Below are 55,813 nucleotides of genomic sequence, written 5' to 3'. Positions count from 1 at the left end.
ATGAAGAAGATCATTTAAGCGCAGAAGATGTTTACCTCCTTGTAAAAGAAAAGTCGCCAGAGATCGGATTAGCAACCGTCTATCGAACTTTAGAACTATTATCTGAGTTAAAAGTTGTCGATAAGATTAACTTCGGAGACGGTGTTTCACGCTATGACTTACGCCAAGAAGGTGCGCAGCGTTTCCACCATCATTTGATTTGTACACAATGTGGTGCTGTACAAGAAATACAAGAAGATTTACTTGGTGAAGTGGAAAGGAAAGTAGAACGAGACTGGAGCTTTAAGGTGAAAGATCATCGTTTAACATTCCATGGGATTTGTAAAAATTGTCAAGAAAATGAAACGGATGAAAAATAACCTTTTCCTATTTATCTAGGAAGAGGTTTTTTATTTGAATAAGGTATAAATTGGTGAAAGCTTGGCATATGTTGTAATAACTTATATTTTGGAGGAATTTACAATGCGCCGAGCTTTAAAATTAACTTTTGATGGAATAAAAGTATTTTTATTATTTACAAGTTGTACGATTTTGTTTTATTTCGCTATACTATGGATAAATGAAGAATATGAAAGCTATCATCGTTATGAAAAACCTAAAGAAGAGACTGTAGAAAAAGTATCAGGGAATGAAGAACCGGCAAAGGATGCTTTCGTAAATAGAATGATGTTTTTCTATGAAAATGGGGAGTAGTGTAGAGTGGAAGATCAATTAAAAGATTTTATTCATTATATGGTTGTCGAAAAAGGATTAGCAAAGAATACAGTAGTATCTTATGAACGGGATTTAAAAAGCTACGTAAAGTATTTGCAAAATGTGGAACAGACGAAAACTTTTCATGAAGTGACCCGTTTACACATTGTTAACTTTTTGCAGTATTTAAAAGAGAACGGAAAATCTTCGAAAACATTGGCGCGTCATATCGCATCAATTCGTTCGTTCCACCAATTTTTACTTCGTGAACGAGCGGTAGAACACGACCCATCCGTACATATTGAAACGCCACAAGGGGAACGGAAATTACCAAAAGTATTATCAGTTGATGAAGTAGAGGCGTTACTTCAAACACCAAAAATGACAAGTGCTTTTGGGATTCGTGATAAGGCGATGCTAGAGTTACTGTATGCGACAGGACTTCGTGTTTCAGAATTGATTGCACTCAATTTAGAAGATGTACATTTAACAATGGGATTTGTTCGTTGCATAGGGAAAGGGAATAAAGAAAGAATTATTCCACTAGGAAGTTTAGCAACGGAAGCGATTCAAAAGTATATTGAAAAAGGAAGAAGAGAATTAATAGGGAAAAAAGTAGTAGATGCACTCTTTTTAAACCATCATGGTAATCGATTATCAAGACAAGGATTTTGGAAAATATTAAAACGATTAGCGAAAGAAGCAAATATTGAAAAAGAGCTTACACCTCATACGTTGCGTCATTCGTTTGCTACGCACTTATTAGAAAATGGAGCAGATTTACGTGCTGTACAAGAAATGCTTGGACATGCAGATATTTCAACGACGCAAATCTATACGCACGTTTCAAAAACTAGATTAAAAGATGTATATAAACAGTTTCATCCGAGAGCATAGTTACTATGCTCTTTTTTTCATAGATTAAGAGGGGAAGAGCGTTTCACAGAAACTTCACAAACATTTCGTATATTGTTTTCAGCAGAAGACTGGAATATTACAATGTATTTCCTCTATACTAAATAAAGTATAAAGGAGGAAATGATGATGAAAAAACTGATTATAACTTTATTTATCGCGATGCTAGCGTTGGCTGGCTGTAATACAAACAAAGAAGAACCGAAAAAAGAACAGAAACTTGAAGCTGTAAAAGTAGCAGTACAAACAAATCCGAAAGAAATTAAACCAGGTGAAAAAACAGAAGTACAAGCACTTGTTACACAAGGGAAAGAAAAAGTAACGGATGCCGATGATGTAAAGTTTGAAATTTGGAAAGATGGCGACGAAAAACACGAGATGTTAGATGGTAAGCATAAAGGAAAAGGTGTTTATGCAGTAGAGAAAACATTCGAAACGGATGGAGTATACCATATTATCGCTCACACAAATGCACGTGAAATGCACGTTATGCCAGAAGTAAAAGTTGCTGTAGGAAATGCGAAAGTAAAAGATGCAAAAAAAGAAAATAGTGATCACAGTGCAGGACATGGAGATCATAAAAGTGACACAATGATCCATCTTATGGCTGGAGACATAAAGGCAAATGCTGAATCTACAATGAAAGTTCATTTAAAACAAAAAGAAGAAGCCCTAACTGGTGCTGAAGTACAACTAGAGATTTGGAAAGATGGTGTTGAAAAACACGAATTTATTCCAGCGAAAGAAGGGAATAAAGGAGAGTATGAAACAAAACATACTTTCAAAGAGAACGGTGCTTACAAAGTGAAAGTACATGTAAGAAAAGGCGAATTGCATGAACATAAAGAAGAAACAATAGAAGTAAAATAAAAAGTAGCTCTTTAGAGCTACTTTTTATTTTTAATATGAAGAAATAAATCATAAAAAAATTAGCACTTCGTTGCAGAATGGATTACAATAGAAGTGTGAAGAAAATGAGAAATTCTACGAAAATGTATTAAAAAGAAAGCGTAAACATGTTATGATATCAGTATCAGATGTCTGACATCTGACTTAGAAAAAACTAGAAATGTTTTTGAATCGTTTCAAGTAAACGAAATAGGTTAGAAAATGATTTAAAGAAGTACTGTTTGACAATGAGAATTCTTTTGGATAACAGTTTCACTTTATAGCGTTTTGAACATACTACAAGAAGTAGAACTGAACTTATAGGAGGTCGCAGTTATGAATAAATATAAACGTATATTCCTAGTCGTAATGGACTCTGTGGGAATCGGTGAAGCACCAGATGCTGAGCAATTTGGTGATTTAGGATCTGACACAATTGGTCACATTGCTGAACATATGAATGGGTTACAAATGCCTAACATGGTGAAATTAGGTCTTGGTAACATTCGAGAAATGAAAGGTATCTCTAAAGTAGAGAAACCACTTGGATATTACACAAAAATGCAAGAGAAATCTACTGGTAAAGATACAATGACAGGTCACTGGGAAATCATGGGCCTTTACATTGATACACCATTCCAAGTGTTCCCGGAAGGATTCCCGAAAGAATTACTTGATGAATTAGAAGAAAAAACAGGCCGTAAAATTATCGGTAATAAGCCAGCTTCAGGAACTGAGATTCTTGATGAACTTGGTCAAGAGCAAATGGAAACAGGCTCTTTAATCGTTTATACTTCTGCTGATAGCGTATTACAAATTGCAGCACACGAAGAAGTAGTGCCACTTGATGAGTTATATAAAATCTGTAAAATTGCACGTGAATTAACATTAGATGAGAAATACATGGTAGGTCGTGTTATTGCTCGTCCATTCGTTGGTGAACCTGGAAACTTTACACGTACACCAAACCGTCATGACTATGCACTAAAACCATTCGGCCGTACAGTAATGAATGAATTAAAAGATAGTGACTACGATGTAATTGCTATTGGTAAAATCTCTGATATTTATGATGGCGAAGGGGTAACGGAATCACTTCGTACGAAGTCTAACATGGATGGAATGGATAAGCTTGTAGATACATTAAATATGGACTTTACAGGTCTTAGCTTCTTAAACTTAGTTGACTTTGATGCATTATTCGGCCACCGCCGTGATCCACAAGGATACGGAGAAGCTCTGCAAGAATATGATGCACGTCTTCCAGAAGTATTCGCAAAACTAAAAGAAGATGATTTATTACTAATTACAGCAGACCACGGTAATGATCCAATTCATCCTGGTACTGACCATACACGTGAATATGTACCATTATTAGCATATAGCCCAAGCATGAAAGAAGGCGGACAAGAGTTACCACTTCGTCAAACATTTGCTGATATTGGTGCAACAGTAGCAGAAAACTTCGGTGTGAAAATGCCAGAATACGGAACAAGCTTCTTAAACGAGCTAAAGAAATAGGGGGATAAACAAATGAATCGTGAACTTATTACAAAATCAGCTTCATACTTAAAAGAGAAATTTCAAGAGACACCACAAGTAGGACTAATCCTTGGATCAGGACTAGGTGTATTAGCAGACGAAATTGAGAACGCAGTAACAGTACCTTACAGTGAAATCCCTGAGTTCCCAGTATCAACTGTAGAAGGCCATGCAGGTCAACTAGTATTCGGTACACTTCAAGGTGTAACAGTAGTAGCAATGCAAGGACGTTTCCACTTCTATGAAGGATACGACATGCAAAAAGTAACATTCCCAGTTCGTGTTATGAAAGAACTAGGTGTAGAAACAGTTGTTGTAACAAACGCAGCTGGTGGTGTAAATATATCATTTGAGCCAGGCGATCTTATGTTAATCTCAGACCACATTAACTTCATGGGTACGAATCCATTAATCGGACCAAATGATTCTGAAATGGGCGTACGTTTCCCTGATATGTCTACGTCATATACGGTAGAACTTCGCGAAATGGCGAAACAAGTTGCAGCAGACTTAAATATTAAAGTACAAGAAGGTGTATACGTAGGAATGACAGGTCCTGTATATGAAACACCTGCTGAAATTCGTATGCTTCGTACACTTGGCGGAGATGCAGTTGGTATGTCAACAGTACCTGAAGTAATTGTAGCGCGTCATGCTGGTATGAAAGTATTAGGTATTTCTTGTATTTCAAATATGGCAGCTGGTATTTTAGATCAGCCACTTCACCACGATGAAGTAATTGAAACGACAGAACGTGTTAAAGCGAACTTCTTAGCATTAGTAAAAGCAATCGTAAAACAAATGAAGGGGTGACCTCACAATGAGAATGGTGGACCTAATTGCAAAAAAACGTGACGGACATGCATTAACGACAGAAGAAATTAACTTTATTGTTGAAGGATATACAAATGGTGATATTCCTGATTATCAAGTAAGTTCACTTGCAATGGCAATTTTCTTCCAAGATATGAACGATCAAGAGCGTGCTGATTTAACGATGGCAATGGTAAATAGCGGTGATACAATCGACTTATCAGCTATTGAAGGTGTAAAAGTAGATAAGCATTCAACAGGTGGTGTTGGTGATACAACGACACTTGTATTAGGTCCATTAGTAGCTGCTTTAGATGTACCAGTAGCGAAAATGTCTGGACGCGGTTTAGGACATACTGGTGGTACAATTGATAAATTAGAAGCAGTCCCAGGATTCCATGTGGAAATTGAAAACGATGAATTCATGCGTCTTGTAAATGAAAACAAAATCGCAGTTATCGGCCAAAGTGGTAACTTAACACCTGCTGATAAAAAGTTATATGCACTTCGTGATGTAACAGCAACAGTAAACTCAATTCCGCTTATTGCAAGTTCGATTATGAGTAAAAAAATTGCTGCTGGTGCAGATGCAATTGTTCTTGATGTAAAAACTGGAGCAGGTGCATTTATGAAAACGGATGAAGATGCAAAACGTTTAGCAGAAGCAATGGTACGTATCGGTAATAACGTTGGTCGTAACACGATGGCAGTTATTTCGGATATGAGTCAACCACTTGGTGAAGCTATTGGTAACGCACTAGAAGTACAAGAAGCAATTGATACATTACAAGGTAAAGGGCCGAAAGATTTAGAAGAGTTATGTTTAACACTTGGAAGTCAAATGGTGTACCTTGCTGGACAAGCTTCATCTTTAGAAGATGCACGTGAAAAGCTAATTGAAGTAATGAACAACGGAAAAGCGCTAGAATCATTTAAAACGTTCTTATCAGCTCAAGGCGGCGACGCATCTGTTGTTGATGATCCTTCTAAATTGCCACAAGCACAATTTAAAATTGAAGTGGAAGCGAAAGAAGACGGATATGTATCAGAAATCGTTGCAGACGAAATCGGAACAGCAGCAATGCTTTTAGGAGCAGGACGTGCAACGAAAGAGTCTGAAATTGATTTAGCAGTTGGTCTAATGCTGCGCAAAAAAGTAGGCGATAGCGTGAAGCAAGGTGAATCCCTTGTTACAATTTACGCAAACCGCGAAAATGTTGAAGATGTAAAAGCGAAAATTTATGAGAACATGAAGATTTCTAAAGAACATGTAGATGCACCAACTTTAGTACACAGTATCGTAACGAAGTAATAAAAAAAGCTGAGGAGATTTCTCCTTGGCTTTTTTTACTATTTTTTGTTTATAATAATAATGGGTGAAATTATGATTAGAATTTGTGCAGTAACAAAAACAGATGAAGTATTATATGATGTTTCGCTAGAAGAAACAAAGAAAGACCATATTGTATGGTATTGGCTAGATTTATATAAGCCAACGAAAGAAGAGTATACATATATTCTGCAAGACCATTTTAAGTTCCATCCCCTTGCAATTGAAGACTGTATAGAATATGTACAGAGGCCAAAAGTTGATTTTTATGATGGATATAACTTTTTAGTTCTTCATGCATTTGGGGAAGATGGACTAGAACCGCACGAAATCGATTTATTTATTAGTGATCGTTATATTGTTTCTTTCCACTTTTCTCATAACAATGCAATCGAAAGAGTATGGAAAACACTTGGAGAAAAGAAGCGTATTAAAAATAGTCCTTTACACGTAGCTCATACAATTATCGACCAAATTGTAGATGACTATTTTGCGCCTGTATATTACATTGAGGATCATTTAAATGCAATTGATGATAATTTAACGGGGGAGACAGCAGGAAGTGTATTAGAAGAGGTATTTGATATACGTGCAGATTTATCAAAGCTAAGGCGTACAATTATTCCGATGCGTGATTTATTATATCGTATTTTAAATTCGACTCGTTTTTACGGTATAAGCGATCATGAAATTTACTTTAAAGATATACATGATCATTTGCTTAAACTAACAGAAATGATTGAGGCAAGCCGAGAGTTAACAGCAGATATTCGGGATAGTTATTTTTCATTAAACTCACATCATATGAATAACATTATGAAAACATTAACTGTATTCTCGACTATTTTCATGCCATTAACATTTATTGCGGGAGTATATGGAATGAACTTTACGCATATGCCAGAGCTTGGTGGACAATATAGTTATTTTATTTGTCTACTTATTATGGCACTAATTGGCGGCGGAATGATGGCCTGGTTTTATAAAAAAGGATGGTTTAAGTAAAAAAACACCGAGGATTTCCTCGGTGTTTTTTTAACCAATAGCATGTAATACAAACATAGCTAAGAATAAGCATGTAATGATATACATAGATGGTGCGACTTCTTTACGCTTTCCAAGAGCAACTTTTAAGATAGGGTAAGCAATAAATCCGAACGCAATGCCATCAGCGATACTATATGTGAGCGGGATCATAACGATAATTAAGAATGCTGGAAATCCTTCTGAAAAATCATTCAGAGGAATTTGTTGAATGCTTGTAATCATCAGACCGCCAATAATAATTAAGATGGGTGCAATGGCACTATCAGGAATTAATTTGACAAATGGAAGAGCAAACAGTGATGCAAAAAATAGCAACCCAGTAACGATAGACGTCAGACCTGTCTTACCACCTGCAGTAATACCTGCGGCACTTTCTACTGTTGAAACGGTAGGACTTGTGCCAAATAGACCACATGTCATTGCTGAAATTGCATTGGCTTGGTAAGCACGTGGGAATTTACGATCATCTTCTAATAAACCGTGCAGAAGTCCCATGTTCTCAAAAATAAGCACCATGCTTAAAGAGAATGTTGCAATCCAAAATGGTAAGGAAGAAAGTTTCCCAAATGACATAGCTCCAAACACATCACCGTAATTGGCGAATGAGAATGAACTACTTCCCACTTGACTCGTATCCACAAGACCAAATAGCCAGGCGATACCAGTTCCTATTGCAATCGTCCATAAAAAGTTTCCACGTACGTTACGAATAAATAATACAAGTGCAATGATAAGAGTAAGTAATGTCGCAAGAACGACAGGATTACTTAATTTCCCCATTGCCACAGCAGTATTTGGGTTCGAAACGACTAAACCACCTTTTTGCAATCCGATAAACGCTAAAAATAATCCGATGCCGACAGTAATCGCTTCCTTTAATGACTTTGGAATTGATACTGATAGCACGCGAGCGATTGGTGTAAAAGCGGCAATTGCAAAAATAATACCAGAGATAAAGACAGCAGCCAATGCTTCTTGCCAAGTTAGTCCAAGCGTATGCACAGCTGTGTACGTGAAGAATGCATTTACACCCATACCCGGGACAAGAATAGCAGGTGCATTTGCCCAAAATGCCATGAGTAGACATCCGACAAATGAACTAAAAACAGTTGCTAAAATTCCAGCTTCAAGAGGAATGCCAGCATCTGATAAGATTGACGCATTTACAATCATAATATATACGATTGTGAAAAATGACGTAACTCCAGCTAAAACTTCTTGTTTTGGTGATGTTTCGTGTAAACCTAATTTAAATGTTCTTTCAAGTATTCCTTTCATGTTAAACCTTCTTTTTCATATCCCTCTCCCACCCGTGATATCTCTTTTGTAAGAGCTCACCGTTCTTTATTATATCAGAACATCATGTTTTTACAACAAGTAAAATGATAACGTTTACTTGTAAAGAGAATTCGTTATAAATACGTAAAAATAGCCCGTATGGATGAAATGATTTCTAATTCACCCGATTGAATGGGCGGGGCTGCTTGCGCATGTAAAGTAGCATAAGACGTAACCTCCCGTGGTAATTGGGCAGATTCTTCAACGAATGAGAGGGGAACAGGATTAATATTTAAATTATATGTACTCGCAATAGCACGAGCTTTTTCTACTGCTTGGTGCAGAGCTTGAATGAGAGCTTGCTCATAATATTTATTTGGATGAGATACTCGGAAACGTAAACCTTTTGCTACATTTGCGCCATTTGAAACGGCTATATCATATACTTCCCCAGCTTTTTGTACATTTAAAACGGTAATTTCATACAAATGCTCCACACGGTATCCTTGTAGCAATGCTTTATCATTTACATATTCGTATTGAGGAGTAATCGTATAAGAAATCGTTTCTATATCTTTATCGGCAATACCAAGCTGTTTAAGTGCATCCAGCAATTGTTTGGATTGCACTGCATTTTCTTCTTGAGCCTGTTTTACATTTTTATCATCTGTTCGAATGCCAAGCGTTAATATAACAACATTCGGTTTTGCTTTGACAACGCCTTCGCCTTGTACAGTAATAGTAGCTTCTTTACCAGTATTAGCTGTGCGTACGTTGTGTAAATAAGGATTCATTCCACCCTGCATTTTCCATCACCATCCTTTTTATATGTATATGTGTGAACAAAAAAGAAATTTATATGAAAAAAGTTACATAAATGAGAATGTTGAGGAAAGAAAGCATGTACAACATAGGTATTTATAGATTATAATATGTGTAAATATGATAAAAAAGGGACGAGGCTATTGAACGAAAAAAGAGAAACACTGATTTTAGATTTATCTGCATCATTTCGAAAAATGATACGTTTATTACAAAATGATATTAATACACGTTTTGCAGAACATATGCCATATAATGAATTTTCTGTATTACGTGCGTTATTTTTAAAGAGTCCACAGATGGCTTCGCAAATTGCGAGTGAAGTAAACGTAACCTCCAGTCATATTACAGCTGTTACAGATCGTCTCGTACGAAAAGGATTAGTAGAAAGAAAACGTTCTAATTCAGATCGTCGAATCGTGTACTTAGAAATTACAGAGCACGGAAGAGAAGTAACTGAAAAACTTGAAGCTGTGCGTAAAGAATATTATAAAGAGAGATTTAAAGGTTGGAGCGACCAAGAAATAGAAATGGTCTTAGAACTATTTGGCCGCGTATTATAATAAATGAGGATAGGAAGCGAAAGCATTCCTATCCTTTTTCTTTTGAATAAAAATATTTTGAAACTCCGATACTTTAATTAAAAGATCGGAGGAAAGATTATGAAATATATTGCTGCACTTACCATTTTATTTGGTGGTTTTTTCTATTTTCAAACATTTACGTACGCAGATACGCCTATCCAAGTGGTACGAAAAGAAGTGAAGTACATTGAAACCGATAATACAGTCTTATATTCGAAATTATGGGTTCGTTCTATGCAAAACGCAGTATTATTCCACCATAGCGATAATATTCGTAATCAGGACACATTACGTAATGTAACAAGTTCATCGCTTGTTAAAGCGAAACAACTACCTTTTCAGAAAGCGGCCCTCTATATACCGAGATTATCGCAATACGTATCAAAAGCAGGAAAAGAAAACATTCAAGTATACTACATTGCGATTCACTATAATGTGAAAAAAGAAAATGCATATCAACTAGATGGCATGAACTATTTTCTACAAGTATTTGTGAAAGAGCGTGGGGAATGGAAAATTGCTGAAAGTGTAGTTGCACCGACAGAGCAAATTGTGCAAAATGGTGATGGATTTGGGATGAAAGAAGAGATGGTGTACGGAGATAGGAGAGAGAATGTGAAATAACCTCCTTTAAAAGGAGGTTATTTCACACGCCAAGAAAATCTGAATTTTAATAAGCGAGATAATAGTAGGTAGACTATCGTACTGGTCCCTATAAAACCAATATAATAATTTACGATAGAATGACTTCCTCCCGCTGCCATTCCTCCAAACATTCCAATAAAGATTACACAACATATCATACATAGTGTTTTGAGTTTTGGATATAATAGGAAGTTTCCGTTTTGTTCATTAGGTGATCTTGTATATAAGTACATTCCTAAAGGTAATAAAATAAGTATATTTGCGATTGGACCGATAAGTTTTGTTGCTGAAGGAATGTACGTAAAATTAGGTTCATTATGACGTACGCCTTGTTGATCAGTATAAGCACGTTGAGGATCGTAATTAAAATTAATATTGAATCCGCGAACAGGCGCTAAAATACTCACTTTTTCTATTACTGAACCGTAACGATCTACATGCTCCTCCGTATAGACGGGATGATTGGAAATAAGTCCAACCGTATGAATAGAAATAGCTCCGGCAATTAGAGTTGGCAAAATAAAAGGGAATCCAAGTATAGCAACACTGAAGAATCCTTGTGAAATCATATTACCAGCAATTGTTCCTATGCATAATGCAAGTGTATATATAGCAATTAAGATGATAAACATGTATAAGAAATAGGTATGAAATGGTGAAAATATTTGATACTTATTATGAAAAGTTGTCTTTTTCATAATAGCAAAAAGTCCCCAATTCAATATAACGATAGCTACAATATTACACACACCAAAAAGCCATTTTGTCATGAAGAGATGTTTCCGTTTAAATGGCATAGACCATAAAATGTCACTTGATTGATTTTGACGCTCCCATCCAATAAGAATGCAGGCTAATATAATAAGGAGTCCTCCTTGAACCATAATAGCATCGGGAAGTGAAAGTTGATAATTGTACCGGTATATATATTTCCATTCATTATGTTCATGAAAATATTTTAATTGCTCGGCAGCTGCTAAATAGTATTTATATGATAGTACATAAAAACTTACTAACCAAAATAGCCAAACAATATATTTACTTTGTTTGTAGGTATGCACCCATAATGCTTTTTGAAACATAGGATCTCTCCTTTAAAAAACTTTATAGTTTGTAAGACGTGATAATATAAAATAAGTGACGATTCCAAATAAAAAGAATCCAACATAGTAACTAAATAATAAATCAAAACGTTTTAACATTTGCCCACCTATTAATGCAAAATAAAAGGTAGTACCCCACATCCAGAGTGAGTTGTATTTTTGAAAAAGGAAAATTTTCTTATTATGTTCATTAGGTGATCGTGCATAAAGAAACATACCAATTAGTAAGCTGGAAATAGTATAGAAGATAGGAACAAGTATTACTTTTGCAGAGTAGTAACTATGAAAAGTGGGTCCCCTTTGTATTACTTTTCCATGATCTTCATCTGATTGGACAGTAGGGTGGTAATTATAACTAATTGAAAAGTCTAATATAGCGCTTGAAATGTTGGTCTTTTTATTGAATTTATAAATGTTTTCGAAATTCGTATAACTTTTATTCCCCTGTATTGCCTCAGCGTGAGCTGTAAAGAAAAGGAGTAAGAGTGAAAAGATTCCCATTCCCATTATGCAAAAAGTAATGCTGAAGATGCTTTGTGAAATAATACTGCCAGTAAATGTACCTATACATAAAGAGACAGTATAGATAGCGATATATGTGAAAATTGCATACAGGAAATATCGATGAAATGGTTCGAAAGATTGATATTCAAAGTGAATCGTAGATTTATAAATAAAATACATAAGACCCCAATTGATTAGAAATGATAGTACAATGAAAAATCCACCGAAAACCCATTTCGATAAGAACATATCACGTCTTTTAAATGGAAATGTCATAAGTGAATCTCCATTTTGATTACTTCGCTCCCAGCCAATTAATATACAGGATAGGATAATTGTAATAATACCTAACCCAAAGCTATTAGAAGAATAAAAAGAATAATGATAGTAAAACTTTTCTTCACCTATTTTTTCTGGATGGAGAAAGAGAGACTGTTGAGTTTCTGCTGCTTGATAGTATTCGAAAGATAAAAAATAAAGTGAACTAAAGAAAAAAAGCAACGCAGCATATTTCCCGCGCTTCCAATTCCACATCCACAATGCTTTATGAAACATACCCATCCTCCTCCAGTGTTGTAACGAAGACATCTTCAAGTGACATTGTTAATTCTTCAATGAGCAGTGGCTGTTCTTTATGAAACTTTTCTAATGTAGCTGCCACATTTCCTTCAATTAAGATTGTATATACTTTTCCTGTTTGATTTAATATTTTAATATTGCTTAAGTTTTCTAGCTTTTGAGGTAATGAACGTTCGTAAGCTACTTGTATTTTTGCAAATCGTGATTTTGCATCGTCTAGTGATGTAATAGACGAGATAGTATGGCCTTTTAATATAATAATTGTATCTGCAATTTGTTCTACTTCATCTAAATGATGAGTGGAGATGAAAATGGTAATCTCTTTTTCTGCAACTTCTCCAACGAGAAACTGTAAAATTTTCCTTTTCACGATAGGATCAAGTCCATTTGTCGGTTCATCTAAAATGACATATTCTGCCTTTGTAGAAACGGCTAAAATGATGGCGAGCAGTGCTTTCATGCCTTTTGAATAGCTACGAATTCGTTTGTTTGGTAAGTTAAAACGTTCTAACAGTTCATAGAAATGTGTTTCATCAAATGCGGTATAAACTTCTTTATAAAACTTTACGATTTCTTTTATCGTATAGCCGTTCAGTATATTAGTAGAATCAGGAACATATACGATTTTTTGTTTCGTTTCAGGATTTTTATGGATGTCGATATCCTCATATGTAACAGTTCCCTCGTCTGGGTCCAAAATGCCGACCATCGTTCGCAATAAAGTTGTTTTCCCCGCACCGTTTCTTCCGAGTAATCCGATGATACTCCCTCTTTGCAATGTGAAAGAAACATCGTCTAAAATTGTTTGATTATCAATTGTTTTCTTCAAGTTTGTCACTTTCAACATCTGTATTCCCTCCAATCTCTTTATAGTATGAATCTATCCAATCATGAATTTTATCTTTCGTAATACCAAGATAAGAGGCTTCTAATAGTAATTGATGAAATTGCTTTTCAACCATAGCGATTTTCCTTTCGTCTAATGTTGGGGTAATCGATTGGGATACAAATGTTCCTTTTCCTCGTAACGTTTCAATAATTCCTTGTCGCTCTAACTCTTGATACGCTTTACTCACTGTATTTGGATTTATAACGAGTAAAGAAGCGAGTTCGCGTACAGAAGGAAGTTTATCACTTGGAGCCAATATGTTTTTCAATACGAGTTCTTTTATATTTTGAACAATTTGTTCCCATATCGGAGTGTTGCTTCTTGGATCAAGTTGAATATGCAAGAGCAATGTCTCCTTCCTCATATGTATTAAGTGTACTACTTCGTGTAATACACTTAATACAATATAGGGGATGAATGTGTTTGTCAACTGAAAATGTTAGAAAAATTTGGTATTAAAAAAGGATAAATTGGAAAAAATAGGTCTGATATAGAATGGAGGGTTAGTCATGAAGCGAGTTTTTGGAATACTTGTTTGTTTCATGTTATTGCTTTCTGGAACTTCAGTGAGTTTCGCACAATCTGAGAAAACGAAGCAGGAGAAAACAGAAGAAACAACGCCGAAGTTAGTGGAACAAGCGTCGTCAGCAATCGTAATTGAGCAAGATACAGGTAAAGTTTTATTTGATAAAAACCCAAATGAAAAATTACCACCTGCTAGTATGACAAAGATTATGACAATGCTTTTAATTATGGAACAAGTTGAAAAAGGAAAACTAAAACTGACCGATAAAGTTAGAGCGAGCGAACATGCAGCTTCAATGGGTGGATCGCAAATCTTTTTAGAACCTGGGGAAGAGATGACTGTAAATGAGATGTTAAAGGGTATTGCAATTGCATCTGGAAATGACGCATCTGTTGCAGTAGCCGAGCATATCGCAGGTTCAGAAGAAGGATTTGTAAATATGATGAACAAAAAGGCGAAAGATCTAGGGCTGAAAAATACACATTTTCAAAACCCAACAGGTCTTCCGGCCAAAGACCATTATTCGACAGCAAATGATATGGCTATAATGGCGAGAGAATTGATGAAGTATCCACTTATTCGTAAATACACAGGTAAGTACGAAGATTATTTACGTGAAGATACGGATAAAAAGTTTTGGCTCGTTAATACGAATAAGCTAGTACGTTTTTATCCTGGCGTAGATGGAGTGAAAACAGGTTTTACGACAGAAGCGAAATATTGTTTAACAGCATCGGCTGAAAAAAATGGCATGCGTATCATTTCAGTTGTCATGGGAGCACCAACATCAAAAGAACGGAACAACCAAGTGACGAAGCTTCTTGACTATGCATTTGGACAATATATGACAAAGAAATTGTATACGCGCGGCGAAAAAATTAAGACAGTTCAAGTAGGGAAAGGGAAAAAAGAAAAAGTAGATTTAGTTGCATCAGATAATGTTTCTCTTCTTATGAAGAAGGGCGAGAATATGGACAAGGTAAAACAAGAAGTAATTGCTGAAAAGAAAGTAAAAGCACCGATTAAAAAGGGTGACGCGCTTGGTACACTTGTTATTAAAAAAGATAAGGATGTTTTATTAAAACAAACAATTGTAGCAAAAGAAGATGTTGCTGCAGCGAGCTGGTGGGAGTTATTTAAAAGAAGCTTTGGGATGTTTTCAACATCAAAATAGCGGCAAATATTTTGCCGCTTTTCTATTCGTATGTAAGTGAATAATGCTGAAAGGTTTCACTTTATGACGAAATAGTTCTTCTTTTGTCAGCAGGAAGGATTCTTATTTTGTATCACGAAAATCTTTATGTATGTGAATAAGTAAAGTTTGAGCATAAGGAGGAAATCGTGTGAGTCTTTCCATGCAATTAGAAGTAAAACGTGACGTCCTATGTGTGAGACTAGAGGGTGAATTAGATCATCATACGGCTGAAGAGTTGCGAACGAAAGTAACAGATATGATTGAGACACATGGTGTTCATCATATTGTTTTGAGCCTAGAGAACTTATCTTTTATGGATAGTTCTGGTCTAGGTGTTATATTAGGCCGATATAAACACGTAAAGGGATTAGGTGGAGAAATGGTTGTTTGTGCAATTTCACCGCCTGTTAAGCGTTTATTTGAAATGTCGGGCTTATTCAAAATTGTTCGCTTAGAAGAAAGTGAAGCGCACGCGCTCGCGACGTTGGGGGTGGCATAGATGAGAAATGAAATGAACCTTCAATTTTCAGCATTAAGTCAAAATGAATCGTTCGCTCGCGTTACTGTGGCGGCTTTCATTGCACAACTAGATCCAACGATGGAAGAATTAACGGAGATTAAAACAGTTGTGTCAGAAGCGGTTACAAATGCAATTATTCATGGATACGAAGGAAATGCAGAAGGTATTGTTTATATTTCTGTAATTTTGGAAGAAGCAATGGTGAAACTCACGATTCGAGATGAAGGGATTGGAATCTTTAACTTAGATGAAGCGAGACAACCCCTTTTTACAACTAAACCTGAATTAGAGCGTTCCGGAATGGGATTTACTATCATGGAAAATTTTATGGATGAAGTAGAAGTTATTTCAAACGAATCTTTCGGGACAACAATCCATTTGACAAAATACTTATCAAATAGTAACGCTCTATGCAATTAAGGAGAATAGCCTATGGACATAGAGGTCAAAAATGAGAAGAAGAAACCTCAGTTAAAGGACCACGAGCTAAAAGCGTTAATTCAAAAAAGTCAAGATGGAGATCAACAAGCGAGAGATACAATCGTTCAAAGTAATATGCGCCTCGTTTGGTCGGTTGTACAGCGGTTTCTTAATCGAGGATACGAACCAGACGACCTATTTCAAATTGGATGTATTGGACTCTTGAAATCGGTAGATAAATTTGATTTATCTTTCGACGTGAAATTTTCAACATATGCAGTTCCAATGATTATTGGCGAAATACAACGTTTCTTACGTGATGATGGATCAGTGAAAGTTAGTAGGTCTTTAAAAGAAACAGGAAACAAAATTCGAAAGATGAGAGATGAGCTTTCGAAAGAATTCGGAAGGGCTCCAACGATTAATGAAGTGGCAGAGGCACTAGAACTAACGCCAGAGGAAGTTGTTCTAGCACAAGAAGCGAGCCGGGCCCCTTCATCTATACATGAAACTGTATATGAAAACGATGGAGATCCAATCACTATTTTAGATCAAATTGCAGATCAATCTGAAACGAAATGGTTCGATAAAATTGCTTTAAAAGAAGCGATTAGAGAACTAGATGAACGAGAGCGCTTAATTGTATACTTGCGTTACTATAAAGATCAAACACAGTCAGAAGTAGCAGAGCGCATAGGCATTTCGCAAGTACAAGTTTCAAGACTTGAAAAGAAAATATTAAAACAGATGAAAGATCGAATAGACGAATAATTGTCTATTCGATTTTTTTATGCCGTTAATAGGAGAGAGATGTTAATTTTCGCAAAAATTAACAGAATTTATTGATAATTTAGTTAATTTGAAATATAATCCAAGTATGAACTTGTCATAAAGGGGGAAGGAAACATGGAAACGAGGCAACAATGGGGAACGAGAGCTGGATTTATTTTCGCAGCGGTCGGATCTGCCGTTGGATTAGGAAACATATGGCGTTTTCCTTATACAGCGTATGAAAATGGAGGAGGAGCATTCTTTTTACCGTACTTATTTGCATTATTAACGACTGGTATTTCATTGTTAGCGTTTGAATTTGCCCTTGGTCATCGTCATCGTGGTTCAGCACCACTTACATTTTTCCGTATTAGCCCGCGTGCCGAATTTATTGGATGGTGGCAAATGTGCGTAACATTTATCGTTTCAACATATTATGCAGTGATTATTGCTTGGTCTATATCGTATACATACTTTGCAATTACTGGAGCATGGGGAAAAGACACGCAATCATTTTTATTTAAAGAGTACTTACATGTTGCAGATAAGCCAGGACAATTTGGAGGACTTGTACCGGAAGTATTAATTCCGTTAGCTCTCGTTTGGATTATTGTGCTTGGCGTTGCATTTAAAGGAGTTAAAAAAGGAATCGAAGTTGTTAACCGTATATTTATTCCTTTATTAGTTGTTATGTTCCTTATTATCGTCGTTCGTGCAGTGACGATGGAAGGTGCTATGCAAGGACTAGATGCATTCTTTAAACCAGATTGGAGTCGTATTTTTGATGGGAAAGTATGGCTTGCTGCTTATGGTCAAATATTCTTTAGTTTATCTTTAGCATTTGGAATTATGATTACGTATTCTAGTTATTTACCGAAAAACTCGGATACAACAAATAATGCCTTTATTACTGGATTTGCAAACTCAGGATTTGAATTATTAGCAGGTATTGGGGTCTTTGCAGCTCTTGGATTTATGGCGAATAATATGGGAGTACCGGTTGATAAAGTAGCAAGTGCTGGCGTTGGGCTTGCGTTCGTAGTATTTCCGCAAATTATTAATGAATTGCCGATGTCACCGTTGTTTGGTGTATTATTTTTCTTATCGTTAACGGTTGCTGGAATCACATCACTTATTTCACTCGCGGAAGTATGTTTTGCCGCTGTATCTGAAAAATTCAGTTTAAGTCGGGAAAAAACCATTGGAATTATGGGAACCCTTCTCGTGTTAGTTTCTCTTGTATTTGCAACACGTGGTGGGCTTATGTTCTTAGATGTTGTCGACTATTTCGCTAATAATTTCGGATTAATTACAATTGCACTTGCGGAAGTAGTGACGATAGGGCTCATTTTACGTCGTTTACCAGTTTATCAAAATCATGCAAACTTTGTATCTGATATTAAATTAGGAACGTTTTGGAGAGTGAGTTTACTCGTTATTACTCCGCTTATGTTAGGGTATATGCTAATTGATGGTACAATCCAAAATATTAAAAAGAATTATGGAGATTATCCGACTGAGTTTGTTGTAACGTATGGTTGGTCGATAGCAGCAGCCTTCCTTATTGTTGCGCTAATTATTAGTCTAAAGAAATGGAATGCACAAATACATTCGGATTCTGCCAAGCTTGAAAAAGAATGGAAAGATCGAGGTGTTTCATAATGAGTGGATCAGCAATTATGATGATGGTTATTGGAATAGTAGTCATTTGGGGAGGGCTTGCATTAAGTATTGCAAACTTATTTAAGAAAAAGGCATAAGTAAAAAACATCTGTACCGAAATGGTGCAGATGTTTTTTTATGAAAAAATTGTATTAGAAAAAAATTCAATAACCATACTACAACTACGAGGAAGAGTGAAGGGGTGAATGAAAGTTGGAACAAACGATTTATATTAAAATGCGCAATCGTTTAAAAGTTTCTCCTACTTATGAAGTAAAGCTGGGCGATGTTGCTCAACTTGCCGGAGATTCTTCCGTAGTTGAGTTGTTACAAAATGAGATAGTTTACAAAATAACAGCGCATGATAAGACGCATGTTGTAATTGATGTTATGAAAGTAATTGAGATTATTCAACAGAAAGCATCTCATGTACAAATTAATTTACTCGGTTCTGGACAAACTCTTGTTGAAATTATATACGAAAAAAAGAAGGCGCACCCAATTTTTTTCGGGCTTGTATGGCTGTTACTGTTCATTGGAGCCGCCCTTGCGATCATTTATTTCCATGAAGATGTAAGTATGCAACAAGTACATCAACGGTTATATTACATGATTACTGGAGAATTTAATGCGCAACCACTTTTATTTCAAATTCCTTATTCTTTAGGTCTTGGCTTAGGGATGGTTTTATTCTTTAATCATGTATTTCAAAAGCGAATTAATGAAGAGCCAAGTCCGCTAGAAGTTGAGATGTTTCAATACCAACAGTCACTTGATCAGTATGTAATCGTTAATGAAAACAAGGATAATATGAAACAACTTGCCGATGATTGAGTCTGGATTTGTTATTTTAATTGGTTTAGCTGGAGGGATTGCGGTAGGTAGCGGATATGTCGCATTTTTAGCTGTACTTGGTATAATCCCCCGTTTAGCCCAATTAACGAGAAGTGGAAAGCATATTCAATATTTTGAGTGGGCAGTCATTGCAGGTACTTTAACAGGGGCTTGGTGCAGTTTGAAAAACATTACATTTCAAACGTCGCAATATTGGCTCGTTATATTAGGGATATTTTGTGGCACGTTCATTGGAATGCTTGCAGCAGCATTAACAGAGGTGTTAAATGTTCTACCTATTTTAGCGAAACGAGTAGGGGTAGAGGGGAAGATTATTGTTTTACTCGTTGCTCTTGTACTTGGGAAAGTAATAGGATCGTTGTTTCACTGGATTTATTTCGTAAAGTAGGAGGCAGTATATAAATGACAAGTCAGAAATTGAAGGATGATTACATAAATAAAGTGAAGGAGTATCATCCAAAGCCAAACTATTTACTAAATTGTATTAAAGCATTTCTTGTAGGTGGACTCATTTGCACAGTTGGAGAAGTATTGATGAAATTTTATATACATTATTTTCACTTCAGTGAACAAGAGGCGGGAAACCCAACTGTTGCAACCCTTGTTTTATTATCCGCGATTTTAACAGGGTGTGGTGTATATGATAAAATTGGTCAATTTGCTGGAGCAGGATCAGCGGTACCGGTAACAGGATTTGCAAATTCTATGGCGAGCGCTGCCTTAGAACATAAGAGCGAAGGGGTTGTTCTAGGGATTGCTACAAATATGTTTAAACTGGCAGGAAGTGTGATTGTATTTGGGGTTGTTGGTGCATATATCATTGGGTTAATAAGGTATACCTTTAAAATTTTTATGTCTTAAAGGAGGGGCTAGTATGAGGTTGACCGGAAAACAAACGTGGGTATTTCAAAATGATATATATGTAAATGCAACGGGCACTGCTGTCGGTCCGAAAGAAGCTGAGGGCCCTCTTGGAAAAAAATTTGATATTTCATATGATGACTTGCATTGTGGAGAGGAAAATTGGGAGCTCGCCGAACGAAGATTAATGTCAGACTCAATTCAACAAGCAGTGCAAAAAGGGAATATAAAAACATCGCAAATTGATTTCTTTTTAGCGGGAGATTTATTAAATCAAACAGTGACAGCAAATTATGTTGCGCGTAAGTGGGGCATTCCTTTTTTAGGAATGTTTAGCGCTTGTGCGACGTCTATGGAGACTTTAGCAGTTGGCTCAGCTTTTATAGACGGTGGATTTGCAAATCGTGTCTTAGCTACAGTAAGCAGTCATAATGCAACGGCTGAAAGACAATTTCGCTATCCAACAGAGTACGGTGGGCAAAAACCAGGGACAGCAAATTCAACTGTGACTGGTGCAGGATCTATATTAATTAGCAATGAAAAAAGTGCAATTAAAATTACGTCAGCTACAATCGGAAAAGTGCAAGATTTAGGAATTACAAATCCTTTGGATATGGGGGCAGCGATGGCTCCAGCAGCAGCTCATACAATTCAACAACATTTTGAAGATTTAAGAAGAAGTGCCGATGATTATGATTTGATTGTTACGGGTGATTTATCAGCTGTTGGGACGCCGATTGCGAAACAACTTTTACTTGAGGAAGGTTATGATCTTGGGCATATATACAATGATTGTGGATTGATGATTTATGAATCAAGTCAAGAAGAAGTGTTTGCAGGTGGTAGTGGTTGCGCTTGTTCAGCAGTTGTTACGTATGGCCATTTATTACACGAGATGCAAAAAGGGAATTTACAACGAATTTTTGTCGTTGCGACTGGTGCATTATTAAACCCGATGATGATGCAACAGAAGGAAACGATTCCAACAATTGCACATGGTGTCGTATTTGAGAGAGTTAAAGGAGAGTGAATTGTGGATTTTATATATGCATTTCTTGTAGGTGGAGCTATTTGTTTAATTGGGCAACTATTGTTAGATTTCGTAAAGTTAACACCAGCTCATTTAATGGCAACTTTTGTAGTCATCGGAGCAATTTTAGATGGATTTGGATTGTACGATAAACTAATAAAGTTTGCAGGTGCTGGAGCGACAGTCCCTATTACAAGTTTTGGACATTCACTATTGCACGGAGCAATGCATGCAGCAGAAAAACATGGATATTTAGGAATTGGTATTGGCATGTTTAGTTTAACGTCTGCGGGCATTTCCGCAGCGATATTGTTTTCATTTTTTATAGCACTTATATGTAAACCGAAAGGATAAATCAAATGAGACGAAGGGTTGTTTTGGTCACAGATGGAGATGAATATGCAAAGCGGACAATTGAGCTTTTAACGAAGGAATTTGGGGGAAGGTGTATTTCAGCATCACAAAGTAATCCAACCAAATTGACAGGGAAAAAAGTTGTTGAGCTTATTATGCAAACGCCATATGACCCTGTATTTGTCATGTTTGATGACAGTGGATTTATTGGAGAAGGGTCTGGTGAAAAGGCATTAAAATATGTGGCTACCCATAAACAAATTGATGTGCTCGGTATTTTAGCAGTAGCGTCTAATACGCATCATTGGGAATGGGCACGTGTAGATGTAAGTGTAGATCGGAACGGGAATTTAACCGAATATGGTGTTGATAAATTTGGACTTCCAGATGGTGAAATTGGCAGGATTAGTGGAGATACAATATATTGTTTAGACGATTTAAATGTTCCTGTCATTGTTGGAGTTGGTGATATTGGTAAAATGTGCGGAAATGATGAATGGGAGAGAGGGTCACCTATTACAAAGAAAGCAATTCAATTAATTTTAGAAAGGAGTGGGTTTTATGACGAAGCCTAAAAAAGTGGATATCCCTATATCAACTTTCATAAGTGACAATGAAAATTATTTAAAACAGACAGTTGGACTAGGCGTTACATACGATGTCGGCATTCGTAAATTTCAAATTTTGAATAAAGAAATTGGTGTGCTATTTGTAAACGGACTTTGTGATACAAATTATATTATCCCTATTTTAGAAGAAGCGGTGGATACAAATGAGATAAGGGATGTAGAAGAAGATACAGTGAAGCTTTTAGAGAATCGCTTAATCCATCAACAAGTAAGTAAAGTGAAAACGATGGATGAGGTAATGCTCCAAGTATTATCAGGACTCATCGTGATATTTGTGGAAGGTGAAACGGAAGCGTTCGCGATCGATGTTCGTAGTTATCCAGGGCGAACACCGACAGAACCAGATACCGAAAAGGTAGTACGAGGTGCGAGGGATGGATTTGTTGAAAATATCGTTGTAAATACAGCGTTAATTCGTAGGAGAATTCGAGATCCACGTCTTCGAAATGAAATGGTTCGAGTAGGAGATAGATCGCAAACGGATATTTGTATTACATACGTTCAAGATGTTGCAAATCCAGATTTAGTAAAGATTATAAAACAAGAATTAAATAACATCGATGTAGATGGAATTACGATGGCGGATAAAACAGTAGAAGAATTTGTTGTAAAGCAAAGCTATAACCCATTCCCACTTATTCGATATACAGAAAGGCCAGATGTAGCAGCAAATCATCTACTAGAAGGACATGTGTTAGTACTCGTTGACACATCGCCAAGTGCTATGATTACACCGACAACATATTTTCATCATTTACAGCACGCGGAAGAGTTTAGACAAAATCCAGCTGTCGGTACATTTTTACGCTGGGTGCGCTTTTTAGGTGTTATATTCTCGTTATTTTTATTACCATTTTGGTTAGTGTTTGTATTTGATCCAACTCTTTTGCCAGCAAATCTTGCTTTTATTGGACCGACTAAGATGACGCATTTACCAATTTTATTACAGGTGTTAATGGCAGAGGTCGGACTTGAGTTTTTAAGGATGGCAGCCATTCATACTCCAACGCCGTTATCGTCTGCAGCAGGGTTGATTTCCGCTATATTAATTGGTCAAATTGCAATTGATGTAGGTTTGTTTGTGCCAGAAGTAATTTTGTATGTAGCAGTTTCGATGGTTGGTGCATATGCAACACCGAGTTATGAATTAGGATTAGGGAATAAGGTTGGGAAATTGTTTGTTATTATTTTAACAGGTCTCTTCCATGAGATGGGATTTGTAATTGGTATGACGATATTAATTTTATTTTTAACGTCTATAAAAAGTTTACAAACACCTTATTTATGGCCGTTTTTACCATTTGATTGGGGCGCGTTAACAAAAATTTTACTCCGTCCAACGATGTCTAGTTTAAAAGTACGACCAAGTATTGTAAGACCTCAAAATGTAAAAAGACAAAAATAAACGGGATTATACACCCGTTTATTTTTTTTAGCAAAAATTTATTATTTTTTAACAAAAATCAAACATTTTTTGTGTACACTTAGAGTAGATATTGTGTATGGAAGGGGAAGAGGACATGATTAAATTATTTGTAAGTGATTTAGATGACACGCTCGTTTACGATGTGAATCATATGCAAAAAGAAGATGAACGTGCGCTGTGTTGGTTAGCTGAGAAAGGGACAAATATTTGTTTTGCCTCTGGCCGCTTTACACACAGAATTGATGAAGTTGTAAAAAGGTTTGCATTCCCATATTACACAACTGGCTTAAATGGAGCGACAATGTTACTTCCGGATGGAAATTTATTTCATGAATCGAGTTTTGAAAATGTGGTTGCCCAGGAAATATATCGATATATACATAAAAAAGGACTAGCGGATATTGTTTGTGCAAATGAGCAGCGATATACAAAAAGGAAGAATGAACATCACCATAATTTTGAAGCGTATATGGGCGTGCATATCGCTGAAATTGAAGCGTTAGAAGAAGAGTTTGGTAAGACTGTACACCCTGCAAAATTGTTTGTTTTTGGAGAAGAAGAGAAAATTGTGACGTTAGATCAAGAGCTACGAGATACGTTTCAAGGCGAAGCGGAAGTTTTTATATCAGGTAAACGCTATGTTGATATTATGCCAAGAGGCGTGAGTAAGGGGAGTGCTCTAAAGCGACTAATGGATCATTTGCAAATTGAAGCAAATGAAGTTGCTTGTATTGGAGATTCTTTCAATGATATTTCTATGTTTGAAGTAACCCCGCATTCATTTACTCTTCATCATGCCCATCCGTATGTAAAGGAGAAAGCAAATCATATAGTGCGTTCGGTTGAAGAGGCTGTTATGAAATTACCGTTACTTGTATAAAAAAGAAGCCCGTCATTGGCGGGCTTCTTTTTTACTTGAATAAAGATTTAACAAAATCAATGATACTTGAGAAGAAATCTTTCACTTTATCTAGAAAACTTTGCCCTTCTTCAGATCCTAAAAAGGCAGAAACATGTTCTTTTGCTTTGTTTAATTGACTACCAACTTGATTCCAATCGATATTAAGATTCTTCATTTTATCAAATAACGATACTAAGTTATCTAACTGTTCATCTGTTAATGTAATGCCGAGTTGATCAGCAATTTTTTTAATTAATGAACGTAAATCTTCTGTTGTTTTTGGCTGTTCTTTTGCAATTTCTTCTTTAATTTTTGCAACAAGTTGAACTGCTTTTTCTTCACCAATTTTATCACCAAGCTGGGCTGTTTGTACCATTTCTTCATTCGCTACTTTTTTAACTTCTTCAGGAATTTGTTTATTGGATGCAGTTTCGTATGCTTTCATTAATCCAGTTAAAGCTGCAGTTCCTGAAACTTTAAAAGGTGCAGTAATTTGAATTTCTGCATCTTTTACACCTGCTGTAATCAAAGCGTTAGTGTACATTGCATCTGTTACCCAGTTAATGTTCTTTGATCGTACAATAAGACCAGATCCTGGTTTTGTGTATGTAATCATAGAAGAAGAAATTGCTCTCGTACCAATTTGTGCTTTTGGAACAATGCCTTCTAGAAATTTATGTTCTTCCGCATTAGATACAGTGATAATTGTAGCATCTTTTGGTGCTTTCATTTCTTTTAACAGATCTTGTTTTTGTTGTTCGGATAAGTTCTCTCCTAATGTAACAATTGATTCTCCCTCGATGATGTCTGCAAATGAAGCTGTTGGCATCATAAATACCGTTACAGCTAATAGCAGAGCTAATAATTTCGTTTTCACGAAAAATCGCTCCCTTTCTCTTTCTAAAATTTTCGGGCAACAAAGTTATTATAGTATATATTTCTTATTTGTCACCTAGCTTTTTCCACATTTCAAAAAAGAAGTATCTAGATTGTCGGATTCTTTTTGTTTCTAGTCATGAATGTGGTAATATAGTGCTGAGATAATTGAAAGGAGACATATACGTATGAAAACTTTAGGATACATATTAATGGAAAACGGTGAAAAAATCGACTTGGAATTTTTCCCAGAAGAAGCACCGAAAACAGTAGAAAACTTTAAAAAATTAGCAGAGCAAGGATTTTATGACGGTGTGACATTCCACCGTGTTATTCCTGGCTTCGTAAGCCAAGGTGGAGACCCAACAGGTACAGGTGCAGGTGGCCCAGGTTACTCTATTCCATGTGAAACTGATGGAAACCCTCATAGACACCTTGTAGGATCACTTTCTATGGCTCACGCTGGCCGTAACACAGGCGGTAGCCAATTCTTTATCGTTCATGAGCCACAGCCGCATTTAGATGGTGTTCATACTGTATTTGGTAAAGCAACAAGCGGTATTGAAACAGTATTAAAAATGCGTCAAGGCGATGTAATGAAAGAAGTTAAAGTTTGGGAAGAATAAGGTAAGGAAAAAGAGAGCTTTTGCTCTCTTTTTTATTTTTAATGAGATTGAGTACTTCTTCTACAGCTCATCATACAAGTAGTATTGTTGCTAAAATATATTGCTTGTGAGAACAAACCTTTAACCAATTACATAGAATACATTACATTATATGTTTTAATAAATATTTTTTGTTATATTAATTTTGCTAGAATTGTGTTGCTTTAGGGTAACTATGAATGAAGTGCTGTTGAATGATATGTTTCTTTCCATTCCATATAAAATTTTCTTTTTTTAACTCTATTTATTAAAGGAATAGTGCTGAAACATAGATTTGACTTTCTTCTTTTCGCTTTGTATGATTATCAAGTTGTTTTAGACTCTTCTCACTCTGTTGAAAATATTGTAAAATGAATGTGATATGAAAAGAGTGATTGAGGGGATTATTAGTTTGTAACTTTTGTAAGAAGGGATAAGGGTTATGTTAATTCGTTTTAAAAAAAGTTATGAAAAAATTGCAATGGGGCTTCTTTCGTTTATGCCAACTGAAAAAGATGTGAAAACATTACAATTGACAATGAAAGAATATGAAGCAAAAGATGATTGGCAATTGTATTTGTGGAAAGAAAATGAAGATTTTGTTGGAATAATGGGGATTGTAAAAAAAGAGAATCAAGTATTAGAAATTCAGCATTTGAGTGTGAACCCGTCTCACCGTCATGTGGGGATTGGGACGAAGATGGTTCAAGAGTTAAAGAGTAAATTTCTTGAGTTTACAATTTGCGGAAATGAGCAAACGGCAAGTTTTTGCGAAAAATGTAAAGGGCTAGAACAAAATATACATTCGTGAAAGCAGAGATAAGTAGTTTATTATCTCTGCTTTCTTTTTTGTAATTGTTCGTTTCGTTCAGTAATGACCTCTGTGCGATCACGCAAAGTGTGCTTGTTTATAATATATTCACCTGGGATAGCATTCAAGTCTTTCCAAGAGAGGTTTTGTTTTTGACATAACTCTATGCACTGCTTCTCTAACGATGGATCTGATAAGGGTAAAAATAAAGGTACAAAACGTTCTTTTTTATGGATAGATTGCAATCTGTCATTGAGCAAGGAAAGAAGTTGTACTTGATTAATTCCTAAACGTTGTAAAGGCACACCGCTTTTTTCTAAAATTGTGATTGCGCTTTTCATCATTTTTGTGGAACCATTCCAATTAGCACGTCTTTGGTGGTATAAAGAAACTGCAATTTGAATGAGACCAACTAAGTAATGATCACGATTACCTCTTGGTTTTGTTTTCCAATACTCTTCTAGTATTTCGTGGCATTCAAAATAGTCATAATCTCCATGGAAATGAATTAAAAATTGTATGTATTCGGTAGGATACATGTTTTCTCGCTCCTATCTAACGGTTATACATATAAGTGTATCATAGAAATATGAACAATAAACGACTAGGAGGTTTCCCCCTAGCCGTTATTGTTCATATTAGCAGAAGCAAGCTGCTCCTACAATAATTAGCAAAATAAACAGTACAACAAGTAATGCGAACCCACCGCTAAAACCACAATCAACGTGACCCATAGTTTTTTGACCTCCTACATTGTTCTTACTACACTGTTATCATATGAAGTGGTGGGCATGATGACATAGGCATCGGTCTATTTTTAATTAAATTTCTTAAAAAGGTTGGATAGAACATGAGTATGCTCTATACTTATGTTGTTATAGAAAAAATGTGGTGGGATGCTTTGTGCAATATAATTTTAAAGTAGAGGCTTTTGAAGGGCCGTTAGATCTATTGTTACATTTAATACATCGTTATGAAATTGATATATATAATATTCCTGTAGCAGATATTACAGAGCAATATTTATCTTATGTGCATACGATGAAAGAACTTCAATTAGATGTTGCAAGTGAGTATTTAGTAATGGCTGCAACGTTATTACAAATTAAAAGTAAGATGTTGTTGCCGAAACATGAAGAAGATGTACTTGATAACGGTGATGATTTTATAGATGATCCTCGTCAAGAATTGATGGAGAGGTTAATTGAATATAAGAAATATAAGCAAGTTGCTACTGAGTTAAAAGAAAGAGAACAAGAAAGAGCACAGCTATATACACGTCCACCAATTGACTTTACATCGTTGCAACAAGAAGAGGAGACAAGTTTACCTCTTGATGTTACGTTATATGATATGCTAGCAGCATTTCAAAAATTAATGCGCCGTAAAAAGGCAAAAAAACCTGTAACAACACGTATTACTCGTCAAGAAATACCAATTGAACAGCGAATGACTGATATTTTAAAGCAGTTAAAAATAAAGGGTGGTCGCCAAAGTTTTTATGATTTGTTTGTTGATGATGAACGTGAAATAATGGTTGTAACATTTTTAGCAGTTCTGGAACTTATGAAAAATCAACAAATCATAATTGAGCAAGAACATAATTTTGATGAAATTTTCGTATCAAGCTCTAATAAATCTGCATAGAGCAAGTATGTGAAAATGGGATAGAAACATTTTATCTCATGCTATGTTTTTATGTATCGTTTGGAACAAGAGAAAAAATATTGAACCGAACGCATTAATTGTGATTCGGTTTTTTTGATGTGTATTTTTATGAGAAAATAGAAGGAAGGAGCTCGTGAAATGGATAGGAAAGAACAAAAGTCAATTATTGAAGGCCTTTTATTTGTTTCTGGTGATGAAGGGATTTATCCAGAACAAATAGCGAAAGTTCTTGAAATTGAAATGAATGAAGTAATAAATATTTTAGAAGAAATGCAACAAGAATGTGAAGGTGCAAACCGTGGTTTGCAAATTGTACAGTATGCAAAAGTATATCGTTTTGCTACAAAGAAAGAACATGCTTCATATTATCAAAAATTAATAGATACACCAACAGCTGCTTCACTCTCACAAGCTGCCCTCGAAACTTTAGCGATTGTTGCATATCGCCAACCAATCACAAGGACTGAAATGGAAGAGATTAGAGGAGTTAAAACTGATAAGGCGTTACAAACGTTGGTTTCACATTTACTTATAAAAGAAATGGGAAGAGCAGAAGGACCAGGGCGTCCTATTTTATACGGAACAACAAAAGAATTTTTGGACACATTTGGATTGAAAACATTAGATGATTTACCACTGCTTTCTGAAGAGAATGAACAAATGAATGAAGCAGATTTATTCTTCGGTTCCTTACAAGAGATATCGAAATAAAAGCTTAGCATTTTGCTAAGCTTTTTTTGTATATCAATTATTTACAGTGCCATACTAAATGAAAAAAGGAGACGAGTTATGAGAGGTATGCGGATTATTTTATTATTAGTTTCTGTTTTATTATGTTTTTCTTTAAATAGCGCATCAGCTAAAAGGTATATGATGTCCATTCATACTACGTCTCCTTTACATATGCATCGGCAACATCTTAGTAAAATGAAAGTGAGCTTTTTAAAAGTGGGGCAAGGTGACGCAACACTTATTATAATGCCAAATGGACAAACCATGTTAATTGATGGAGGACCTTATGAAGCAGGAGAGGTTATTATTCAGAAATTAATTGAGAAAGGGATTAATCATTTAGATGTAATTGTCAGTACGCATCCCGATATGGATCACATAGGGGGGTTAATTCCAATTGTAGAGCAAATGCCGGTATCGCTTATATTAGATAGCGGAAAAACATATAGTTCTCTTACTTATCATACGTATCGGAATAATATTAAAAAAAGAGGGATACCTTTCGTTTCAGTAAAGGAAGGACAATATATACCGCTGGATCCACATGTTTCTATACAAGTATTAAACAACGGGAAATCAAAAGATGAAAATAATGAATCCTCAATTGTTTTAAAGGTGCGATATGGAAAAGCGGATTTTTTATTAATGGGTGACGCGGATGTACGGACAGAACATGAAATATTAAAACAATTTGATGTCCATGCAGATGTGTTAAAAGTGGGGCATCACGGCTCATATACTTCAACAAGTGAAACGTTTATAAAAAAAGTGGAACCGCAGTTTGCTATTTTGTCGTACGGGAGTAGTAATCCGTATGGACATCCTCACCAAAGTGTAGTGAAACGCTTAAAAAGGCACGGTATAATGGTATATAGAACGAATAAACGTACAGTAGAAATGGAAACAGATGGTGAACATATTATGTTAGAATCTAGCGGGTTAATGCCATTATTGAAGTGATTTCTAGATTAGGGGGCGATACTGTCCCTTTTTGGAAAAATGAATAATATATATTATAATTATAAGAGACGTAAGAAATTTCCTTTTCTGTTGAATAAAAAGGAAATTTCATTAGAATGTATAGACAACTACTCGTGCGTATATTAAGATGGAACTAGGCGAATAAGGTAATAATAACAAGTAGGTAATTCATGGGAAAGGATCGATGAAAATGAAAACGCAAATTGTCATCAATGCCAAAATTTACACAGGTCAAGAAATAGTGGAAAACGGATTTATTCGTTACGCAGAAACCATTAAAGAAATTGGTTTGATGGCTCAATATGTACCACAAGAAAATGAAACTGTTTTTGATGCTACAGGGAAGATTGTAATTCCAGGTATGATCGATGTTCATATTCATGGTGGATACGATATTGATGCGATGGATGCAAATAGCGATGGGTTAGTAACTCTAGGTAAAGAAATGTTAAAAGAAGGGGTTACAACTTACTTCCCAACAACAATGACACAAGCTCCAGAGGCAATTGAAGCAGCGTTAACTGCTGCAAAAGAAGCAAAAGAAAAAGGAGCGCATTTCGAATATATTCACTTAGAAGGACCTTATGTTTCAAAGAAACGTGCAGGTGCACAACCACTTGAACATATCGTTCCTGCAAATATTGAGCAATTTAAACAATGGCAAGAAGCAAGTGGGAATTTAATTAAATTAGTAACATATGCACCAGAAGAAGAGGGAGCGTTAGAGTTTGAACAATATCTTGCTGAAACTGGTGTAGTTGGCACAATGGGGCATACAGATGCAATTGATGCGCAACTAAAAAATAGAAAGATTACACATGCGACACATTTATACAATCAAATGCGTGGATTACATCACCGTGAACCAGGAGTTGTTGGTCATGTGTTATTAAATCCAGATGTAATGGTTGAAGTAATTACAGATGGCATTCATATTCACCCTGATATGGTGAAATTAGCATATAAGTTAAAAGGACCAAAAAAAGTAAGTGTTATCACTGACGCAATGCGTGCAAAGGGTCTTGAAGATGGATTATATGAGCTTGGCGGACAGCCAGTACATGTAAAAGATGGTAGTGCTCGATTAGAAGATGGAACGTTAGCTGGTAGTATTTTAAAAATGGATCAAGCTTTCCGAAATGTAATTGAATTTACAGGTTGTTCAATCGAAGATGCAGTACTGATGACATCAGTTAACCAAGCAGAAGAGTTTGGATTAAATAATAAAGGTGCATTAGCGGTAGGAAAAGATGCAGACTTTGTTGTGATGAATGAAGATTTACATGTATATGATACGGTTCGTTTAGGAATTCATATGAAGGAAGGGAAGTAATTAAATGAATATTCTTGTTGTAAAAACTCCAGAAGAACTAGCAGAAGCAGGTTATAAATTAATTGAAGAAGTTGTAAAAACAAAAGAAAATCCAACATTAGGAATGGCTACAGGAAGCTCTCCATTAGGTATTTATGCAGAAATGCGAAAAAATAAACTTGATACAAGCCGTGTAACCACTGTAAACTTAGATGAGTACGTAAATTTACCACATGAAGATAAAAACAGCTATCACTATTTCATGCAAGAACAGTTGTTTGATCATCTTCCATTTAAACAAACTTATGTACCAAACGGGATGGCAAGTGATTTAGAGGAAGAGTGCAAACGTTACGAGAGCATTCTAGCTGCTAACCCAGTTGACCTACAGATTCTTGGAATCGGTGAAAACGGTCACATCGGATTTAATGAGCCAGGAACACCGTTTAATTCTCCAACAAACATTGTTGAATTAACAGAATCTACACGCCAAGCAAACCTTCGCTTCTTCGAAAAAGAAGAAGATGTGCCAACTCATGCGATTACAATGGGAATTGGAAGCATTATGAAAGCGAAACAAGTTCTACTAGTTGCTATGGGTTCTAAAAAGGCAGAAGCTGTTAAAGAATTATTGCAAGGTGAATATAGTGAAGAGTGTCCGGCTACAGTTTTACAACGTCATCCGAATGTAACCGTAATCGCTGATCAAGAAGCTCTATCTTTATGCAGTGAGGCGATTGCTGATGAACATCGACAAGTATTCACCATTTCCGATCTATTATCAGATTCAAGAGTGGGTGAAACAGCTAATTGAGGACGGCGAATGGAAGCCGGGAGATAAAATCCCATCTGAGAATGAACTTTGTGATAAGTTCGAAGTGAGTCGAATGACAATCAGACAGGCGATTAATAATTTAGTGGAACAAGGCTATTTATATCGGAAGCGTGGAATTGGAACATTTGTCCAACTTCCGAAAGTGGAACAAAAATTGCAAGGAATGACGGGATTCACAGAAGACATGATTTCTCGTGGGATGAACCCAAGTAGTCAATTACTTAGTTTCCGCCTAGTTCCAGCTACTGCGAAAATAGCAGACCGGTTGAGAATACAGGAGGGGGAATCGGTTTATGAAGTGAGGCGTATTCGCTTAGCTGATGATGAACCGATTGCTTTTGAGACGACATATTTGTCGCCAGCTCTTGTAAAAGATATTAACGAAGAGATATTGCAACAATCTTTATATGAACATTTAGAGAAAAAACTGGGCTTTAAACTTGTTAGCGCTACTCAGTCAATTGAAGCTTCCGTTGCGACGGAAAATGAAGCTGAACATCTGCATATTCCTAAAAAGGCGCCTGTACTTGTAATGCGTCAATGGTCATATTCAGAAGGTGAGGTACCGCTAGAGTACGTGAAATGTATTTATCGTGGAGATCGTTATAAATTTATTACGAATATCGCACGTAACAAATAGTATATTTCAGTTTGTGAAGTACAGTGGAATTGAAAATGGTTAACATGTAAAGAAATAAAAATACGACTCATCCTTATAAGGAATGAGTCGTATTTTTATTATGAGCAATTACGTGGTTAACAGCATCTTTGACGTGATTTACTACATAGTGAGCGTGATTTTTTACTGCATCATCTGCTTGTGACATAGCAAAACTGTGAGGAGTTAAAGAAAACATAGGAATATCATTGTAAGAATCCCCTATACAAGCAATTTCCTCAGGTTTTATTTGAAACTCATTTAATAAAACAGAAATGGCAGAGCCTTTACTAACATTCGGTGGCATTACATCTAAACATTGTTCTGCTGAGATGAAAGTACTAACTTTCCCGTGGAATTTTTCATCAATTTTTTTCTGAAGGAGTTGTAAGTTCTCCTTTGTTCCACCGACAGAAATTTTATTTGGGAAAATTGTATCATCAATCTTCTGTAGTAAGTTTGGTTCTTCAACAGAAGTCATAGTTACTTGTTGTTCAAGTTCTTGAATAAAAGGTGTTTTCTCTTCAATGTAATAATTATGCTCATCACTTACATAACGGAAATAAGGATCTTCATTCGTCATAGCTAACAAATCGGGAAGTATGCTGGAATCAAAAGTTGCAGATAATAGTTGTTTATTTTCATGTGTATATACAAAAACACCATTTACACTAATGCGATGAAAATTTGTATTTACAGCTTTCATTAAGTCTGCAATTTCATTATCAAGTCTTCCGGAAGCGAAGCAAAGAATAACATTTTGTTCGGCAAGGCTGCGTAGTGCCGCAACATCTTGTTCATCAATAAGACCTCCGTGTTGCATCATTGTACCATCGATATCACTTACAAACATTTTAATCATGCTGTTATCTCCTTTCTATGTACAGTTGCTCTTACATTATACGCATCATATATAAACATGTCTAAAAAATGAATTTTTATTAAATGGCAGATGTTTTACATTGACGACAAAGAAGAATATTCTGTAACATGAAAGTAGGCTATTTAAGTACGAGGGTGGTGTTATATGAATAATTATCTAGAAATTAAAAAAGTTTTAAATAATAATGTCATCATTGCTAGCCATCCTGAACACGAGGAAGTAGTAGTGATTGGAAAAGGAATTGGATTTGGGAAAAAAGCGAAAGATGTATTGGAGCAAGAACAAATCGAAAAAATGTTTGTCTTAAAAAATGAACGTGATCGTGAACAATATAAATTATTAGTGCCGCATATTAGTGAAAAATTAATTGAATTGATGAACGATATTATGCTGTACATTCAAGAAAAAGCGAAATCTCCACTAAATGAACATATTCATATTGCGTTAACGGATCATATTTCATTTGCGATTAAAAGGTTAAAACAAGGACTTACAATTGATAACCCTTTTTTAGTTGAAACAAAAATGCTCTATCCAGAGGAATATGCAATTGCGGAAGGTGTTGTACAACTTTTAAATTCTCGTTTGCAAATTACATTGCCAGAAGGAGAAATTGGTTTTATTGCACTTCACATTTACAGTTCGCTTACAAATTCTGATTTATCTTCAGTTAATCAAAACTCCCGTCTCATTGCACAACTTGTATCTTTAATTGAGACAAACTTACAAATTACATTAGACCAAGAGAGCATTCATTATTTACGCCTTATTCGTCATCTTCAATATGCTATTGAGAGGGTGAAAAAAGGAGAAAAAGTAGAAGAATCGCAAAGTTTTGCTGATTTATTAAAGGCGGAGTATCCAGTTTGCTATAACTTGGCTTGGAAGCTAGTTAAGGTCATGCAAAAAGAGTTGCAACTACCTGTATATGAAGCTGAAAGTATTTATTTAACGATGCACTTGCAACGCTTAGTGAAGGCAGAGCATGTGTAAAAAGTCATATATTTTTGTCTAAAATGAAAACGTTAAAAAAAATGATTGAATCGCTTACAATAGTTATGTATAATAACTATTGCAAAGTTATACAAATTTCGACAAACACATTAAGGTGAGTAACGAAAACGTTTGCCTTAATTATAGTGAACTTATACGTAAACCTATTTTTGACACGTGTTACTGATTCGATCAGGCATGAGTGGAGAAAAGTAAGGAATGTAAGCTAGAGAAAGGGATATACTACCCTTTGTATAGCTATCGTTCTATCTTTTTTTCCTCATGTCTTTTTGGCGTTTGTCGGAAGGTATCAATATAGATAAGAGAGGAAGGGTTTCCATGTTTAAGAAGATCTTTGGTGTTCTTCAAAAAGTCGGAAAAGCGTTAATGCTTCCAGTAGCGATTTTACCGGCGGCAGGTATTTTACTTGGATTTGGTAATGCATTTCAAAATCCACAGTTAACAAATGTTATTCCTGCTTTAAAAGCAGATTGGTTCGTAATGGTTGCAAAAATTATGGAACAATCTGGTGATATTATTTTCGCTAACCTTGCATTATTATTCGCAGTTGGGGTAGCAATTGGTTTAGCTGGTGGAGACGGAGTAGCTGGTTTAGCAGCATTCGTCGGCTACTTAATTATGAACAAAACGATGAGTGTGTTCTTAGAAGTAGATAAGCTAGTGAAAGTAACAAGTTCTGGAGCAGACCCAGTAAAAATTGGATTTGCAGATCCAGCGTATGCAAACGTATTAGGTATTCCAACGCTACAAACAGGAGTATTTGGTGGTATTATCGTCGGTATAGTAGCGGCATATTGCTATAATAAATACTTCAACATTGAATTACCATCATACTTAGGTTTCTTTGCAGGTAAGCGCTTCGTACCGATCGCAACTGCAACATTCTCTTTAATAGTAGGTATTATCATGTGCTTCATTTGGCCATACATTCAAGGTGGCTTAAACACGTTCTCACATCAAATGATTGATGCAAATAGAACAATCGCAGCATTTATATTCGGTTTAATTGAACGTTCATTAATTCCATTTGGATTACATCACATTTTCTATTCACCGTTCTGGTTCGAATTCGGTCAGTATACAAATGCAGCTGGCGAATTAATCCGTGGTGACCAAAAAATCTTTATGGCACAGTTAAAAGACGGTGTAGAATTAACAGCAGGTACATTTACAACTGGTAAGTATCCGTTCATGATGTTTGGTCTTCCAGCAGCAGCTTTAGCAATGTACCATGAAGCACGTCCAGAAAATAAAAAATTAGCAGCAGGTATTTTAGGTTCTGCAGCATTAACATCTTTCTTAACAGGTATTACAGAGCCACTTGAATTTTCATTCTTATTCGTAGCGCCAGTATTATTCGGAATTCACGCTGTATTTGCTGGTCTATCATTTATGACAATGCAAATTTTAGGTGTTAAAATTGGTATGACATTCTCTGGTGGTTTAATTGACTTCCTATTATTCGGTGTATTACCAGGCCGTACAGCATGGTGGTGGGTAATTATTGTTGGTCTTGTACTAGCAGTTATTTACTACTTCGGATTCCGCTTTGCAATTCGCAAATGGAATCTAAAAACACCTGGTCGTGAAGTGGCAAATGCAAATGACGGCGCAGGAAAAGCAGAAGCAGGCGAACTTCCTCGTGAAGTATTAGTAGCACTTGGTGGTAAAGAAAACATTGCTTCTTTAGATGCTTGTATTACTCGTTTACGTGTTCAAGTTAACGAACAAAAGAATGTAAACAAAGACCGCTTAAAAGAACTTGGAGCAGCTGGTGTACTTGAAGTTGGAAATAACATTCAAGCTATTTTCGGGCCGAAATCTGACACATTAAAATCACAAATTCATGATATTATGTCAGGTCGTACACCTCATGTTGAAAAAGAAGAACCTGTAAAAGTGGAAGAAACTCCTCAAAAAGTTGATGAAAATGAAACAATTGTATCACCAATCGAAGGAAAAATCTTACCAATTACAGAAGTACCTGACCAAGTATTCTCAGGAAAAATGATGGGAGACGGATTTGCAATTGAACCAACTGAAGGAACAGTAGTCTCTCCAGTGAACGGTGAGATTGTCAATGTATTCCCTACAAAACATGCGATTGGCATTCAATCTGAAGGCGGAAAAGAAATTTTAATCCACTTCGGTATTGATACTGTAAAATTAAATGGTGAAGGTTTTGAAGCGCTTGTGGCACAAGGCGACAAGGTGAAACAAGGCCAACCATTATTAAAAGTAGATCTTGCATTTGTAAAAGAAAATGCACCATCTATCATTACACCAATTGTCTTTACAAACTTACAACAAGGGCAACAAGTCGAATTGAAAAAAGATGGAAATGTTAAGAAGGGCGAAACCGCTATTATTGACATTCAGTAGGAATTTGACGCAAAATGTTTATAATTATAATAGGCGATGTGGTTGACCGAACATCGCCTATTATATACAATAGATGGTGTAGTACTCACGTCTATACAACTAAAAAATACTGTAATTTAAAGGAGATAAATTATCATGGAAAAAATCTTTAAAGTAACTAGCGACTCAGGAATTCATGCTCGTCCAGCAACTCTACTTGTAAACACTGCAAGCAAATTCGGTTCTGACATTAACTTAGAGTATAACGGAAAGAACGTTAACTTAAAATCAATCATGGGCGTTATGTCTTTAGGCATTCAACAAAACGCAGAAATTAAAATCACTGCAAATGGTGATGATGCAGCTCAAGCACTAGCAGCTATCGAAGAAACTATGAAAAACGAAGGATTAGGAGAATAATGACTCTTAACATTCAAGGGATCGCTGCATCAAGTGGGATTGCTATTGCAAAGGCTTTCAGACTTGAAAATCCTGAATTTAACATCGAAAAGAAATCAATTACAAACGAAGCTGCAGAAATTGCACGCTTAGACGCTGCGCTTGAGAAAGCAAAAACTGAATTAGAAGCTATTAAGGACCACGCATTTGCTGAACTAGGTGCTGACAAAGCTGCGATCTTTGAAGCACATTTATTAGTGTTAAATGATCCAGAACTAGTAAACCCAGTAAAAGATAAAGTAAATAGCGAAAAAGTAAATGCTGAATTTGCAATGGATGAAGTTGCATCAATGTTTATTTCTATGTTTGAAAACATGGATAACGAATATATGAAAGAACGTGCTGCGGACATTCGTGACGTAACAAAACGCGTTCTTGCACATTTACTAGGAATTAACTTCTCAAATCCTGGTACAATTTCTGAAGAGGTAATCATCATTGCTGAAGATTTAACACCATCTGATACAGCACAGTTAAACCGTAAGTATGCAAAAGGTTTCACTACTGATATCGGTGGACGTACATCTCACTCTGCAATTATGGCTCGTTCTATGGAAATTCCAGCTGTTGTTGGTACGAAAGTTGTTATGGAGAAAATCCAAAACGGCGATATCGTTATCATTGACGGTTTAGATGGAGAAGTAATTGTAAATCCATCAGAAGAAACTCTTCGTTCGTTTGAAGAAAAGAAAGCGAAATTTGAAGAGCAAAAAGCTGAATGGGCTAAATTAAAAGACCAAGCTACTGTAACAAGTGACGGACATCACGTTGAGCTTGTTGCAAATATCGGAACACCAAATGATGTACAAGGTATTATCGATAATGGCGGAGAAGGCGTTGGCTTATACCGTACAGAATTCTTATACATGGGCCGTGACAATCTTCCAACAGAAGAAGAGCAGTTCGAAGCGTATAAAGCAGTTCTTGAAGGTGTAAAAGAAGGTCAACCAGTCGTTGTTCGTACACTTGACATCGGTGGAGATAAAGAGCTTCCATACTTACATTTACCAAAAGAAATGAACCCATTCTTAGGATACCGTGCAATTCGCTTATGTCTTGATGAGCAAGATGTGTTCCGTACACAACTTCGTGCATTACTTCGTGCTAGCGTATACGGTAACTTAAAAATTATGTTCCCAATGATTGCAACTCTTGATGAGTTCCGTCAAGCGAAAGCGATTTTATTAGAAGAGAAAGCGAAACTTGTAGAAGCGGGTACAACTGTTTCTGATTCTATTGAAGTTGGTATGATGGTTGAAATCCCAGCTTCAGCAGTATTAGCAGATCAATTCGCGAAAGAAGTTGACTTCTTCTCTATCGGAACAAATGATTTAATCCAATACACAATGGCTGCAGACCGTATGAACGAACAAGTATCTTACTTATACCAACCATATAACCCATCTATTTTACGTCTTGTAAAAATGGTTATCGATGCTGCTCATAAAGAAGGCAAATGGGCTGGTATGTGTGGTGAGATGGCGGGCGATTCACTTGCTATCCCATTATTATTAGGATTAGGTTTAGATGAGTTCAGTATGAGTGCAACATCTATTCTTCCTGCAAGAACACAGCTAAGCAAGTTGTCAAAAGCAGAAATGGAAACATTAGCAGAAAAAGCATTAATGATGTCAACTGCTGAAGAAGTTGTTGAACTAGTTAAAAGCATATAATCAATAAAAAAACCTGAGCCGATTTGAAATCGGTCTCAGGTTTTTTCTATGAGAAAAGTAAATCTTATTTGCTTACTATCGAGGATAAGAGACAGAATTAGATAGCGATTGCAACGATATCAGTTGGGCATACACGTAAAATACCAGTAAAAGTATTTCGATTTTGATTGTGTTTATCGTCTTTATTGTTATCTTTGTCATCTTTGTTATTACGAGCTAAAGCAGAGAAAAGAGCAACACCGTTAGCGAAACCTTCAAAAATTACATTGTTGAAAGTGCCATTACCTCTAATGCTTAAAAGAGAAAGCTCTGTTCCAACTGAAATGCTAGCAAGTACGTTACATACAGCTGGTTGTTGTGGTCTAACTACTTCTCTCTCTTTCTCTTTCTCATGATGTCTGCACTCTCTTTCATGATGATGACAGTCTCTAAAGTTATCACAGCATCCAAATGATCCAAACATAATCCTCATCACCCCCTTCACACTTATAATCTATGTAAGTTCGGTAGTTAGTGACTGGACAGAGAGTGGAATTTTTTCTAGGGGATTTTCTCATTTTAAATGACTAGCTGGGTGTTTAGTATGGAATGATGTTTAAAATAGGGGGAATATAACAAAAAAATGTAAAAACCACCGAAATAAATGAAATGGGTAGCCTTTACACTTTTTTACTTTTATATAAAACGATGATATATACAGGAAGAGCTAGGAGTAGTGGCACAATGGATCGTGCAGTATGTTTTTCTGATTCTAATTGGAATGCTTCTTCTTTTGGAAATTGTAAAATGGAGATGTTTGCGGCATCACCAATAAAATATAGAAGCAGTACAGTTACTATGTAACATAAAAGTGCGATAAAGCTTCCGTATGAACTCAATGAAAATCCCTCTCTTGTTATCTATTTGTTATCATTGTATCACAATTGTAACAAAAATACACGGGTATATTTCAACGCCTTAACAAAATTCGACACGAAACGTCACGTTTATTTATGAGGAGGGAATAGAATATACTTTTCTATAAGTATAAATGTCGAATGATTTGTAGTAATATTACAAAAGTATGACAGGAAATAAAAAACGAAGGCAACGTAGTTACCTTCGTTTTTTATTATTTTGCCCACTCACTCACTTGCTCTACGCTCATGCGAGGTGCAGGGTGGCCTTTTAAAGTTGATTCACCAATTGTAATAAGCATAATTGGAACGTAACGAGATGAAACGTTAAATTCGTCTGTCAGTGCTTGTGGATTGAAGCCACCAATAGCACAAGTATCCCAACCAGTTGCTTTAGCTGCAAGCATAAGTTGCATTGCTGCTAAAGATGCATTTGAAAAGGCAGCATCTCTTGGGAATTGTTCACGAGCATATGCAGATTCAATATTTTTAGCTAAGCGTTCTTTTGCTTCTTCTTTCATAAATCCTTGTTCTACAATTGGACCATATACCGGCTCAACATTTTTATAAGCTTCTAAATCGCCTAAAATAGCGACTACTGCAGAAGCATCAAGAATTTGTTGTTGGTTATAAGCTATTGGGTGTAATCGTTTTTGTACATCTTCACCTTGAAAAACAAGGAATTTCCAGTGTTGTAAGTTCCAAGCGGAAGGTGCTTGTGCTGCGGCTTTTAAAATCTCATGTAATTCTGTAGATGAGATTTCTTTATTTGGGTTGAATGCACGTGTAGATGTGCGTTCATATAGAACATCAAAAAAGTTGTCGTTTGTCATTGTATATCCTCCAAATTGTATATCGAATTATTTTCAAAAAAATAATATACACTACTTACATTTTGTAAGTTATCGAATTTAAGAATATAATATCTTTATTTTAATTGTCAAGTTTTAAAAATTAGCTAGGGCATTCATACAAACGATACAATTCCTACAATCATACACTAAAAAAGGAATTTATAGAGTGAAAAGCGAAGATAACATTCTCAATTAGCTTGTTAATATGTGTCTCTCACAAATTAAAGTTTATTGGAGACCAGTCTTTTAAAAAAATTTGTGAGGAATTCAGTAGAACAAGATATATGAAGTGAGTGAAGACTAGTGATGAACATACTACATTTTTTATTAGAGAATACGGTTTTCCAAAATGTGTTACAAGATCTGCAGTTAAATGTCCTTTATATAGAAAATGGATGTAAGCATCAACAAACGGTAGAAAATATCCATCCAAAATGTATGTTTATAGCAAATAGTTTTGAAGAGGGCGAACTATTATTTCAAAGAACGAAACCACACATTATCATTACGTATGTAACAGATTATTCTCAAATAAAATATATAAAGAATATGTATACTCCGCACAGTACATTCATTGTCATTTGGGATCAACAAATAACAAAAGAATTCACAGATGTACTTGCATTAGGAATACGTAATATTGTAATAGCTCCTGTAACTCCGCAAGCAGTGTTAGAGGAAGTGAATAAGAGTTTGTATCAACTTTCTTTAGTAAGGCAAGTTAGTTTGCAGCAGGAATTGCTTCAAACGATGTTTGATTTTCAAAATGATCTATTATTTATAGTAGAAGATGATGAAATAGTTGATTGTAATACAAATTTTTTAGCTTTTTTCGGATATGAAAATTTGTTTGCCTATCGTGAGCAACATTTAGTATTTGCTGAACATTTTATTAGAGAAAATGGATACTACTCGACGACGCATGATATAACATGGCTAGACGATACTTTATCTAGTGGTAGAAGAATTAAGATGTTAAATTATGAAGGGGCAGTATCTACTTTTCTATTACGTGCGACACCATTGCCAGAAGATTTATCAAGATTTATTGTAAAGTGCACGGAAATTACAGAATTAGATGAAACCTATCAAGAACAAGAAAGACTTGCTATGATAGATTCATTGACAGAGATTTATAATCGTTTAAAGTTTCAACAAATACTAGAGGTAGAATGGGAAAAGGTAATACGTAGTGATGAGAAAATAGCAATCATTTTATTTGATATAGATAATTTTAAAACAGTTAATGACACATATGGTCATGATTTTGGCGATTTAGCATTAATACAACTTGCAGAGCTTATGAAATCTAAAGTGGAGCAGCAACATGTATTTGCAAGATGGGGAGGAGAAGAATTCATTATATTAGTGACAAATACAGTAGAAAAGGAAGCATTTCAAGTTGCGGAGTCATTACGATTCTTCATTGAAACAAAGCAATTTACTGGAATTTCGAAGTTAACAGCTAGCTTTGGAGTTGCGTTATATGAACAAGGAACTACAAGAGAAGAATTAATGCAACGAGCGGACATTGCATTATATGAAGCGAAAAAAAATGGAAAGAATCAAGTATGTGTGTATAGAAAAGAAAAAATGTAATTTTTCGCAACAAATTGTTGCGATTTTTTTTTATTGTTTGATAATAGAATAGGGGGGACAATTTTTAGCGAAGGAATTATGGAGGATCAATATGATAAAAAAAGTAATGGTGGTGGCTTCACTGTCTGCTATAGTTGGCGGCGGAGTATACTATTTTCTTGTTAGCCCCAATATAAAGGAAAACACTGTATTAACAACTAAAGTGAATCCTACTATTGAATCGGAAGTACAAGGGAATATAGAAGAAAAAGAAGAGCAACAAATTGATTATGCTAGTATATCTCAAAAATTAGATCAATATTTAGTCGGAAAGCAATTTAATGGAACAGTTTTGGTAACAGATAAAGAGCATGTTATATTGAATAAAGGATATGGGTATGCTGATGTTCAAAATAAAATAGAAAATACGCCTCAAACAAAATATCGTATCGGTTCTATTACGAAAACAGTTGTTGCCACATCTATTTTACAGTTGCAAGAACAAGGTAAATTGAATATTCAAGATAATGTAAATAAATATATTCCTTCATTTCCGGAGAATAAAAATATTACGCTATATCATTTATTAACGCATACCTCTGGTTTACCTGAACATGCGAAAGGAAATGTGAATGCGGCTTCCCGCTTACAATTAATTAATTGGATTGGACGTCAAAATTTAGAATTTCCTGCAGGAACAGGTTGGAGATATACAGATTATAATTATATGGTTCTTGCTTATATAATAGAACATATCTCCAAAAAACCATTAGGAGATTACATAAAAGAAAACATATTTTTAAAAGTAGATATGCATGAATCCGGTATGGGAAATATGGTACCTGGAGATAAAAATTTTGCAAAGGGTTATGTGAAAAAAAATCAAGAGCTTGTACCAGCGCAGAAGTTAGGCATGGATTGGCTATATGGTTGTGGTGAGATGTATACGACAGTTGGAGATATGAAGAAGTTAGACGAAGCTATTATAAATGGAAAACTTCTTTCTGAACAAAGTATACAAGCAATGTTTTCGCCTTCAGCAGAACGGAAATATGCATTTAGTTTTTATATATATCCAGATTATTTTCATAATCATGGTGTATTATCTGGTTGGAACACTTTCAATAATTTTAATAAAGAAAAAGGAATTTTTGTTATGTTATTTTCAAATGTGAAAAATAGTATGGATGATGACTTTAATAAAGAGTTCCGAAAGATGGTAAATGATTTATTAGAACAAAGGGGATGAGAAAATGGAACATAAAACTGTATCAATAGGTTTCATTGGTATTGGCGTAATGGGAAAAAGTATGGTTTATCACTTAATGCAAGATGGTCATAAAGTATATGTATATAATAGAACGAAAGCAAAAACAGATTCTTTAGTGCAAGCTGGTGCACATTGGTGTGATACGCCAAAAGAGTTAGTGAAGCAAGTTGATATTGTAATGACAATGGTTGGATATCCACATGATGTAGAAGAAGTGTATTTTGGTATAGAAGGAATTATAGAACATGCAAAAGAAGGTACGATAGCAATTGACTTTACGACATCTACACCTACTTTAGCAAAACGTATTAATGAAGTTGCAAAAAGCAAAAAAATATATACGTTAGATGCACCTGTCTCAGGAGGAGATGTTGGCGCGAAAGAAGCAAAACTCGCAATTATGGTAGGTGGAGAGAAAGAAATATATGATAGATGCTTACCTTTACTTGAAAAGTTAGGAACAAACATTCAATTACAAGGACCAGCTGGGAGTGGACAACATACAAAAATGTGTAATCAAATTGCCATTGCTTCCAATATGATTGGAGTATGTGAAGCTGTTGCTTACGCGAAGAAGGCTGGACTGAATCCAGATAAAGTGTTAGAGAGTATTTCAACAGGGGCAGCAGGTAGCTGGTCATTAAGTAATTTAGCTCCTCGAATGTTAAAAGGAGACTTTGAGCCAGGATTTTATGTAAAGCATTTTATGAAAGATATGAAAATTGCTTTAGAGGAAGCAGAAAAATTACAATTACCAGTCCCAGGCTTAAGTTTGGCGAAAGAATTGTATGAAGAGTTAATTAAGGATGGCGAAGAAAATAGTGGAACACAAGTATTATATAAAAAATATATAAGGGGGTAAACGAGGTGGACCTTCAAAAGTTTGATGAGATGATTGATACTGTACAGCGAGCTACTTGTATGCAAATTAATGAAAGACAAAAAGAAGCTTTTAAACAAAAATATGATTTTGAACCAGAATTTGAATATGGAAGAGATGAGAAGGGGCATTATGTAATTCGAACCTCAAAAAAGATGTTAGAAGAAATGGAGTTTTATTTAGCATTGAAATATGATCGTGATGGAGTGGATCTTTATATGCAAGCTGAGATTGACGGCATATTTCATGTATCTGTTAGCTATGGTGAAGATGCCCTACATCTACAAGAATTGTTTCAATTTCTAGAAGAAAGTAAATAAAAGTCCTCAAATGAGGACTTTTATTTATTTAGTCATCTTTAATTTTTATAATTATAAGTTAGACGCGCGGCGGCATCGTTCAACTGGGAACGGGATAATTTGTGCGACGTGATTAGGACCAAATTGTTTTGTACGAGCATGGCGTATTATATAAAAAGCACACAGAATTGAAACAGGAATAGCGCCGAATAAACCAAACAATAAAGCGCTTACACAAGATGCGACAAATCCTAAAACACCAATTTCTAACTCTTCCATAATAGCTCCTAAAATAACAGGAAATGCTCCACATGTAACTCCAAGTATAAGTGCGATAAGTAAGCTCATGATTATCCCCCTCTGTTTGCGATATTATTTTCCTTCTTAATTAATTGTAGTATATCACATATAAAACAGAATTTTCGGAAAAAATTCAATAAATGTTCAAAAAATGTTCGGAAAATGCACTTGAAAAATCAAGGTGTTAAATTTGTGATGAAATAGTACTTTCAAGTAAATAAAAAATCAGGCTTATTTCAAAATGAAATAAGCCTGTTCCATAGGAGGATGTATATATGTAGAGTGAATAAAAGTTTGGAAAAGGGGGTCCAAGTCCTTTTATTCAACTAACTACCTTAATAGATTGGAACCCAGCCTTCAGTTGTCACAAAAATACGAATAGCTACAACTTGGCGATCATCTTGCAAGGTAAAATAATGTCTTGCATTTTCAGGAACAGATATTAAATCGCCTGGCTCAAGTTCAACATCAAAGAATTTCCCATCTTTACCTTCAATAGCGAAAATGCCATGACCACTGACGATAAAGCGAACTTCGTCATCTGTATGATGGTGTTCCTTTTGGAAATTAATTAATAATTCGTCAAGGTTAGGGGTGCTATTTGAAAGTGAAATTACATCATGTGCTTTATAACCACGGCGTGCTGAAACATCAGCGATTTCTTTTGAAAAAATAGCTAATATTTCAGCTTTGTTTTCATCTGTTAACGAATAATTTTCATTTAAATGAGTAGGAAGTTTAGAAATATTCCATTTCTCATATAAAACGCCTTCCTCTTGTAGAAATTTAGATACTTCCACTTCATTTTCAATACGAGTATTTACTTCATGAATACGAATTTGCGCCATTAGAAACGCCTCCTTGAATTGATAATAGTTTTATATGAAATTGGAATAAAAACTCATAAGCTTCTAATCTCTTCTTTGCATCAAAGCTATCTCGGCCCCATACGGTAATACCGTGGTTACGGATTAATACTGCACCCGAATCTCCTTGTATATGCTTTCGGAAGTTTTCTCCAAGTGTTGGGATATGGGCATGGTTTTCGATAATAGGAATGTGAATGGTTGCATCTTCTTCCCAAATATCGAGAGCTTTAATAATTTCTTGATTTTGAAGGATGACTGCATCACTATATAAATTTGTGATGACATTATTATCGGTTGTATGAACATGAAGTACGCAACCGGCATTCGTATTGTTATAAATGTGTGTATGCAATATTGTTTCTGCTGAAGGGCGTAATTCAGTCTCTAAAACGGGAACTCCTACATGATCTACTAATAGAAAATCATCTGGAGTGGTTTTTGTTTTATCTTTACCGCTTGCTGTAATAAGAAAAGTAAGTGGTTCATGACTAACCTTTATAGAAATATTACCACTTGTTGCTGGGAACCAATTTCGTGTTGTTAACTCTTTTTTTATCTCGCTTAAGTCATACCATTGACGAAAAAGTTGTTTCATGCCTTCACCTCCAACAAAAGTTTTAATTCAGCTTGCACATCTTGAAATGTTTCAAACGGTGTATAAGCAATATGATTTTCTTCACACTTTGTAATAAGAAAATCGCGAGCGAATACTTTATCAGCTTGTTTCGCGGCTTGTAAATCAGTAATAGAATCTCCAATTACAATATGAAAGTCATTTGTATCACTTAATTTACGGATTAATGATGATTTACATAATCCGCAATGATTTTGACAATGATCATCACAAGAATGAGGCCATTTAACTGTAATAAACTCTGCTGAAAAGTCTGTTTCATTACAATAAATTTGCTCTTTTGGAATGATTCCTTGTAAGAGTGGATAGACGAAGAAATCCATTCCACCTGATATCACGTAAAAAGAAATGTTATTTTCCTTTACGAATTGTATAAACTCATGAAAACCACTACGGATTTCAGCAGTTTCTATTAAAAATTGAATAATATCATCGTGCAGATTAGTAGGTATTAATTGAAATAATTGAGAAACACCTTCTTGAATGAATAGTTCTTGTGATAAAATTTTATTCTTTACTTCTTCGGCTTCTGGTGGTGCGAATTTTTCCATAATGGACATAATGTTATCATTATTTGTAATCGTGCCATCGAAATCACAAAATACTTGAATACTCATAATTTCACCTCATGAGAGGGATTTCCCCATATTTGTAGTGCACTATGCAAATTTATGTCATCTACTTCATGGAGAGGTATATTTTGCAAAGTAGCATCAATCGCAGTACGGAAGGCTTTACCGCCGCCTTGCGCTCCATTCGGATGTCCGTGTATCCCGCCGCCAGCATTAATAACAACATCTTTACCGAAATCTCGTACAATAAAGGGAACGAAACCAGGGTGAATACCAGCAGACGGAACAGAGAAACTCTTCTTGAAAAATGCATCGTCTTCAGTTAAATATTTTGAGATAGCAAGAGCTTCTTCTTTTTCTAGTGCAACACTCCCGTATGGAGATGGGAATAATGAAAAGTCAGCGCCAGCATAACGTAATAGCTTTCCGAGTAATAATGGAGATGAAACTCCATATAACTTGGATGATGAGTAAGCACCACTTACAGCAGGGTGTGCCATAATGGGAACTGGGATTTCATCATCTTCTGCAAGTGATTGTAGTACATCTAGTCCATAAGCAAATACGTTAAATAATAGAATATCAGCCCCAGCTTGCACTGCACGTTTCGCATTTTCTTTTAAATCAAAAGTTCGTCCTGTTAAATTTACGGCATATAACGTTTTATGTCCGTACGTTTCATATACGGATTGTAAAACTTCTTTTCCAGATGCAATGCGTTTCGTAAGAGGTGTTAATGTATTTTCAAACAATATTTCATCATCTTTTACGATATCCACGCCACCAATTGCTTGATCGCGTAATTGCGTTTTTAAATACCCAATATTTCGTCCAATCATCCCTTTAAAAATACTCATTAAAAGAGGGCGCTCATACACTTGTAAAAGGTTTCGAATACCATCTATGCCGAACTTTGGCCCAGGGAAATGTTTTTTTAACTTGTCTGAAAAAGTTAAGTCAATTAATTTCACTTCGCCATCAAGTGATAGCTTTCCGAATGTAGTTGTTAAAATAGCTGGTAAGTCTGGACTGAAATTTAATAATGGATATTCGATTTTAATCATCCCGCGTGTTACTTTTTTACGTAAATACGAATTGATATGTTCATGTTCAGCTAATTCCTCAACATGAATGACGTTGCCTTTATGTTGTTTTAATTGTTCTTGCAATAAATGTGGCAAATGTGTCCAAGAGCCAATCGTTAAACCGAGTGCAATTTGCTCAGCTTTTTTTTCTAAGTTATGTGAATCATCATGGATTAAATACGTCGCTATAATTCCGCTCATTGTTATAACCTCCTAGTTAAATAAAAAAACCTCTCAGCTAAGGAGAGGTTTTTTTACAACCAGCTCCTTATCTGTCAGCATCATGCTGCGAGAATTAGCACCGTGTCTACAATTGTAGATCGGTTGCCGGGTTTCGTCGGGCTCGTCCCTCCACCTGCTCTTGATAAGAAGTATTTAGAAATGTTTAAATTTTTAAGATAACTGAATTTTGTCAGATATTTTTCATGTTGTCAATTACTTTTTGAAAAAATTTAATTTATCGATTCGATTAATGGCTTCTCGTAATCTATCTTCTGTATGCAAGAGACCAACGCGGACATACCCTTCGCCATGCTCACCAAATCCAACACCAGGAGCAACTGCGACATGTGCTTTTTCTAGTAAAATATTAGAAAATTGCTCAGAGGTATATCCTTTTGGAACGGGAAGCCATGCAAAGAATGATCCTGTTGGAATGTCTACATTCCAACCAATTGAGTGACAGGCTGAAATAAGAGCGTTTCTTCGAGATTCGTAACTATTTACAAGGTCTATTACGCAAGATTGCGAACTTAATAGCGCTTCGCGTGCTGCATCTTGAACGGCACCAAAAATACTAACATACATATGATCTTGTAATAAGTTAATGGTTTCAATGACACTTTCATTCCCTACTGCAAAAGCGATACGCCATCCAGCCATATTGAAAGTTTTCGATAGAGTATAAATTTCAATACCTGTATCTTTGGCACCGTCTGCTTGTAAGAAACTAACAGGCTTTTGACCATCAAACCCAATAGCGCCGTAAGCAAAATCATGAACAACTAATATGTTATGTTCATTAGCAAAATGAATGGTTTCGTCAAAGAATGCTTTTGATGCAGTAGCACCAGTAGGATTATTTGGATAGTTTAAAAACATTAACTTTGCACGCTCAGCAATAGTGTCATCAATTTTCGTATAATCTGGTAAAAAATTATTTTCTGCCAGTAGCGGCATTGTTTCAAATTGCGCTTTTGCTAAAGCAACTCCTGATAAATAATCTGGATAGCCTGGATCGGGCACGAGAATCGTATCACCAGGGTTTGTAAAACAAACTGGTAACTCTACTAATCCAGCCTTTCCACCAAACAAAATAGCAACTTCTGTTTTGGGATTTAATTCTACGCCATATTCACGTTGATAGAATGTTGCTACGGCTTCTTTTAAACTTTCATGTCCGCGAAATGGCGGATATTTATGATGAATGGTCTTTTCAGCAGCATCTTGTAAAGCTTTTACGATATGCTGCGGTGTTGGTTGATCTGGATTACCTTGACCTAGATTAATAACATCGTGACCAGCTGCAACGACTTTGTTAACTTTTGCAACAAGTGAAGCGAAAAATTGTGTAGGCAATGATGTTACTATCTCAGAAGGTTGAAATGATTTCATACTTTCCACCTCTTTTGAAAGTTGTTACAATTCTAGTGACAAATGATATAATCTTTCCAGTATTTTGTAAAGAAAAAAATTAAGAATGGGGCTGACAAAATGAAAGTCGCATGTATTCAAATGGACATTGTCTTTGGAGATGTAGAAAAAAATATTGAGAATGCTAAAAATAAAATAAGTGAAGCGATGAAAGAAAGACCAGATGTTATTGTTTTACCAGAACTATGGACAACAGGATATGATTTAACGAGACTCTCTGAAATTGCAGATAAGGATGGATTAGAAACGAAAGAAAATCTGAAAGAATGGTCGAAACAATATGGTGTACATATTGTCGGTGGTTCTATAGCGAAGCAAACAGAGCAAGGTGTTACAAATACAATGTATGTGGTAAGTAATAAAGGAGAACTAGTCAATGAATATAGTAAAGTGCATTTATTTCAGCTTATGGATGAACATAAATATTTAATAGCTGGAAATAGTACAGGTGAATTTAAGTTAGATGATGTCGAATGCGCTGGAACAATTTGTTATGATATTCGTTTTCCAGAATGGATGCGCGTTCATACTGCTAAAGGGGCAAAAGTTTTATTTGTTGTAGCAGAATGGCCATTAGTTCGTTTAGCACATTGGCGTTTACTATTGCAAGCAAGAGCAGTTGAAAATCAATGTTATGTTGTTGCATGTAATAGGGCAGGAAAGGATCCGAATAATGAGTTTGCCGGTCATTCTTTAATTATTGATCCTTGGGGCGAAGTTGTTGTCGAAGCGAATGAAGAAGAATCCATTTTATTGGGAGAGCTTCATTTTGAAAAAATTAAAGAAGTACGTAAAGGAATTCCAGTCTTTGCAGATCGTCGTCCAGAATTATACAAATAAAATGTTGACAAGTGATTTTTATTCTTGGTATAGTCTTCAACATAAAGTTAAAAATTGAAAAAATTATACAACTCTTATCAAGAGCAGGTGGAGGGATTTGGCCCGATGAAGCCCAGCAACCGACCGTAATACCATTGTGAAATGGGGCGTTTATTACGCCAAAAGGCACGGTGCTAATTCCAGCAGAAAGTAAAACTTTCTGGCAGATAAGAGGGGAGAAGATAAACTTCAAACCTCTTTCTTAGTGGAAAGAGGTTTTTCTATGTTAGAAAAACCTCTGAATTTAAAAAGGGGGAGAAGACGATGGGATATTATTCATTAACAGAAATAACAGCTGTACAATATGCGAAAGATCATGGCTATTTTGAAGAGAAGGCAAATGTCATTTGTCATGAAATTGGAGATGGAAACTTAAATTACGTGTTCAAATTAGATGATGGAGAGAAATCCATTATAATAAAACAAGCACTGCCTTATGCTAAAGTAGTTGGTGAAAGCTGGCCATTGTCTATAAAAAGAGCAACGATTGAAAGCAGGGCATTACAAATTTTTGCGCAGTATGTACCGGATTATGTTCCAGTAGTGTACAGTCATGATGAAGAGTTAGCGATAACGGTAGTAGAAGACTTATCAAGACTAACAATTACAAGAAAAGGATTAATAGACGGAGAAGAATATCCGCTTTTATCCCAGCATATTGGTCGTTTTCTAGCACATGTTTTATTTTACACTTCAGATTTTGGTTTACAGTCAGAAGAGAAGAGGGTACTAGAAGGTGCCTTTGTAAATCCGGACCTTTGTAAAATTACAGAGGATTTAGTGTTTACAGATCCATTTGGACATTATGATACAAATGATTATGAGCCAGATTTACAGCTCGTGGTTGATGAACTTTGGAGTGATAAAACTTTAAAACTAAAAGTAGCACAATATAAATATAAGTTCTTAACAAGAAAAGAAACTCTTATTCATGGTGATTTACATACTGGTAGTATTTTTTCGTCACCTTCTGAAACGAAAGTGATTGATCCAGAATTTGCGACATATGGCCCATTTGGATTTGACATAGGTCAATTTATTGCAAATCTATTATTAAATGCTTTATCTAGAGAAGAAGAAAAGAGAAGTGTACTATTTTTTCATATAGAAAAGACGTGGAGTTATTTTGTAGAGACTTTTACAAAGTTATGGATTGGGGAAGGTGTAGAAGCATATACGAAAGAAAAACAATGGTTACCAATTATTTTGCAAAATATCTTTACTGATGCTGTTGGATTTGCCGGATGTGAACTAATTCGTAGAACAATTGGTTTAGCTCATGTAGCAGATTTAGATGAAATAGAAAATAAAGAAACAAGAATTCAAGCTAAGAAACAAGCGCTATCCTTAGGAAAAGAACTAATAAAATATGAATCTAAAAGTGCTGATATTCAACTGTTTCGAACATTATTTCAACAGACAGTTTCAAGGGGTGTAAAAGCATGAGTACAATCGTTACTGTTCCGAGATCTGTAAGTTGGAAAGGTGATGCAATTGCGGTATTAAATCAAACGAAATTGCCACATAGCACAGAATACAAAACATTAACGACTATTGAAGAGGTTTGGAAAAGTATCATAATGTTAGAAGTACGCGGAGCGCCTGCAATTGGAATTGTAGCTGCATTTGGCTTGGCGCTTGCAGCGAAAAAATATAATACTTTACATATCGAAGAATTTCAAAAGAAGTTTAATAGAGACTGTAACTATTTAGGGACATCACGCCCAACGGCAGTAAATTTATTTTGGGCAATTGATCGTATGAGAGAATCTATTCGAGAGATTACTACAATAAAAGAAGCACAAAAAATATTAGAAGAAGAAGCGCTTCGTATTCAACAGGAAGATGAAGAGGTGTGTCGAAATATTGGGGAATATGCGTTAACATGTTTTAAAGATGGCGATAATATTTTAACAATCTGTAACGCTGGAAGTATTGCAACTGCCAGATATGGAACTGCATTAGCTCCCTTTTATATTGGAAAAGAGAAAGGTGTGCGTTTACATGCATATGCGTGTGAAACGAGGCCAGTTTTACAAGGTGGTCGCTTAACGACGTGGGAATTGAAGCAAGCAAATATTGATGTGACCCTTATTACAGATAATACTGCAGCTCATGCTATTCAAACGAAAGAAATAAACGCGATTATTGTGGGAGCGGATCGAATTGTCGCAAATGGAGATACAGCCAATAAAATAGGGACAATGAATTTAGCTATTTTAGCAAAGCACTTTAATATCCCATTTTACGTTGCTGCTCCACTGTCAACATTTGATGTTACGAAAGAAACTGGAGCCGAAATTATTATTGAAGAAAGAGATGAAACAGAAGTTACAAAAATCTTTGGAAAACAAGTAGCACCAATTGGAACGGATGTTTATAATCCAGCATTTGACATAACGCCGAATGAATTAATTACAGGAATTATTACTGAGAAAGGGATTTTACGTGGAGATTATAAAAAAGAAATTCTGACATTATTTGAAAGACAAGCTGAAATTTAATAGCTTGTTTTTTTATGCCTAAATGCAGTGTTTTCTCTTACTTATATAATGAAAGGAGGGAAAGAGGATGGAAGAGTGGATTAAGATGATAGGTAATGTAGGGTTTCCGATTGTTGTAACATTATATTTACTCCACCGTATTGAAAGTAAATTAGAGGGGGTAATTGTTGCAATTGAGAAGCTCCCTCGGCAATTACTAAAGTACGAAGATCCTCGGGATAAAAAATAAAGTTTGCTCTTCTTGAGCAAACTTTATTTTTATTGAGCGGTATAACCCCCATCGATAACAACAGCTTGTCCCGTTATACCTTTAGCTTTTTCACTCGCTAAAAACATCGCATAATCAGCGATTTCTTGTACTTGTAATAAGCGCTTTTGTGGGACGAGTGGATAAATAACATCTTCTAAAACATTTTCAAGTGGTACATTTCGTGTAGTAGCTAAGTCTTGTAGTTGATTACGTACAAGAGGGGTATCGACATAACCAGGGCAAAGGGCATTAACAGTAATACCATGCGTAGCACCTTCTAAAGCAGCAACTTTTGTTAATCCAATTACGCCATGTTTTGCACTATTGTAGGCAGCTTTTCCAGCAAATCCGACAAGGCCGTTAATAGAAGCGACATTAATAATACGACCATATTTTTGTTGTTTCATAATCGGAAAGGCATGCTTAATTGCGATAAACGGAGCAATTTGCATAATTTGAATTAGTAGCTCGAACTTTTCAGTTGGAAAGTCTTCAATGGGTGAAACGTGTTGCATTCCTGCGTTGTTAATTAATATATGTAATGAACCGAAATGATCAACTGTTTGAGAAATTGCTGCTGTAATTTCCTCTTCAGATGTAACGTCACATTTTAAACCGATAGCTTGAAAACCTTCATTTTGTAATTGTTCAGCAGCTTCTTTTGCACGTTCTTCAAGCCGATCGGTAATCACAACTTTTGCACCTTCTTTTGCAAAAGCCTTTCCCATTTCATAACCAATGCCACTTGCAGCACCTGTTAAAAAGACAACTCGATTTGTAACCATGATGAAAAACATCCCTTCATAATAAAGTTTTCATAGTGCTCTATTTAGAGAAGCTATAATGAAATTCCTGCAAACATTTGGAAAAAATATCGTTAGCTATCTTGTTTTGCAAAATAGTCTTTGCTATACTATTTTGTAAAGCAAGATACTTACGCTTATCTATCTTGTAAAGCAAGATAGTAGGAGGATTTGAATTATGTCGACAAGTCAAATGCTGAAAGGGATTTTAGAAGGATGCTTACTTGCTATTATTTCTGAAGGCGAAATATACGGTTATGAAATGAGTGAAAAGCTAGCGAAGTATGGTTTTACAATGGCGAGTGAGGGGAGTATTTATCCGTTATTAATACGAATGCAAAAAGAAGGACTAATAACAAGCGTAATGAAGGAATCTCCATCTGGTCCAAATCGAAAATATTATACATTAACAGAAAAAGGCGAGGAAGCACTTGATGAATTTATGGATCGCTGGGAAGCGATGCAAAGTAGTGTAGAGCGTCTACTGGTAGGGAAGGGGAGAAAAAAATAATGCTATCAAGAGAAGCACGAAAGTTTTTGTTAGATATGAGATTATTTTTGACGGCAAAGAGTGTAAAAGAAAGTGATATTGAAAACTTTTTAGAAGATGCAGAGTTGCATTTAATAGAAGGTGAGAGTGAGGGGAAGAGTGTAGAAGATATTTTCGGAAGCTCCCCGAAAGAATATGCGCATGAACTTGTAAAGGTAATGGAAAAGGATAGACGGGAAACGTGGAAGCAAATTGGTTTTACAGTAATGAATATCGTATCGTTTTGGATTATTGCTTCTATCTTAATA

66 protein-coding genes and 2 riboswitches (2 of these 68 cut by a window edge) are annotated in these 55,813 nt (G+C 35.6%); of the genes, 46 read left to right on the top strand and 20 right to left on the bottom strand.

Annotated elements, in window-relative coordinates; genetic code table 11:
- From fur to corA, 8 genes are all read left to right on the top strand, one after another.
- A protein-coding gene (fur, locus tag EBQ15_RS01015) for a ferric iron uptake transcriptional regulator (protein WP_000392657.1) crosses the window boundary here: on the top strand, nt 1-359 show its 3' portion. It extends 97 nt beyond the left edge of the window; the window shows 359 of its 456 coding nt (coding positions 98-456); its start codon lies off the left edge, out of view; the stop codon is at nt 357-359.
- Nucleotides 360-462: 103 nt separating this feature from the next.
- A complete protein-coding gene (locus EBQ15_RS01010) occupies nt 463-693 on the top strand; it encodes a YqzK family protein (protein WP_001250432.1) in 231 nt (76 codons plus the stop codon).
- A 6-nt stretch (nt 694-699) separates the two neighbouring features.
- The gene (gene xerD, locus EBQ15_RS01005) at nt 700-1,590 is read left to right on the top strand and encodes a site-specific tyrosine recombinase XerD (RefSeq protein WP_000390087.1); all 891 of its coding nucleotides are present in this window, start codon (nt 700-702) and stop codon (nt 1,588-1,590) included.
- Between the two features lie 147 nt (nt 1,591-1,737).
- A complete protein-coding gene (locus EBQ15_RS01000; protein WP_000733458.1) occupies nt 1,738-2,478 on the top strand; it encodes a FixH family protein in 741 nt (246 codons plus the stop codon).
- Nucleotides 2,479-2,832: 354 nt separating this feature from the next.
- The gene (gene deoB / locus EBQ15_RS00995) at nt 2,833-4,017 is read left to right on the top strand and encodes a phosphopentomutase (protein WP_001046079.1); all 1,185 of its coding nucleotides are present in this window, start codon (nt 2,833-2,835) and stop codon (nt 4,015-4,017) included.
- Between the two features lie 12 nt (nt 4,018-4,029).
- Entirely contained in the window at nt 4,030-4,851 is an 822-nt protein-coding gene (locus EBQ15_RS00990; RefSeq protein ID WP_001078441.1) for a purine-nucleoside phosphorylase, read from the top strand.
- 7 nt (nt 4,852-4,858) lie between these two features.
- Nucleotides 4,859-6,163: a pyrimidine-nucleoside phosphorylase gene (locus EBQ15_RS00985; protein WP_001243071.1), complete on the top strand. Its 1,305-nt coding sequence runs from the start codon at nt 4,859-4,861 to the stop codon at nt 6,161-6,163.
- Between the two features lie 60 nt (nt 6,164-6,223).
- Nucleotides 6,224-7,186 (top strand): magnesium/cobalt transporter CorA, encoded by a 963-nt coding sequence (corA, locus tag EBQ15_RS00980; RefSeq protein ID WP_002000765.1) that lies wholly within the window; start codon nt 6,224-6,226, stop codon nt 7,184-7,186.
- Nucleotides 7,187-7,216: 30 nt separating this feature from the next.
- Here the strand turns inward: corA and EBQ15_RS00975 are convergent, their stop codons facing one another.
- Both EBQ15_RS00975 and EBQ15_RS00970 read right to left on the bottom strand, forming a co-directional pair.
- A complete protein-coding gene (locus EBQ15_RS00975) occupies nt 7,217-8,506 on the bottom strand; it encodes an NCS2 family permease (RefSeq protein ID WP_000676242.1) in 1,290 nt (429 codons plus the stop codon).
- Nucleotides 8,507-8,640: 134 nt separating this feature from the next.
- Nucleotides 8,641-9,312 (bottom strand): SIMPL domain-containing protein, encoded by a 672-nt coding sequence (locus EBQ15_RS00970; protein ID WP_001161448.1) that lies wholly within the window; start codon nt 9,310-9,312, stop codon nt 8,641-8,643.
- 159 nt (nt 9,313-9,471) lie between these two features.
- Between EBQ15_RS00970 and EBQ15_RS00965 the strand changes: the two genes are divergently transcribed.
- Both EBQ15_RS00965 and EBQ15_RS00960 read left to right on the top strand, forming a co-directional pair.
- Nucleotides 9,472-9,891, top strand: a complete 420-nt coding sequence (locus EBQ15_RS00965; RefSeq protein ID WP_001003305.1) for a MarR family winged helix-turn-helix transcriptional regulator — start codon at nt 9,472-9,474, stop codon at nt 9,889-9,891.
- A 99-nt stretch (nt 9,892-9,990) separates the two neighbouring features.
- Entirely contained in the window at nt 9,991-10,536 is a 546-nt protein-coding gene (locus EBQ15_RS00960) for a hypothetical protein (RefSeq protein WP_000873783.1), read from the top strand.
- A gap of 17 nt (nt 10,537-10,553) precedes the next feature.
- Here the strand turns inward: EBQ15_RS00960 and EBQ15_RS00955 are convergent, their stop codons facing one another.
- The 4 genes from EBQ15_RS00955 to EBQ15_RS00940 are packed head-to-tail and all read right to left on the bottom strand — an operon-like array spanning nt 10,554 to nt 13,975.
- Nucleotides 10,554-11,639, bottom strand: coding sequence for an ABC-2 transporter permease (locus EBQ15_RS00955; RefSeq protein WP_000486560.1), 1,086 nt, complete (start codon nt 11,637-11,639; stop codon nt 10,554-10,556).
- A gap of 12 nt (nt 11,640-11,651) precedes the next feature.
- On the bottom strand, nt 11,652-12,719 hold the full coding sequence (locus EBQ15_RS00950) for an ABC transporter permease (RefSeq protein ID WP_000468516.1): 1,068 nt from the start codon (nt 12,717-12,719) through the stop codon (nt 11,652-11,654).
- Nucleotides 12,709-13,590: an ABC transporter ATP-binding protein gene (locus EBQ15_RS00945; RefSeq protein ID WP_000922107.1), complete on the bottom strand. Its 882-nt coding sequence runs from the start codon at nt 13,588-13,590 to the stop codon at nt 12,709-12,711. Before EBQ15_RS00945 ends, EBQ15_RS00950 begins: the two co-directional genes overlap by 11 nt.
- Nucleotides 13,556-13,975: a GntR family transcriptional regulator gene (locus tag EBQ15_RS00940; protein ID WP_000548022.1), complete on the bottom strand. Its 420-nt coding sequence runs from the start codon at nt 13,973-13,975 to the stop codon at nt 13,556-13,558. The genes EBQ15_RS00945 and EBQ15_RS00940 overlap by 35 nt, the downstream gene beginning before the upstream one ends.
- Before the next feature lie 166 nt (nt 13,976-14,141).
- On the opposite strand from EBQ15_RS00940, the gene dacF reads away from it, so the two are divergent.
- The 14 genes from dacF (at nt 14,142) to EBQ15_RS00865 (ending at nt 24,761) form a co-directional block, all read left to right on the top strand.
- Nucleotides 14,142-15,332 carry a serine-type D-Ala-D-Ala carboxypeptidase DacF gene (gene dacF, locus EBQ15_RS00930; RefSeq protein WP_000832004.1) on the top strand — a complete coding sequence of 397 codons (1,191 nt, stop codon included), beginning with the start codon at nt 14,142-14,144 and terminating at the stop codon, nt 15,330-15,332.
- Between the two features lie 169 nt (nt 15,333-15,501).
- Nucleotides 15,502-15,852 (top strand): anti-sigma F factor antagonist, encoded by a 351-nt coding sequence (gene spoIIAA / locus EBQ15_RS00925; protein WP_000059135.1) that lies wholly within the window; start codon nt 15,502-15,504, stop codon nt 15,850-15,852.
- Complete coding sequence (gene spoIIAB / locus EBQ15_RS00920; protein ID WP_001243398.1) at nt 15,853-16,293, top strand: anti-sigma F factor; 441 nt, start codon at nt 15,853-15,855, stop codon at nt 16,291-16,293. It begins immediately after the preceding gene.
- A gap of 12 nt (nt 16,294-16,305) precedes the next feature.
- Nucleotides 16,306-17,064, top strand: coding sequence for an RNA polymerase sporulation sigma factor SigF (gene sigF, locus EBQ15_RS00915; protein WP_000350729.1), 759 nt, complete (start codon nt 16,306-16,308; stop codon nt 17,062-17,064).
- Nucleotides 17,065-17,199: 135 nt separating this feature from the next.
- The gene (locus EBQ15_RS00910; RefSeq protein WP_000450089.1) at nt 17,200-18,726 is read left to right on the top strand and encodes a sodium-dependent transporter; all 1,527 of its coding nucleotides are present in this window, start codon (nt 17,200-17,202) and stop codon (nt 18,724-18,726) included.
- On the top strand, nt 18,726-18,824 hold the full coding sequence (locus tag EBQ15_RS00905; protein WP_000016826.1) for a methionine/alanine import family NSS transporter small subunit: 99 nt from the start codon (nt 18,726-18,728) through the stop codon (nt 18,822-18,824). The genes EBQ15_RS00910 and EBQ15_RS00905 overlap by 1 nt, the downstream gene beginning before the upstream one ends.
- A gap of 115 nt (nt 18,825-18,939) precedes the next feature.
- Nucleotides 18,940-19,560: a stage V sporulation protein AA gene (locus tag EBQ15_RS00900; RefSeq protein ID WP_000438367.1), complete on the top strand. Its 621-nt coding sequence runs from the start codon at nt 18,940-18,942 to the stop codon at nt 19,558-19,560.
- A complete protein-coding gene (gene spoVAB, locus EBQ15_RS00895; protein ID WP_000572936.1) occupies nt 19,553-19,969 on the top strand; it encodes a stage V sporulation protein SpoVAB in 417 nt (138 codons plus the stop codon). The genes EBQ15_RS00900 and spoVAB overlap by 8 nt, the downstream gene beginning before the upstream one ends.
- Nucleotides 19,970-19,983: 14 nt before the next feature.
- Entirely contained in the window at nt 19,984-20,442 is a 459-nt protein-coding gene (gene spoVAC / locus EBQ15_RS00890; RefSeq protein WP_000203810.1) for a stage V sporulation protein AC, read from the top strand.
- A gap of 13 nt (nt 20,443-20,455) precedes the next feature.
- Nucleotides 20,456-21,472 carry a stage V sporulation protein AD gene (gene spoVAD / locus EBQ15_RS00885; protein WP_001241161.1) on the top strand — a complete coding sequence of 339 codons (1,017 nt, stop codon included), beginning with the start codon at nt 20,456-20,458 and terminating at the stop codon, nt 21,470-21,472.
- A gap of 3 nt (nt 21,473-21,475) precedes the next feature.
- Nucleotides 21,476-21,826, top strand: a complete 351-nt coding sequence (spoVAE, locus tag EBQ15_RS00880) for a stage V sporulation protein AE (protein WP_000345904.1) — start codon at nt 21,476-21,478, stop codon at nt 21,824-21,826.
- Between the two features lie 5 nt (nt 21,827-21,831).
- Nucleotides 21,832-22,401, top strand: coding sequence for a stage V sporulation protein SpoVABEA (spoVAEA, locus tag EBQ15_RS00875; protein ID WP_001254415.1), 570 nt, complete (start codon nt 21,832-21,834; stop codon nt 22,399-22,401).
- Nucleotides 22,388-23,860, top strand: a complete 1,473-nt coding sequence (spoVAF, locus tag EBQ15_RS00870; RefSeq protein ID WP_000165596.1) for a spore germination protein SpoVAF — start codon at nt 22,388-22,390, stop codon at nt 23,858-23,860. The genes spoVAEA and spoVAF overlap by 14 nt, the downstream gene beginning before the upstream one ends.
- 97 nt (nt 23,861-23,957) lie before the next feature.
- The gene (locus EBQ15_RS00865; protein ID WP_002000777.1) at nt 23,958-24,761 is read left to right on the top strand and encodes a Cof-type HAD-IIB family hydrolase; all 804 of its coding nucleotides are present in this window, start codon (nt 23,958-23,960) and stop codon (nt 24,759-24,761) included.
- Between the two features lie 31 nt (nt 24,762-24,792).
- Here EBQ15_RS00865 and EBQ15_RS00860 read toward each other — a convergent pair whose 3' ends face one another.
- Nucleotides 24,793-25,659, bottom strand: coding sequence for a DUF1002 domain-containing protein (locus EBQ15_RS00860; protein WP_000850515.1), 867 nt, complete (start codon nt 25,657-25,659; stop codon nt 24,793-24,795).
- A 187-nt stretch (nt 25,660-25,846) separates the two neighbouring features.
- Here EBQ15_RS00860 and EBQ15_RS00855 point away from each other — a divergent pair, with 187 nt between their 5' ends.
- Entirely contained in the window at nt 25,847-26,284 is a 438-nt protein-coding gene (locus EBQ15_RS00855; protein ID WP_000853782.1) for a peptidylprolyl isomerase, read from the top strand.
- A gap of 460 nt (nt 26,285-26,744) precedes the next feature.
- Entirely contained in the window at nt 26,745-27,113 is a 369-nt protein-coding gene (ribT, locus tag EBQ15_RS00850; RefSeq protein ID WP_000908401.1) for a GNAT family N-acetyltransferase RibT, read from the top strand.
- Nucleotides 27,114-27,133: 20 nt separating this feature from the next.
- Here ribT and EBQ15_RS00845 read toward each other — a convergent pair whose 3' ends face one another.
- Both EBQ15_RS00845 and EBQ15_RS00840 read right to left on the bottom strand, forming a co-directional pair.
- The gene (locus EBQ15_RS00845; RefSeq protein ID WP_000283589.1) at nt 27,134-27,652 is read right to left on the bottom strand and encodes a DUF309 domain-containing protein; all 519 of its coding nucleotides are present in this window, start codon (nt 27,650-27,652) and stop codon (nt 27,134-27,136) included.
- 99 nt (nt 27,653-27,751) lie between these two features.
- A complete protein-coding gene (locus EBQ15_RS00840) occupies nt 27,752-27,847 on the bottom strand; it encodes a YjcZ family sporulation protein (protein ID WP_000510194.1) in 96 nt (31 codons plus the stop codon).
- 169 nt (nt 27,848-28,016) lie between these two features.
- On the opposite strand from EBQ15_RS00840, the gene scpA reads away from it, so the two are divergent.
- From scpA to phnF, 6 genes are all read left to right on the top strand, one after another.
- A complete protein-coding gene (gene scpA / locus EBQ15_RS00835) occupies nt 28,017-28,760 on the top strand; it encodes a segregation/condensation protein A (protein ID WP_001199753.1) in 744 nt (247 codons plus the stop codon).
- 159 nt (nt 28,761-28,919) lie between these two features.
- Complete coding sequence (gene scpB, locus EBQ15_RS00825; protein ID WP_000375170.1) at nt 28,920-29,492, top strand: segregation/condensation protein ScpB; 573 nt, start codon at nt 28,920-28,922, stop codon at nt 29,490-29,492.
- A 78-nt stretch (nt 29,493-29,570) separates the two neighbouring features.
- Nucleotides 29,571-30,473 (top strand): ComEC/Rec2 family competence protein, encoded by a 903-nt coding sequence (locus EBQ15_RS00820; RefSeq protein ID WP_001214829.1) that lies wholly within the window; start codon nt 29,571-29,573, stop codon nt 30,471-30,473.
- 211 nt (nt 30,474-30,684) lie between these two features.
- The gene (gene nagA / locus EBQ15_RS00815; RefSeq protein WP_001987227.1) at nt 30,685-31,827 is read left to right on the top strand and encodes an N-acetylglucosamine-6-phosphate deacetylase; all 1,143 of its coding nucleotides are present in this window, start codon (nt 30,685-30,687) and stop codon (nt 31,825-31,827) included.
- Between the two features lie 4 nt (nt 31,828-31,831).
- A complete protein-coding gene (nagB, locus tag EBQ15_RS00810) occupies nt 31,832-32,620 on the top strand; it encodes a glucosamine-6-phosphate deaminase (RefSeq protein WP_001024210.1) in 789 nt (262 codons plus the stop codon).
- A complete protein-coding gene (gene phnF, locus EBQ15_RS00805; RefSeq protein ID WP_021727649.1) occupies nt 32,550-33,281 on the top strand; it encodes a phosphonate metabolism transcriptional regulator PhnF in 732 nt (243 codons plus the stop codon). Before nagB ends, phnF begins: the two co-directional genes overlap by 71 nt.
- A gap of 73 nt (nt 33,282-33,354) precedes the next feature.
- Here the strand turns inward: phnF and EBQ15_RS00800 are convergent, their stop codons facing one another.
- Nucleotides 33,355-34,161, bottom strand: coding sequence for a Cof-type HAD-IIB family hydrolase (locus tag EBQ15_RS00800; RefSeq protein WP_000594241.1), 807 nt, complete (start codon nt 34,159-34,161; stop codon nt 33,355-33,357).
- 165 nt (nt 34,162-34,326) lie between these two features.
- On the opposite strand from EBQ15_RS00800, the gene glcT reads away from it, so the two are divergent.
- The 4 genes from glcT (at nt 34,327) to ptsP (ending at nt 39,689) form a co-directional block, all read left to right on the top strand.
- On the top strand, nt 34,327-35,175 hold the full coding sequence (gene glcT, locus EBQ15_RS00795) for a glucose PTS transporter transcription antiterminator GlcT (protein ID WP_001067317.1): 849 nt from the start codon (nt 34,327-34,329) through the stop codon (nt 35,173-35,175).
- Nucleotides 35,176-35,514: 339 nt separating this feature from the next.
- The gene (gene ptsG, locus EBQ15_RS00790; protein ID WP_000473174.1) at nt 35,515-37,578 is read left to right on the top strand and encodes a PTS glucose transporter subunit IIABC; all 2,064 of its coding nucleotides are present in this window, start codon (nt 35,515-35,517) and stop codon (nt 37,576-37,578) included.
- A 135-nt stretch (nt 37,579-37,713) separates the two neighbouring features.
- The gene (ptsH, locus tag EBQ15_RS00785) at nt 37,714-37,977 is read left to right on the top strand and encodes a phosphocarrier protein HPr (protein WP_000411080.1); all 264 of its coding nucleotides are present in this window, start codon (nt 37,714-37,716) and stop codon (nt 37,975-37,977) included.
- Complete coding sequence (gene ptsP, locus EBQ15_RS00780; RefSeq protein WP_000174207.1) at nt 37,977-39,689, top strand: phosphoenolpyruvate--protein phosphotransferase; 1,713 nt, start codon at nt 37,977-37,979, stop codon at nt 39,687-39,689. Before ptsH ends, ptsP begins: the two co-directional genes overlap by 1 nt.
- A gap of 97 nt (nt 39,690-39,786) precedes the next feature.
- On the opposite strand, the gene EBQ15_RS00775 is transcribed toward ptsP, so the two are convergent.
- The 3 genes from EBQ15_RS00775 to EBQ15_RS00765 form a co-directional block, all read right to left on the bottom strand.
- Complete coding sequence (locus EBQ15_RS00775) at nt 39,787-40,152, bottom strand: DUF3915 domain-containing protein (RefSeq protein ID WP_000468016.1); 366 nt, start codon at nt 40,150-40,152, stop codon at nt 39,787-39,789.
- Nucleotides 40,153-40,348: 196 nt separating this feature from the next.
- Nucleotides 40,349-40,567 (bottom strand): hypothetical protein, encoded by a 219-nt coding sequence (locus EBQ15_RS00770; RefSeq protein WP_000100485.1) that lies wholly within the window; start codon nt 40,565-40,567, stop codon nt 40,349-40,351.
- Between the two features lie 233 nt (nt 40,568-40,800).
- Nucleotides 40,801-41,418 (bottom strand): nitroreductase family protein, encoded by a 618-nt coding sequence (locus EBQ15_RS00765; RefSeq protein ID WP_000180372.1) that lies wholly within the window; start codon nt 41,416-41,418, stop codon nt 40,801-40,803.
- Nucleotides 41,419-41,745: 327 nt separating this feature from the next.
- Here EBQ15_RS00765 and EBQ15_RS00760 point away from each other — a divergent pair, with 327 nt between their 5' ends.
- The 4 genes from EBQ15_RS00760 to EBQ15_RS00745 all read left to right on the top strand — a co-directional run bounded on the left by EBQ15_RS00760 (nt 41,746) and on the right by EBQ15_RS00745 (nt 45,487).
- Entirely contained in the window at nt 41,746-43,038 is a 1,293-nt protein-coding gene (locus EBQ15_RS00760) for a GGDEF domain-containing protein (RefSeq protein WP_001023191.1), read from the top strand.
- A gap of 91 nt (nt 43,039-43,129) precedes the next feature.
- Nucleotides 43,130-44,266, top strand: a complete 1,137-nt coding sequence (locus EBQ15_RS00755; protein ID WP_000592914.1) for a serine hydrolase — start codon at nt 43,130-43,132, stop codon at nt 44,264-44,266.
- 4 nt (nt 44,267-44,270) lie between these two features.
- Nucleotides 44,271-45,149: an NAD(P)-dependent oxidoreductase gene (locus tag EBQ15_RS00750; protein WP_000400471.1), complete on the top strand. Its 879-nt coding sequence runs from the start codon at nt 44,271-44,273 to the stop codon at nt 45,147-45,149.
- Nucleotides 45,150-45,154: 5 nt separating this feature from the next.
- Complete coding sequence (locus EBQ15_RS00745; RefSeq protein WP_000365623.1) at nt 45,155-45,487, top strand: DUF3909 family protein; 333 nt, start codon at nt 45,155-45,157, stop codon at nt 45,485-45,487.
- Between the two features lie 51 nt (nt 45,488-45,538).
- Here the strand turns inward: EBQ15_RS00745 and EBQ15_RS00740 are convergent, their stop codons facing one another.
- The 6 genes from EBQ15_RS00740 to EBQ15_RS00715 form a co-directional block, all read right to left on the bottom strand.
- Nucleotides 45,539-45,814: a hypothetical protein gene (locus tag EBQ15_RS00740; RefSeq protein ID WP_000054660.1), complete on the bottom strand. Its 276-nt coding sequence runs from the start codon at nt 45,812-45,814 to the stop codon at nt 45,539-45,541.
- 287 nt (nt 45,815-46,101) lie between these two features.
- Nucleotides 46,102-46,614: a 1,2-dihydroxy-3-keto-5-methylthiopentene dioxygenase gene (locus EBQ15_RS00735; protein ID WP_000057313.1), complete on the bottom strand. Its 513-nt coding sequence runs from the start codon at nt 46,612-46,614 to the stop codon at nt 46,102-46,104.
- On the bottom strand, nt 46,592-47,230 hold the full coding sequence (locus EBQ15_RS00730; RefSeq protein WP_000811338.1) for a methylthioribulose 1-phosphate dehydratase: 639 nt from the start codon (nt 47,228-47,230) through the stop codon (nt 46,592-46,594). The genes EBQ15_RS00735 and EBQ15_RS00730 overlap by 23 nt, the downstream gene beginning before the upstream one ends.
- Nucleotides 47,227-47,886: a 2-hydroxy-3-keto-5-methylthiopentenyl-1-phosphate phosphatase gene (locus tag EBQ15_RS00725; protein ID WP_000027455.1), complete on the bottom strand. Its 660-nt coding sequence runs from the start codon at nt 47,884-47,886 to the stop codon at nt 47,227-47,229. Before EBQ15_RS00725 ends, EBQ15_RS00730 begins: the two co-directional genes overlap by 4 nt.
- Nucleotides 47,883-49,127, bottom strand: coding sequence for a 2,3-diketo-5-methylthiopentyl-1-phosphate enolase (mtnW, locus tag EBQ15_RS00720; RefSeq protein WP_000014178.1), 1,245 nt, complete (start codon nt 49,125-49,127; stop codon nt 47,883-47,885). The genes EBQ15_RS00725 and mtnW overlap by 4 nt, the downstream gene beginning before the upstream one ends.
- A gap of 64 nt (nt 49,128-49,191) precedes the next feature.
- Nucleotides 49,192-49,297, bottom strand: a riboswitch (SAM riboswitch).
- Between the two features lie 64 nt (nt 49,298-49,361).
- The gene (locus EBQ15_RS00715; protein WP_000834738.1) at nt 49,362-50,540 is read right to left on the bottom strand and encodes a pyridoxal phosphate-dependent aminotransferase; all 1,179 of its coding nucleotides are present in this window, start codon (nt 50,538-50,540) and stop codon (nt 49,362-49,364) included.
- A 99-nt stretch (nt 50,541-50,639) separates the two neighbouring features.
- Here EBQ15_RS00715 and EBQ15_RS00710 point away from each other — a divergent pair, with 99 nt between their 5' ends.
- The 4 genes from EBQ15_RS00710 to EBQ15_RS00695 all read left to right on the top strand — a co-directional run bounded on the left by EBQ15_RS00710 (nt 50,640) and on the right by EBQ15_RS00695 (nt 54,191).
- Entirely contained in the window at nt 50,640-51,419 is a 780-nt protein-coding gene (locus EBQ15_RS00710; RefSeq protein ID WP_002000795.1) for a carbon-nitrogen family hydrolase, read from the top strand.
- 71 nt (nt 51,420-51,490) lie between these two features.
- Nucleotides 51,491-51,632: riboswitch (SAM riboswitch) on the top strand.
- A 90-nt stretch (nt 51,633-51,722) separates the two neighbouring features.
- Entirely contained in the window at nt 51,723-52,904 is a 1,182-nt protein-coding gene (gene mtnK / locus EBQ15_RS00705) for an S-methyl-5-thioribose kinase (RefSeq protein ID WP_000542685.1), read from the top strand.
- Entirely contained in the window at nt 52,901-53,962 is a 1,062-nt protein-coding gene (gene mtnA / locus EBQ15_RS00700; protein WP_000104602.1) for an S-methyl-5-thioribose-1-phosphate isomerase, read from the top strand. The genes mtnK and mtnA overlap by 4 nt, the downstream gene beginning before the upstream one ends.
- Nucleotides 53,963-54,029: 67 nt before the next feature.
- Nucleotides 54,030-54,191 (top strand): YvrJ family protein, encoded by a 162-nt coding sequence (locus tag EBQ15_RS00695; protein ID WP_000393336.1) that lies wholly within the window; start codon nt 54,030-54,032, stop codon nt 54,189-54,191.
- A gap of 29 nt (nt 54,192-54,220) precedes the next feature.
- Here EBQ15_RS00695 and EBQ15_RS00690 read toward each other — a convergent pair whose 3' ends face one another.
- Nucleotides 54,221-54,997 (bottom strand): 3-hydroxybutyrate dehydrogenase, encoded by a 777-nt coding sequence (locus EBQ15_RS00690; RefSeq protein WP_000258428.1) that lies wholly within the window; start codon nt 54,995-54,997, stop codon nt 54,221-54,223.
- A 196-nt stretch (nt 54,998-55,193) separates the two neighbouring features.
- On the opposite strand from EBQ15_RS00690, the gene EBQ15_RS00685 reads away from it, so the two are divergent.
- On the top strand, nt 55,194-55,526 hold the full coding sequence (locus EBQ15_RS00685) for a PadR family transcriptional regulator (RefSeq protein ID WP_000107993.1): 333 nt from the start codon (nt 55,194-55,196) through the stop codon (nt 55,524-55,526).
- A protein-coding gene (locus tag EBQ15_RS00680; RefSeq protein ID WP_000952329.1) for a DUF1129 domain-containing protein crosses the window boundary here: on the top strand, nt 55,526-55,813 show its 5' end (the start). It continues 480 nt past the right edge of the window; the window shows 288 of its 768 coding nt (coding positions 1-288); its start codon is at nt 55,526-55,528; the stop codon falls past the right edge of the window. The genes EBQ15_RS00685 and EBQ15_RS00680 overlap by 1 nt, the downstream gene beginning before the upstream one ends.

This window comes from Bacillus sp. 2D03 (assembly GCF_003946765.1).
Taxonomy (GTDB): Bacteria; Bacillota; Bacilli; order Bacillales; family Bacillaceae_G; genus Bacillus_A; species Bacillus_A cereus.
This window is presented reverse-complemented; position numbering and strand designations above follow the sequence as displayed.

What these genes read in the sequence shown, in the direction of transcription:
- mtnW (WP_000014178.1), bottom strand. Translation starts at nt 49,127, where the DNA reads ATGAGCGGAATTATAGCGACGTATTTAATCCATGATGATTCACATAAC.
- EBQ15_RS00775 (WP_000468016.1), bottom strand. Translation starts at nt 40,152, where the DNA reads ATGTTTGGATCATTTGGATGCTGTGATAACTTTAGAGACTGTCATCAT.
- corA (WP_002000765.1), top strand. Translation starts at nt 6,224, where the DNA reads ATGGGTGAAATTATGATTAGAATTTGTGCAGTAACAAAAACAGATGAA.
- glcT (WP_001067317.1), top strand. Translation starts at nt 34,327, where the DNA reads ATGAATAATTATCTAGAAATTAAAAAAGTTTTAAATAATAATGTCATC.
- phnF (WP_021727649.1), top strand. Translation starts at nt 32,550, where the DNA reads ATGAACATCGACAAGTATTCACCATTTCCGATCTATTATCAGATTCAA.
- EBQ15_RS00845 (WP_000283589.1), bottom strand. Translation starts at nt 27,652, where the DNA reads ATGTATCCTACCGAATACATACAATTTTTAATTCATTTCCATGGAGAT.
- EBQ15_RS00735 (WP_000057313.1), bottom strand. Translation starts at nt 46,614, where the DNA reads ATGGCGCAAATTCGTATTCATGAAGTAAATACTCGTATTGAAAATGAA.
- EBQ15_RS01000 (WP_000733458.1), top strand. Translation starts at nt 1,738, where the DNA reads ATGAAAAAACTGATTATAACTTTATTTATCGCGATGCTAGCGTTGGCT.
- EBQ15_RS01010 (WP_001250432.1), top strand. Translation starts at nt 463, where the DNA reads ATGCGCCGAGCTTTAAAATTAACTTTTGATGGAATAAAAGTATTTTTA.
- ptsG (WP_000473174.1), top strand. Translation starts at nt 35,515, where the DNA reads ATGTTTAAGAAGATCTTTGGTGTTCTTCAAAAAGTCGGAAAAGCGTTA.
- spoVAD (WP_001241161.1), top strand. Translation starts at nt 20,456, where the DNA reads ATGAGGTTGACCGGAAAACAAACGTGGGTATTTCAAAATGATATATAT.
- EBQ15_RS00855 (WP_000853782.1), top strand. Translation starts at nt 25,847, where the DNA reads ATGAAAACTTTAGGATACATATTAATGGAAAACGGTGAAAAAATCGAC.
- ptsP (WP_000174207.1), top strand. Translation starts at nt 37,977, where the DNA reads ATGACTCTTAACATTCAAGGGATCGCTGCATCAAGTGGGATTGCTATT.
- spoVAEA (WP_001254415.1), top strand. Translation starts at nt 21,832, where the DNA reads ATGAGACGAAGGGTTGTTTTGGTCACAGATGGAGATGAATATGCAAAG.
- EBQ15_RS00730 (WP_000811338.1), bottom strand. Translation starts at nt 47,230, where the DNA reads ATGAAACAACTTTTTCGTCAATGGTATGACTTAAGCGAGATAAAAAAA.
- nagA (WP_001987227.1), top strand. Translation starts at nt 30,685, where the DNA reads ATGAAAACGCAAATTGTCATCAATGCCAAAATTTACACAGGTCAAGAA.
- EBQ15_RS00710 (WP_002000795.1), top strand. Translation starts at nt 50,640, where the DNA reads ATGAAAGTCGCATGTATTCAAATGGACATTGTCTTTGGAGATGTAGAA.
- EBQ15_RS00695 (WP_000393336.1), top strand. Translation starts at nt 54,030, where the DNA reads ATGGAAGAGTGGATTAAGATGATAGGTAATGTAGGGTTTCCGATTGTT.
- sigF (WP_000350729.1), top strand. Translation starts at nt 16,306, where the DNA reads ATGGACATAGAGGTCAAAAATGAGAAGAAGAAACCTCAGTTAAAGGAC.
- nagB (WP_001024210.1), top strand. Translation starts at nt 31,832, where the DNA reads ATGAATATTCTTGTTGTAAAAACTCCAGAAGAACTAGCAGAAGCAGGT.
- EBQ15_RS00690 (WP_000258428.1), bottom strand. Translation starts at nt 54,997, where the DNA reads ATGGTTACAAATCGAGTTGTCTTTTTAACAGGTGCTGCAAGTGGCATT.
- scpB (WP_000375170.1), top strand. Translation starts at nt 28,920, where the DNA reads ATGGATAGGAAAGAACAAAAGTCAATTATTGAAGGCCTTTTATTTGTT.
- spoIIAB (WP_001243398.1), top strand. Translation starts at nt 15,853, where the DNA reads ATGAGAAATGAAATGAACCTTCAATTTTCAGCATTAAGTCAAAATGAA.
- EBQ15_RS00765 (WP_000180372.1), bottom strand. Translation starts at nt 41,418, where the DNA reads ATGACAAACGACAACTTTTTTGATGTTCTATATGAACGCACATCTACA.
- dacF (WP_000832004.1), top strand. Translation starts at nt 14,142, where the DNA reads ATGAAGCGAGTTTTTGGAATACTTGTTTGTTTCATGTTATTGCTTTCT.
- EBQ15_RS00970 (WP_001161448.1), bottom strand. Translation starts at nt 9,312, where the DNA reads ATGCAGGGTGGAATGAATCCTTATTTACACAACGTACGCACAGCTAAT.
- EBQ15_RS00840 (WP_000510194.1), bottom strand. Translation starts at nt 27,847, where the DNA reads ATGGGTCACGTTGATTGTGGTTTTAGCGGTGGGTTCGCATTACTTGTT.
- ribT (WP_000908401.1), top strand. Translation starts at nt 26,745, where the DNA reads ATGTTAATTCGTTTTAAAAAAAGTTATGAAAAAATTGCAATGGGGCTT.
- EBQ15_RS00865 (WP_002000777.1), top strand. Translation starts at nt 23,958, where the DNA reads ATGGAAGGGGAAGAGGACATGATTAAATTATTTGTAAGTGATTTAGAT.
- EBQ15_RS00685 (WP_000107993.1), top strand. Translation starts at nt 55,194, where the DNA reads ATGTCGACAAGTCAAATGCTGAAAGGGATTTTAGAAGGATGCTTACTT.
- EBQ15_RS00800 (WP_000594241.1), bottom strand. Translation starts at nt 34,161, where the DNA reads ATGATTAAAATGTTTGTAAGTGATATCGATGGTACAATGATGCAACAC.
- EBQ15_RS00910 (WP_000450089.1), top strand. Translation starts at nt 17,200, where the DNA reads ATGGAAACGAGGCAACAATGGGGAACGAGAGCTGGATTTATTTTCGCA.
- EBQ15_RS00975 (WP_000676242.1), bottom strand. Translation starts at nt 8,506, where the DNA reads ATGAAAGGAATACTTGAAAGAACATTTAAATTAGGTTTACACGAAACA.
- spoVAC (WP_000203810.1), top strand. Translation starts at nt 19,984, where the DNA reads ATGACAAGTCAGAAATTGAAGGATGATTACATAAATAAAGTGAAGGAG.
- spoVAF (WP_000165596.1), top strand. Translation starts at nt 22,388, where the DNA reads ATGACGAAGCCTAAAAAAGTGGATATCCCTATATCAACTTTCATAAGT.
- mtnA (WP_000104602.1), top strand. Translation starts at nt 52,901, where the DNA reads ATGAGTACAATCGTTACTGTTCCGAGATCTGTAAGTTGGAAAGGTGAT.
- EBQ15_RS00740 (WP_000054660.1), bottom strand. Translation starts at nt 45,814, where the DNA reads ATGAGCTTACTTATCGCACTTATACTTGGAGTTACATGTGGAGCATTT.
- EBQ15_RS00960 (WP_000873783.1), top strand. Translation starts at nt 9,991, where the DNA reads ATGAAATATATTGCTGCACTTACCATTTTATTTGGTGGTTTTTTCTAT.
- EBQ15_RS00985 (WP_001243071.1), top strand. Translation starts at nt 4,859, where the DNA reads ATGAGAATGGTGGACCTAATTGCAAAAAAACGTGACGGACATGCATTA.
- EBQ15_RS00760 (WP_001023191.1), top strand. Translation starts at nt 41,746, where the DNA reads ATGAACATACTACATTTTTTATTAGAGAATACGGTTTTCCAAAATGTG.
- spoVAB (WP_000572936.1), top strand. Translation starts at nt 19,553, where the DNA reads ATGATTGAGTCTGGATTTGTTATTTTAATTGGTTTAGCTGGAGGGATT.
- EBQ15_RS00990 (WP_001078441.1), top strand. Translation starts at nt 4,030, where the DNA reads ATGAATCGTGAACTTATTACAAAATCAGCTTCATACTTAAAAGAGAAA.
- deoB (WP_001046079.1), top strand. Translation starts at nt 2,833, where the DNA reads ATGAATAAATATAAACGTATATTCCTAGTCGTAATGGACTCTGTGGGA.
- EBQ15_RS00750 (WP_000400471.1), top strand. Translation starts at nt 44,271, where the DNA reads ATGGAACATAAAACTGTATCAATAGGTTTCATTGGTATTGGCGTAATG.
- EBQ15_RS00905 (WP_000016826.1), top strand. Translation starts at nt 18,726, where the DNA reads ATGAGTGGATCAGCAATTATGATGATGGTTATTGGAATAGTAGTCATT.
- EBQ15_RS00950 (WP_000468516.1), bottom strand. Translation starts at nt 12,719, where the DNA reads ATGTTTCATAAAGCATTGTGGATGTGGAATTGGAAGCGCGGGAAATAT.
- EBQ15_RS00755 (WP_000592914.1), top strand. Translation starts at nt 43,130, where the DNA reads ATGATAAAAAAAGTAATGGTGGTGGCTTCACTGTCTGCTATAGTTGGC.
- ptsH (WP_000411080.1), top strand. Translation starts at nt 37,714, where the DNA reads ATGGAAAAAATCTTTAAAGTAACTAGCGACTCAGGAATTCATGCTCGT.
- EBQ15_RS00820 (WP_001214829.1), top strand. Translation starts at nt 29,571, where the DNA reads ATGAGAGGTATGCGGATTATTTTATTATTAGTTTCTGTTTTATTATGT.
- EBQ15_RS00955 (WP_000486560.1), bottom strand. Translation starts at nt 11,639, where the DNA reads ATGTTTCAAAAAGCATTATGGGTGCATACCTACAAACAAAGTAAATAT.
- EBQ15_RS00715 (WP_000834738.1), bottom strand. Translation starts at nt 50,540, where the DNA reads ATGAAATCATTTCAACCTTCTGAGATAGTAACATCATTGCCTACACAA.
- mtnK (WP_000542685.1), top strand. Translation starts at nt 51,723, where the DNA reads ATGGGATATTATTCATTAACAGAAATAACAGCTGTACAATATGCGAAA.
- EBQ15_RS00945 (WP_000922107.1), bottom strand. Translation starts at nt 13,590, where the DNA reads ATGTTGAAAGTGACAAACTTGAAGAAAACAATTGATAATCAAACAATT.
- EBQ15_RS00725 (WP_000027455.1), bottom strand. Translation starts at nt 47,886, where the DNA reads ATGAGTATTCAAGTATTTTGTGATTTCGATGGCACGATTACAAATAAT.